This window comes from Streptomyces mauvecolor (genome assembly GCF_039532965.1).
Taxonomy (GTDB): domain Bacteria; phylum Actinomycetota; class Actinomycetes; order Streptomycetales; family Streptomycetaceae; genus Streptomyces; species Streptomyces violascens.
Window position 1 is genome coordinate 1 of the sequence record NZ_BAAASQ010000022.1, and the last position, 56475, is coordinate 56475.

Consider the following 56475-nt stretch of genomic DNA (forward strand, 5'->3'; position numbering starts at 1 on the left):
CGGGTGTACCGAAGAGGTACAGGATCAGGTCCTGGTCCAGGGTGATGCGGCCGAAGTCCATGGCGACCGTGGTGGTCGTCTTGTCCCCGGTATGGGTCAGGTCGTCGATGCCCGCGCTCGCGGACGTCATCACGGCTTCGGTGCGCAGCGGGTTGATCTCCGAGACCGCGCCGACGAACGTGGTTTTGCCCACGCCGAAACCGCCCGCCACCACGATCTTCGCCGACGTGGTGGAACGGGCGGCACCGCCGCTAGAGCTTCCGAAGTCCACTGAGCACCCTCTCGAGCAGCGTTACGTCCGGCGTGCCGCCGGTCTCTCCATTGCCCGGCTGGTGGATCGCCACCATGCCGGCCTCCGCCAGGTCGGCGACGAGGATCCGGGCGACACCGAGTGGCATCTGGAGCAGCGCGGAGACCTCCGCCACCGACTTGACCTCACGGCAGAGGTGGCAGATCCGCTGGTGCTCGGGAAGAAGCGTGGCAAGGTGCGCCGGGTCTGCTGTGGTGCTGACCAGCGCCTCGATGGCGAGCTGGTAGCGCGGCCGGGTGCGGCCGCCGGTCATGGCGTACGGACGGACCAGCGGCTGGTCGCCTTCACCGTCGTACGCCGCGTCGTGCAGTGCGCCGTACGAATCGTGTGAGGCGGGGGGCGGGGTCATTGGTTCCTCCGGGCGGAGACAGCAAGCCATCTGCGAGCCGTCAGACAGGGCCGGTGGGGGGCGAGGTGCGGCCGGGACGGATATCTGCATCGTGCGGGAGCGGTCCGGGCCGGAGGGGGCGGCGCCGGTGGCTCCCGACCCCCGGCCTCGCGAGCGGCTCGGCCGGGGGGTTTGCGGTCAGTGGAGCAGGCTGCCCTGGAGCTCGGCGCGCAGGTCCGGCGTCAGGACGGTGCCCGCGCGGTCGACCAGGAGAGCCATCTCGTAGCCCACCAGGCCGATGTCGCACTCCGGGTGCGCGAGCACGGCCAGGGAGGAACCGTCGGACACGGACATCAGGAAGAGGAAGCCGCGCTCCATCTCCACCACGGTCTGGGCGACGCTGCCCCCCTCGAAGATCCGGGAGGCCCCGGCGGTCAGCGAGGTCAGCCCGGACGCCACGGCGGCCAGCTGGTCGGCGCGGTCGCGCGGGAAGCCTTCGGACATGGCGAGGAGCAGGCCGTCGGCGGAGACCACGACCGTGTGGGACACCCCGGGGGTGTTGTCCACAAAGTTGGTGATCAACCAGTTCAGGTTCTGTGCCGCCTGGCTCATCGGACTCAACTAACGCTCCTGCTGGTGAGTGGGGTCCACGTGGAAGCTGCCGGTGGAGCCGTTGCCGGCCTGCCGGCCCTGCTGGATGCCCCGGCGGAGATTGGTCAGCCGGCCGCGCACGTCGTCGGGCGCCCGGGAGACCTGGGGTCCTGCCTGGTGGTTCTGCTGCTGTGCGGTGCCCGGCACCAGGTTGGCGCGCGGGACCCGCTTGGGAAGTCCGGACGTGGTCACGCCGCCGGCGGCGGGCTTGCGGGCCCGCTCGGCCTGGCGGACGAGGTCGTCGTTGGGCGAACTGCGCCAGGCACCGGAGCCGTTGGAGGCGTCCGAGCCGTTGGCGCCGCTGTTCGCGTTGCCGTTGCCGTTCCCGTTGCCGCCCTCGCGGACCGGGCGGCGCTCGGGGGCCGGCCGCTGCGGAGCGGCGCTCCGGCCCTGCGGGGCCTGCGGCTGCGGGGCCTGGGGCGCCTGCGGTGCGGGCTGCTGCGGCTGGCCGCCCTGCTGGCCCTGCTGCTGGAACCAGTTGGTCTCAAGGGTGTCGAACAGCGGGGTCCGCCCGTCACCGGCACCGGCCGGCGGCAGGGCCTCGTGCTGCGGCTGCGCGGGCAGGCTCCCGGCCGGCTGGCGAGGCCCGCCGAACTCGTTGCCGTCCCGGCGCTGACGCGGGGCACCCTGACCGAAGTCCTGGCCCTGCTGGGGCGCCTGCTGCTGGTACTGCTGCGGCTGGGCCGGCTGCGGCGCGGGGGGACGCGGCGCGTTGAAGTCCGGGCGGGCGAACTCGGAGGTCGCCGCCGGGTTCTGCCGGTCGTCGCCCGCGGGGCGCTGGGAGGAACCGGTGTCCTGGCCGGGCCGGGCGAACTGGCCGGTGCCGGACGGGTCCTGGTCCGGACGCGCGAACGAGCCGGTGCCGGACGACTGGTCGCCGTACCCGTTGTAGGAGCCCGGGCGCTCGAACTGCCCGGTCGCCGACGGGTCCTGCGCGGCCGGCGCGCCGAACACGTCGGGGCGCACGAACTGGCCGGTGCCCGAGTTCTGGTCCTGCCGGGTGCCCGGCGGGGGGCCGTCGAAGTCGGGGCGGGCGAACTCGGCGGTCGCGCCCGGGCCCTGGCGGTCGTCGGTGGCGGCGGGACGCGGGTACTGGCCGGTGTGCGGCTCCTCGTGGCCGCGCGGTGCGTCCAGGGCCGAGGACTGGTCGGTGCCCCAGCTCGCGGCCTGCGGCCGGGCCGGCTGCTGCCCCTGCGGGTTGCCGCCGGGCAGCTCGGCGCGCGGGGCGCCGGGCGGCGGGGTGATCGGGCGGTCGCCGCGGCGCGGGGCGGCCGGGGAAGCCGGTCCGCTGCCGAACCCGGACTGCTGGCCCTGCTGCTGGGGCTGGCCCTGCTGCGGGCCGCCGCCCCGGGGCGGCAGCGCGGCGCGCGGGCCGGGGCCGCCGGTGACCTGGCCGCGCGGGGCGCCCGCGGCGAGCCGGCCGCCGGGAGCACCCGGACCGCCGCTGAGCGGCCCTGCGGCGAGCCCGGCACGCGAGGGCGGGCCGCCCGCGAGACCGGGACGGCCACCCTGGCCGGCCGGAGCCTGCGGCTGACCGGCACCCGGCTTGCCGGGCGCCTTCTTGCCGCCCTGGGCGACGTCGACGGGCAGCATGACGAGCGCGGTCGTACCGCCGGAGTCGGACGGGCGCAGCTGGATGCGGATGCCGTGTCGCAGGGACAGGCGGCCGACCACGAACAGACCCATGCGGCGCGAGACCGAGACGTCCACGGTGGGCGGCGACGCCAGCCGCTCGTTGATCGCGGCGAGGTCCTCGGGGGAGAGGCCGATGCCGGTGTCGTGGATCTCGACCAGGACGCGGCCGTCGGGCAGCGCGTGACCGGTGACGCGGACCTTGGTCTGCGGCGAGGAGAACGAGGTGGCGTTCTCAAGCAGCTCGGCGAGGAGGTGCACGAGGTCGTTGACCACGCGTCCGGCGACCTCGGTCGCGGGCACGGCGGCCAGTTCGATGCGCTCGTACTGCTCCACCTCGGAGGCGGCGGCGCGGAGCACGTCGACCAGCGGGACCGGGCGGGTCCAGCGCCGGCCGGGCTCTTCACCGGCGAGGACGAGGAGGTTTTCGCCGTTACGGCGCATACGGGTCGCGAGGTGGTCCAGCTTGAACAGCGAGGACAGCTGGTCCGGGTCGGCCTCGCGGGACTCCAGCTCGGAGATGAGCGAGAGCTGACGCTGGATAAGACCCTGGGAGCGGCGCGAGAGGTTGGTGAACATCGCGTTGACGTTGCCTCGCAGCAGGGCCTGCTCGGCGGCGAGTCGTACGGCCTCGCGGTGCACGTCGTCGAAGGCCGCGGCCACCTGGCCGATCTCGTCCCGGGAGTGCACGCCGACCGACTCCACGGAGGTGTCGACGTCCTGCGGGTCCGACTCCGAGAGCTGCTTGACGAGCTCGGGCAGGCGGTCCTGGGCGACCCGGGTCGCGGTGTCCTGCAGCCGCCGCAGCGAGCGGATCATGGAGCGGGCCACGACGAACGCGCCGACCAGCGAGACGCCGAGGACGACGAGGATCAGCACACCGTTGAGGATCGCGTCGCGCTGCGAGGTGTCGCGCAGCTCGCGGGCCTTCTGCTCCATCTCACCGAGCAGGGTCTGCTCGATGGTCTTCATCTGGTTGATCTTGTTGGAGTCCTGGTCGTACCAGTCGAGGTACGAGCGCTTCTGCTCCTGGTTGATGCCGCCCGGGTTCTTCAGCACGCGCTGCGAGTACGCGTTGGCGGCGGTGATCTCCGAGTTGCCCTTGTCGAGCGGGGCCATCAGCTCGGTGGAGTTGCCGCCGTTGGCCTCGTACACGTTCTGGAACGAGGCGAGAGCCTGGCGCTCGCCGTCCTGGGCGGCCTTGGCGTACAGGCGGTCGGGCTCCAGGAGGTCGCCCTCGTCGCTCTTGGTGGCGGGCAGCGCCGCGGCGATGATCGCGCGCTGGACCGAGGCGTACTCCTTGGCGGAGGAGAAGGCCGCCAGCGCACGGGTCCGCTTGATCATCTCCGGGTTGGAGGTGGCCTGCGCCATGTCCTGGGAGAGGCTGAGCAGACCGCGGATGAGGCGGCTGTAGGACTCGACGGTCTGGGAGTGCGCGGTGGTCTTGCGGTCGCCCTTGTACGCGGTCTTGCGGATGCTCTCCAGGTCCTGGAGCTGGATCGCGATGTTGGTGACGTTACGACGGATCGACTCCAGCGCCTCGTCGTTCTCCGTGCCGCTGACGTCCTGCGTCGCCTGGATGAACGACTTCCTGACCAGGTCGGTCGCCCCGCGGTCGGTCTGTACGCGGGCGTCGGAGGTCTGGGTGGAGAGCGGGCCCGCCGAGTCGTCGCGCTCGGTCTGGAGCGCGGCGGCGAGCTCGGTCGCCTGCTTGGTCATGTCGGTGAGCAGCTGCATGTGGTCGAGCTGCTGCATGTCGTTCATCGACTGGTTGATGCGCAGCCCGCCCAGGGTGGTCGCGGCGACCACGGGGAGGGCGAGCAGGGCGACCAGTCGGGTCGAGATGCGCCAGTTGCGCAGGGCTATTCGCGAGCCCGTGTCCACGGGCCCGGTCGGCTTCCGTTCGGCGCCGTTCTGGTCGCCGCCGGAGGGACCCGAGGGCCCGCTGGTGCGCGCCGTCTGTCCGCTCGCCTCGCCGGCCGGAGAGGCGGAGGGGTTTTCGGGGCCCCGGGGGTTCTGGGCGTGCTGGGGCGAGGAACTGGCCGTCTTGGGGCCAGTCCCGCCCTGCGGCTCCTGCTCCGCCGCAGCGCTGCCATCCCTCTTGAAACGTCCCTGCACTAGCGTCGCAACCTCTGGACCAGGCGTCCCTCCGTAAAAACGGATAGGACGGTGTCGGCGTCATGGGGGGCACTGCGCGCCCCCTGTGTGGTCTGAGTGACCGGCGCTTGTCCTGCTCCCCCTCCCGCCGCACACCCGGCGCTGCGTTGCGCCCCTGCGCGCCGGTCAGTGACCCGCGGCGGTGCGTGGAATTCCAGCACAGTGCCGGATCTCCAACAAGGCCCGCGTACCGGGCCGTGACCTGAGTGACACATTGTGAGTATCGCGTCACAAAATGTAGAAAGTGATCGCGGAGAAAACGGACTAATGCGTGCGAGTCGCTTAGGGGTGGGGGGTGTCCCAGTCGCGATGATCAGGAGCGGAATGAAGGGTTCAATACCGGAATGTCCGTTCCTGGATGGTCAGTTGACGGACCCTTATATCCCTTTTGTGGCTTGATTCGTGAGCAAACTCACATGTTGATCGCCGTCTCTACGACCCTTTGCCGGGAATTCGAATGTTTAGCCTGACGCTTTACAGGGATGGCCAATCCGACAACCGGCGCCCCCGCGCGCCCGTACCGACAGGGTTCGTAGCAGAGATGAAGACGACGATGATCATCCGGAACATAGCCAACCCGCGCCGCACCACCCTCGCGCACCTCGCGGACGCCGAGGAGCTCCAGCGGCCGGCCCAGCCGGAGCACACCGTCGAGCTGCCCACCCAGACGGCCAACCCGCGCCGCACCATCCTGATGAAGGCCCCGGACCGGGCCGACGCCGTCGAAGCCGCCGCCGTCTGATCCGGGAGTCCCCGGCGCCCCTCCTCGCCGGCGGGCCCCCGCGAGGCGCTCCGCCGCCGGTCGCGGCACGGAGTAATGCGCACGGCCGGTGTCCTTGCCCGGTTAGCCTGGAGCGTCAGACTCCAGCCAGTACCAGTTAAGCGAAGTGAGGGGCGACAGCACTCGTGCGCATCGCCAGGTTCTCCATCGACGGCAATGTCGCCTTCGGAGCGGTCGAGGGCGAAGGCCCCGACGGTCTCGTACTCGACATCATCAAGGGCATCCCGTACGGCGACTTCGAACTCAGCGGCACCAAGGTGCCGCTGAGCAAGGTCCGCCTCCTGCCGCCCGTGCTCCCCAACAAGGTCGTGGCCATCGGCCGCAACTACGCGGAGCACGCCAAGGAGCTCGGAAACGAGGTCCCGGAGGTCCCGGTCGCCTTCTTCAAGCCGACCACCTCGGTGATCGGCCCCGGCGACAGCATCGAGTACCCCTCCTTCTCCAACGAGCTGCACCACGAGGCCGAGCTCGCCGTCGTCATCGGCCGCATGTGCCGCGAGGTCCCGCGCGAGCGCGTCAAGGACGTCATCTTCGGCTACACCTGCGCCAACGACGTCACCGCCCGCGACGCCCAGCAGCGTGAGAAGCAGTGGGCCCGCGCCAAGGGCTTCGACACCTCGTGCCCGCTGGGCCCCTGGGTGGAGACCGACCTCGACCCCACGGATCTCACCATCCAGGCCACGGTCAACGGCGAACAGCGCCAGCTCGGCCGCACGGCGGACATGATCCGCTCCATCGAGGACCTGGTCGTCCACATCACCGAGGCCATGACGCTGCTCCCGGGCGACGTCATCCTCACGGGGACCCCGGCCGGAGTCGGGCCCCTCAACGTCGGCGACGAGGTCGCCGTCACCATCGAAGGCATCGGCACTCTCACCAACAAGGTGATCAAGCGTGGCTAACGCGAACGTCCGCGTACGTTTCTGTCCCTCCCCGACCGGCAACCCCCACGTGGGCCTGGTCCGCACCGCCCTGTTCAACTGGGCGTTCGCCCGGCACCACGGCGGCACGTTCGTCTTCCGCATCGAGGACACCGACGCGGCCCGCGACAGCGAGGACTCCTACAACCAGCTCCTGGACTCCCTGCGCTGGCTGGGCTTCGACTGGGACGAGGGCCCGGAGGTGGGCGGCCCGCACGAGCCGTACCGCCAGTCGCAGCGGATGGACCTCTACAAGGACGTCGCCGAGAAGCTGCTCGCCGCCGGCAAGGCGTACCACTGCTACTGCACGACCGAGGAGCTCGACGCCCGCCGCGACGCGGCCCGCGCGGCCGGCAAGCCGTCCGGCTACGACGGCCACTGCCGCGAGCTGAGCGCCGAGCAGGTCGAGGCGTACACGACGGAGGGCCGCCCGGCGATCGTCCGCTTCCGCATGCCCGACGAGCCGATCACCTTCACGGACCTGGTCCGCGGCGAGCTGACCTTCACCCCGGACAACGTGCCGGACTACGGCATCGTCCGCGCGAACGGGGCGCCCCTGTACACGCTGGTGAACCCGGTCGACGACGCCCTCATGGAGATCACCCACGTCCTGCGCGGCGAGGACCTGCTGTCCTCGACCCCGCGGCAGATCGCCCTGTACAAGGCGCTGATCGAGCTGGGCGTGGCGAAGGAGATCCCGTCCTTCGGACACCTGCCGTACGTGATGGGCGAGGGCAACAAGAAGCTCTCGAAGCGTGACCCGCAGGCCTCCCTGAACATCTACCGCGAGCGGGGCTTCCTCCCGGAAGGCCTCCTGAACTACCTCTCGCTCCTCGGCTGGTCCTTCTCGGCGGACCAGGACGTCTTCTCGATCGAAGACATGGTGGCGAAGTTCGACATCGCGGACGTGAACGCGAACCCGGCCCGCTTCGACCTGAAGAAGGCCGAGTCCATCAACGCGGACCACATCCGCATGCTGGACGAGCAGGCGTTCGCCGCGGCCTGCGAGCCGTGGCTGCGCGCCCCGCACGCGAACTGGGCCCCCGAGGACTTCGACCGCGCGGCCTGGGAGGCCATCGCCCCCCACGCGCAGACCCGTGTGACGGTCCTCTCCGACATCACGGCGAACGTGGACTTCCTCTTCCTCGACTCTCCCGTCGAGGACGAGGCGTCCTGGGCGAAGGCGATGAAGGAGGGCTCGGACGCGCTGCTGCGCACGGCCCGCGAGAAGCTGGAGTCGGCGGACTGGACGTCCCCCGAGTCCCTCAAGAACGCGGTCCTGGCAGCGGGCGAGGAGCACGGCCTGAAGCTGGGCAAGGCCCAGGCCCCGGTCCGCGTAGCCGTAACGGGCCGCACGGTGGGCCTCCCCCTCTTCGAGTCCCTGGAAATCCTGGGCAAGGAGAAGACGCTGGCGCGCATCGACGTGGCACTGGCGAAGCTGGCGGCGTAGGTGTAGCCGGTACGTGAATGAGGGGCGGCAGCCGGTGGGCTGCCGCCCCTCGGGCTTTTCTAACCCAACCGCTGGGCGAGCAGCGCGAGCCAGGCGCCGGGGGAGTACGGGGAGGGCGGGTCGACCTCCATGCCCAACTCGGCGAGGGCAAGGGCGTATTCGGACTCGTCGAGGTCGAGGGTGACCAGCTCGTGCAGTTCCCCGACAACCTTGGCGATGAGCGAGAGGTCCGTCGTCCCGCGGTAGTCCTCGATCGCGGCATCGTGATCGTCGAACTCGTCCGGCATGTCCTGCGAGAACCAGCCACCGAGCAGTTGCCCGAGCTCGGTGAAGCGGGCATGCCATTCCCAGTGGGTCACGGGAGCGGAGGGACGCGGCGCCTCCCCTTCCTCGATGCTGCGCCTGAGGTGGTCGGCGAGGACGGTGAGCCAGCCCTGGATCTCGGCGTCGCGGAGCCCCACGTCCGGAACGGGGTAGAACTCCCCGAGCCGCTGTCGCAGCCGCCCCGGAGGGTGCCGGGCGTACTCCCGCAACTGACTCTCGGCGACGGCCAGCGCCCAGGGCCGGGTGTGCCAGGTGTGCCGGACGTACGCGTCGAGCGCGGTGCTGCGCCGTTCGGGGGTGTCATCCGCGGCCTGTCCGAGGTAGGCCCGCATGACCTGGTCCAACTCGCCGTAGTGAGCGTCGTGTTGCAGGGGTGTCAGAGGCATGGGGCGGAGCCTTCAGAGGTAGACGGGGAAGGAAGCGTGGACGACGAACCCGTGCCGGCTGATGTCACTGCGCCGGAGCACGACTCGGGCGGCCCGCACGTCTATCGGCCCCCGCCCCGCGTACGCCATTGCCTGGATCATCACCCGCCCGACGGGCATCTCCCGGGACGGCCAAGCTGCTTCGATGACAAGGCGCCCCCGGGTGGATTGCGCCAGCCATCGATGCACAACCTGCTCATTCCGCGTCACCACTTCTTGAGTGGCCCACTGAGCGGTCTCCCGATCAGGGTAGGTCGCGGCACGGGTTGTGGTCGGCATTTCGCTCTCCGGGTTGACTCACGAGGTCTATATGTGGCGTGCGAGGAATTGTCGGTCAATCCTGTCTGCCTTCTGACTCAGACAGGATTGAACGACCAGAAGACGCCGACCTCGGAGTCCGATACGACAACCAGGCCGTAGTCCGCAGTGTATTCGGTAAAGGAGGACCAGCCGGGGCCGACGTCGCGCGCGGCAAGGTTCGGTGTTTTCGTCACCCTGGCCTCGGCGAGATTGGTGAAGCACTTGAAATCTGTCGCGAATCGGGACAATAGGATCCGAGCCGCTTCCAGTAGGCCCTCGGGGTTCTCCTGGAATCCTGGAACCTCGGTGATTTGGCACCAGTCATCCATGAGTGCAACAAGCAACTGTGCTGCGGTGTCGACGTCGATCTCATGGAGATTGCGGGAGAGTTTTTCGGCGGAGTCGGGGCTGAACGGGAAGCCTCTCCGGGAGGCCTTGGTTCGCTGGTCGTGCTCCTTGTCCCAGTCCTGGCCGGCCCAACCGCGTGGATCCGGTACGTCGCGCCGCATGACTGCCCATGTGTCCGCATCCCATGCGACGTTGTTCCTGGGGCCGACGGAGACAAAGACGTACTCGTCCTCGAACAGGGTGCTGAGCGCGGCGGCCCAGGTTTCGCGGGTTGCTGCAAGCATAGGGATTCCAAGGGGGTGATCATCGATTCACGCTGCGGGCATGGAGGTAAGCACGGAGAACGGAGGGATCAGGCTCGGATCGTATCGAAGGATCGTTTTGGTCCTGTGCGTCTCCATGGCCCGAGCGGCCAGACCTTCGTACTTGAATCCGGTACCTGGTTCACCCGGGATTGGCTGCTTGCTGACTGAGTGTCCGGTGACGCGGCCGTCCGGGGCAGTACTGACAAAGGCTTCTTTGTCGCCGACGGGGGGAGGCTCTGACAGCCATGCCTGAATTTCTGCAGATTTCTGATCGAGGTTGTCCTGAGTGAATTCTTGGGCTTCTTCGACGTTCTTGAAACTAGAAGAACCGCCGATTTGTGGCTTTCCGTGGAGCCAAGTTCCTCCGGGGGGATCTCCTTGATCTCGGAGTCGCTGGGCCAGCTGCTCGTCGCTCTTCCCCACATGCTTGTCCAGGGTGTGGCCGTCATTCATGAATTCTTGGGATGCGAGGTCCAAGGGGAACGTGTGACTACTGGCTGCGCTTCCAGGAACGGTCCAACTGTGCTCATGCCTGAATTCGGTCAGTGCTCTGGCGCCGAAGCCCTCCGCCCTGGCCTCCTCGGCAGCGTACTGAGGGACGCTCAGATAGGCTTCGTTGAGCGGATCCATGAGTTTCGGCAGCGCGTCGGCCAGTGACTTGACCGTGTCGTTGTACGTGTCGACCGCCGAGTCCAGCCGCCCCGCGTCCAGGTTGTTGATGAATTCGACAGCGAGCTCGAACGCGCCGCCCAGCAGCGTTTCGAGCACGTCCCCGAAGTCCTTGACCTTCAGAGTCTTGTAGGCGGACTCGCGATAGACGTCGGTGATCTCCGAGCGCACCTTCGCCACTGCCGTCCCGAAATGAGTGCACGCGTCGGCCAGCGAACGTGCGGTGTCTTCCAGGACCCCCAGCGCGGGCTTCTGGCCTCCGGAGTGGTTCCACTTCTGGCCCACCCGTTCCTGGCCCCAGGCCGTCGTCCCCCAGATGCTGCTGCAGAACTGTTTCATGGCGTTCTGCCACTCGCTGTGACCGGACGTGGGGTTGGTTATGTAGGCGATGGCACCGTCGAAACCGTCGCCGGCCGCCTTGGCGTCCTTGGCCGCGGTCGTCCATGCCGCCGCGATCTCCGGGAGTACGAGATCATCGCCACCGGGTGTGATGTCCGCGACTTTGCCGTGCCGCAGTACGTCCCTCAGGACGGGCAGCAGGACGGATTCCCCGAAAGAGCCCGCGACTTCCAGGACATCGCTGATGACACGGTCGCCGAACGCATCCCCGGAGGCGTGGCCCCACCCGAGTTCGGCGGCGGGCCAGTAGGAGGCCGCGGTCTGGATCACGTCGGGCTCGGGCTGAAGCCGCAGCGCGGGGGCTTGTTTGGGGTCGGACAGGTACTCGGCCCGTACGTAGTTGTTGGCGGTGACCGTCAGTCCGACTGCGGCGCCGCCGACTCCGACGACCGCTTTGGCCCACACCTCTATGAAGCGTTTCGTGACCTTCGCATAGGCCGCCGCGAAGGCCTCGGGGCCGCTGCCGCGACCGCCCGCGTGGGCGTGGGTGTCCAGGGCGGCCAGCAGCCGTACGGCGCCGTCGGAGAAGTCGTACTGCTGGTTCCGCAGGACGTAGGACGTAGGACGTGTAGTAGAGGTGTGGCGGACTGACGTCGAACCCACTGCCCGGATCCGGTGGAGCGGGCGGCTTGAGAGCCGCCACCTCCTCGTTCCGTCGTCGGCGTGCCGACGCCGTGTCGTCGCGGGAGATGTCGTTGCCCTGCGGGTCCTTGAGAGAGCCCGGGGAGGGTGAGGGAGTCGGCCCCGAGCCGTTGGGGTGAGGGGTTCCTCCGCCGGTGGGGGCGGGCAGGGGAGTGGTTGAAGGTGAGGGGGAGGGCGAGGGGGAAGCGGAACTCGAGGGCGAGGGGGAAGGCGTGGACATCAGAGCGCGCCCCAGCCTCGCAGCACGGCCCGGTGGGCGGCGGCGTAATTCGCGTGGCCCGTGGTCACCACCCCGTGGAGCCAGGCCTGGCGGGCCTGGAGGTCCTGCATGTCCCGGTCCCAGCGGTCGAGTTCGTCGATGAACGCCTCGCGGGCCTCGCCGTGCCAGGTGAGGACGACCTTCTCGGTACGGTCGTACAGCGTGCCGAGTCCCTCGTTCAGCTGCTTGAGGATGTCCTCGAGTTCGCCTGCCAGATGGCGCAGAGCCGCGAAGTCGACGGCTATGTGGTCGTCGGGCATGGTCTTCGGTTCCCCCCGGTGAGGCTCTACAAGTCGTCGAGGCTGCTGCGCGTGGCCGGCGGTGCCTGTAGGGCCTCGGCCTCGTGCTCCACGTCGATGTGCGACTGGACGTTGCGCATGGCCGCGAGGACGTCCAGCTCCCGCTCTGTGAACCCATCCCGGCTCATGAGGACCGCTTCCCGCACGACCCGGAGCGTTTCGCGGATGCGCACGGCGTCCTTGGCGGCACCCAGGTGCAGATCGCGGTAGGCGGAGCCGGTGGTTCCTTGCCAGTCGGCCTGGATCCGGTCGACGATCCCGTCCATCCGGCGGACCTGGTTGTCCAGGTGCCGCTGCATGTCTTCGAGGTCACCGGCCAGCTTCGTCAGGCCGTCGTCGTCCGGCTCCTTGAGGTCCGGATTGCCTTGCATCCCGCCCCCGATAGCTCGTAACCGTGTGCGTTCGGTCTCGTTCGAGGACCCTAACAACGCGCCCCAGGGCGAAGGAAGTTGCATCTGGGGCAGAAGTGGGGGCGTGGAGGTCGCCGTCCCCGACCCCGCTGTCAGTGCCCCGAGTTATGTTTTCTGGCAGTGCAGACAACCGCCGACCGCTGCCGCCGCGCCTTCCCGGGAGACCCTCATGCCCATGCCCGCCCCCGACTTCTCCTGGCACTTCACTCCGGGCAACACCTTCACCGAGGAGTCGGGCACCAGCGGCACGCTGAGTGTCGTGGCCGGTGGGGAGTTGTGGCTGCACACCGGGCGGGTCATCGCCTGTGACCCGTTCGTCTCGCTCGGGGCCGGCGAGGCCGAGCCGTTCACGGCGCAGGTGGAGCCGGGGCGGTACCGGGTGGACGCGGCCGTGGCGACGCTGGTGCGCGAGGGCGAGCCGGAGGCGGACACCCCGCATCTGCGGGTGGCCGCCGCGCGCCTCGTCATAAAGGAGGCCCCGACCGTCTCGTGGGAGCTCGCGCTCCAGCCCGGCCAGGACCTGGCCGAGCTCGATGACGAGGAGTTCTTCGGGTACGGAGTCGATGCCGGCACCGGCTGCTTCTACGACGCCGGGTCCGACGGCTCCTTCCCCGACTGCGCGGGCGACGAAGGCCCGCTGTGGGACGCCTTCGACACCGTCCCGCCCTCGCCCGGTCCGCACACGGTCACCGACCCCGCGACCGGCCACAACTTGATCGCATTCACCTCGGGCTGGGGCGACGGCGCCTACCCGACCTGGATAGGCCGTGACGAAGCGGGCGCGATCACCTGCTTCGTCACCGATTTCTTCGTCGTTCCGATCGAGGCGCTCGTCCCCTGACGAGCGGGCCCCGGCCGCATGTGCCAGAACGCCGTCCGCGGTCCGGACGCAGGGCCTACGCTCGAAGCATGGCCATCCGCGCGGTCCTGTGGGACATCGACGACACGATCTTCGACTACTCCGCGGCCTCCCGTTCCGGCATGCGTACGCACCTCGGCCTGGAGGGACTGCCCGACGCATACGAATCCGTGGAGCGGGCCCTGGACGACTGGGCCGAGATCACGGCCTACCACTGGGCGCGGTTCGCGGCGGGGGAGACCGACTGGCACGGGCAGTGCCGGGACCGGGTGCGGGCCTTCGTCGGCGACACCATGAGCGACGACGAGGCCGATGCCTGGTACGACCGGCACGTCGCGCACTACGAAGCCGCCTGGAGCCTCTTCCCGGACACCCTGCCCGTCCTCGACGTCCTCGCCGAGGGCTACCGGCACGCCATCCTGTCCAACTCCTCCCTCTCCAGCCAGGAGCGGAAGCTCCGGATCCTCGGCGTACGGGACCGGTTCGAGGCGCTTCTCTGCGCCGCCGAACTCGGCATCGCCAAACCGGAGGCGGCCGCCTTCCACGCCGGCTGCGAGGCGCTCGGACTGCCGCCGGAGGAAGTCGTCTACGTCGGCGACCAGCCGGACATCGACGCACGCGGGGCGGACGAGGCGGGGCTCAGGGGAGTCTGGCTGGATCGCTCGGGCACCGGCGGACGACCCGAGCTCATCCGCATCACAGGACTCGACCAGCTCCCCGGCCTCCTGCGCCTCGATACCCGTTTTGGAGCGCCGGACACCTTCGGGTAATGTTCTTCCTGCGCCGAGGGGAGCGGGAAGAAAAGCCCCGAACCGAAAGCGCAAGCCAAACAGAACTCCCCACGGGAGTTGCGTTTTGGTGGGCTATGGTGTAATTGGCAGCACGACGGTTTCTGGTTCCGTTAGTCTAGGTTCGAGTCCTGGTAGCCCAGCTCGCAGAGCTTTATCTGCAAGGCCCCCGTTGTGTAGCGGCCTAGCACGCCGCCCTCTCAAGGCGGTAGCGCCGGTTCGAATCCGGTCGGGGGTACAGATCCTTCCCGCGGGATCACCAGGGTCGCACCCGGTGAACTCGATGCAGGATCGCTAGGGCCCCCGTTGTGTAGCGGCCTAGCACGCCGCCCTCTCAAGGCGGTAGCGCCGGTTCGAATCCGGTCGGGGGTACTGGTCTAAACCACCATGGGCTATGGTGTAATTGGCAACACTACGGTTTCTGGTACCGTCATTCTAGGTTCGAGTCCTGGTAGCCCAGCGGGTCATTTCAAGATCCTGGATCTTTTCGAAGGTCCGAAAATGCAGGCAGGCCCCCGTTGTGTAGCGGCCTAGCACGCCGCCCTCTCAAGGCGGTAGCGCCGGTTCGAATCCGGTCGGGGGTACGCACAGAGAATGGGCCCTTCGCATCTTGCGGAGGGCCTTTTCGTTTGCCCGCGCACGTATCCCGACGCGCGTCCGGACGCACCCCGCACGCATCCCGGCGGGTTCGACTCCCGTACCGCACAGGTGCGTTCGGCGCACCCGACCCGAACCGCCCTCCCCGCGCCGCCGGTTGAACGGCCCCGGACACACCTCCGGCCCACCGCTGCGGCGTTGAAGCGGTGGGCCGGAATGTGGCAGAAGGAAAGACGTCAGCCGTTGCGGCGCAGAGCCTCGGACAGACGGGCGGCGGCGTCGATGACCGCCTGGGCGTGCATCCGGCCCGGGTGCCGGGTCAGGCGCTCGATCGGACCGGAGACCGAGACGGCGGCCACCACCCGGTTCGACGGGCCGCGCACCGGAGCCGACACCGAGGCCACGCCCGGCTCGCGCTCGCCGATCGACTGGGCCCAGCCCCGGCGCCGTACTCCGGACAGGGCCGTCGCTGTGAAGCGGGCGCCCTGGAGGCCGCGGTGCAGGCGCTCCGGCTCCTCCCAGGCCATCAGGATCTGGGCGGACGAGCCGGCCTTCATGGTCAGCGTCGAACCGACCGGGACGGTGTCGCGCAGGCCGGAGAGGCGCTCGGCGGCCGCCACGCAGATGCGCATGTCGCCCTGTCGGCGATAGAGCTGGGCGCTCTCGCCCGTGACGTCGCGCAGATGCGTCAGGACCGGGCCGGCCGTGGCCAGCAGGCGGTCCTCGCCGGCTGCCGCCGCGAGCTCGGCCAGGCGCGGGCCGAGAATGAAACGGCCCTGCATGTCCCGAGCCACCATCCGGTGGTGTTCCAGTGCCACGGCGAGGCGGTGTGCCGTGGGTCGTGCGAGCCCAGTGGCCGCGACCAGACCTGCGAGGGTGGCCGGACCGGACTCCAGAGCGCTCAGGACAAGGGCAGCCTTGTCCAGAACGCCTACGCCGCTAGAGTTGTCCATGCAACGATATTCGCGTCTCACTCTGTGAAACGCAAGTTCAATTTTCTCCGGAAGTCGTCAAGCTGTACTGGCGATCCGTACAACGGAGCGCGGCCCCGCCCGGGGCGTGCGGTACGGGCATGGGCAATCGATCTCTAGTAGTGCCGGCGACGACGCCGGCCGGAGGGAAGGCGATGGGTAGGACACTCGCGGAGAAGGTCTGGGACGACCATGTCGTCAGGCGCGCCGAGGGCGAGCCGGACCTGCTCTTCATCGATCTGCACCTGCTGCACGAGGTGACCAGCCCGCAGGCCTTCGACGGACTGCGCAAGAACGGTCGCCAGGTGCGGCGCCTCGACCTCACCATCGCCACCGAGGACCACAACACCCCCACCATCGACATCGACAAGCCGATCGCGGACCCTGTCTCGCGGGTCCAGCTGGAGACGCTGCGCAAGAACTGCGCCGAGTTCGGTGTGCGCCTGCACCCGCTGGGTGACGTCGAGCAGGGTGTTGTCCATGTGGTGGGACCGCAGCTGGGACTGACCCAGCCCGGCACCACCGTGGTCTGCGGCGACTCGCACACCTCCACGCACGGCGCCTTCGGCGCGCTGGCGTTCGGCATCGGCACCAGCCAGGTCGAGCACGTCCTGGCCACCCAGACGCTGCCGCTGGCCCCGTTCAAGACGATGGCCATCACCGTGGAGGGCGAGCTGCCCGACGGGGTCACCGCCAAGGACCTGATCCTCGCCATCATCGCGCGGATCGGCACCGGCGGCGGCCAGGGCTACGTCCTGGAGTACCGCGGCTCCGCCATCGAGAAGCTGTCGATGGAAGCCCGCATGACCATCTGCAACATGTCGATCGAGGCCGGCGCCCGCGCGGGCATGATCGCCCCCGACCAGACCACGTTCGACTACCTGGAAGGGCGCGTCCACGCCCCGCAGGGCGAGGACTGGGACGCGGCGGTCGAGTACTGGAAGACGCTGAAGACGGACGAGGACGCGGTCTTCGACGCCGAGGTCGTCATCAAGGCCGACGAGCTCTCGCCGTTCGTCACCTGGGGCACCAACCCCGGCCAGGGCGCGCCCCTGTCGGGAGAGGTCCCCGACCCGGCTTCGTACGAGGACGCTTCGGAGCGCCTGGCCGCCGAAAAGGCCCTGGAATACATGGGGTTGACCGCCGGGCAGCCGCTGCGCGACATCAACGTCGACACCGTCTTCGTAGGTTCGTGCACCAACGGCCGCATCGAGGACCTGCGCAACGCGGCCGCCGTCATCGAGGGGCGCAAAGTCGCCGACGGCGTACGGATGCTGGTCGTCCCGGGCTCGGTCCGGGTCGCCCTCCAGGCCATGGACGAGGGCCTGGACAAGGTGTTCACGGCCGCCGGCGCCGAATGGCGGCACGCGGGCTGCTCGATGTGCCTGGGCATGAACCCGGACCAGCTGGCCCCCGGCGAGCGCTCCGCGTCCACCTCCAACCGCAACTTCGAGGGCAGGCAGGGCAAGGGCGGCCGCACCCACCTGGTTTCGCCCCAGGTCGCCGCCGCNCCCACCTGGTTTCGCCCCAGGTCGCCGCCGCGACAGCGGTTCTCGGCCACCTGGCCTCGCCCGCCGACCTGTCCGACGCCCGCACCCCCGTGGAGGCCTGAGAACCATGGAAGCTTTCACCACGCACACCGGCCGGGCCGTACCGCTGCGCCGCTCCAACGTCGACACCGACCAGATCATCCCGGCCCACTGGCTGAAGAAGGTCACCCGCGACGGCTTCGAGGACGGGCTGTTCGAGGCCTGGCGCAAGGACTCCGAGTTCGTCCTGAACAAGCCCGAGCGCAAGGGCGCCACGGTTTTGGTGGCGGGCCCCGACTTCGGCACCGGCTCCTCCCGCGAGCACGCGGTGTGGGCGCTGCAGAACTACGGCTTCAAAACGGTGATCTCGTCCCGCTTCGCCGACATCTTCCGCGGCAACTCGCTGAAGAACGGGCTGCTCACCGTCGTTCTCGACCAGAAAGTCGTGGACGCGCTGTGGGAGCTGACCGAGCGCGACCCGGGCGCCGAAATCACCGTTGACCTGCAGGATCGCCAGGTTCGCGCGGAAGGCGTCACCGCCGACTTCGAACTCGACGAGAACGCCCGCTGGCGGCTCCTGAACGGCCTGGACGACATCTCGATCACGCTCCAGAACGAGCCCGACATCGCCTCCTACGAGGCCCGCCGACCCGCCTTCAAGCCCAGCACGATCCAGGCCTGAACCGCGTATTGACCCCCCTTCGGCTGCATCGCGCCCCCCGTTTTCCGGATTGATTTCCGGGCGGGGGGCGCGTCGCGTTTTGGGCTGCGGGGGTGACGTCAACTAGCCTTGTACGCAGGGCAGATGGCTGGATAGTCGCTTGCGCGATCGAGGTACCGTACGGACGTCCAGGACTCGCTGGATTCGCTCAGTTGCCCCCGCCGGAGGTGACAACTCGCCTCAGATGGCACAATCGACGCATGGAACGCGACAGCCAACTCAAGCTCTACGGGCTGGTGGCGGACCAACTGAAAGAAGCGCACACAAGGGTGCGCGAACTGCAAGTCCCGGAGGGCGTACGGATGGCGCTGTCCCGGAAGCTGCTGGTCATAACAGCGGCGGCCAAACACGATCTCGCCGATGCGGCAACGCGTCTGGAGCGGTTGATGAAGGACCTCGACGAGGGCCGATTCCCCGAAGGTGACTGAGCCGTAAGGAACTCGGCGAGAGCCGACTTCGTTGCGGCACTAGGGTGATTAGCCCGTTTCGTGTTTGATTTGCGGTATATATCTGCCTAACGTGCGAAAAGGCCTGGACACTTTCGCTCAGGCAATGTCTCCGAAGGGGAAGACGTGAACAAGGCGCAGCTCGTAGAAGCGATTGCCGACAAGGTCGGCGGCCGTCAGCAGGCCGCGGACGCGGTGGACGCGGTGCTGGACGCGATCGTCCGTGCGGTCGTCGCCGGCGACCGCGTCTCGGTCACCGGTTTCGGCTCGTTCGAGAAGGTCGACCGCCCGGCCCGGTACGCCCGCAACCCGCAGACGGGTGAGCGCGTACGGGTCAAGAAGACCTCGGTTCCGCGGTTCCGCGCGGGTCAGGGCTTCAAGGACCTCGTCGCGGGCTCGAAGAAGCTCCCGAAGAACGACGTGGCCGTCAAGAAGGCCCCCAAGGGCAGCCTCTCCGGCGGTACTTCGACCCGCAGCACCGTCAAGAAGGCCGCGGCCAAGAAGGCCACCGCCAAGAAGACGGTCGCCAAGAAGACCACCGCGGTGAAGAAGACCACCGCGGCGAAGACCACGGCGGCGAAGAAGGCCACCACGAAGAAGGCCACCGCCAAGAAGACGACGGCCACCGCCAAGAAGGCCGCGCCGGCGAAGAAGGCCGCGACCGCCAAGAAGGCCACCGCGAAGAAGACCGCGCCGGCGAAGAAGGCCGTCGCGAAGAAGGCCCCCGCGAAGAAGGCCACGGCGCGCAAGACCACCGCCAAGAAGGCGACCGCCCGCAAGAAGTAGTCATCAGCGGCGAGGCTCAAGCGCCGGGCCGGGCTCCCCTCGGGGAGACCCGGCCCGCGGCCGTTTTCGGCCAAGTCGCCCCGCGCGCTCCGGGGCTCAGAACGTCTGAAGCGTCACCAGCGTGATGCGCAGGTCCGCCCCCGACCCCTCGGTCTCGATGCGGACCCGCTGGCCGGGCCTCAGCAGCCGCAGCCCGCCCGCCTCGAAGGCCGGGGCCCCGAAATCCACCGGGGTGCCGTCGTCGAGCAGCACACTGCCGCTGCGGGTCTCGGAGTCGTACGTGTACGCGGTCGCCTGCATACCCGCCAGCCTAGTGCCCTCGTACGGGGTCCACGGGCTCCAGGGCGCCCCGCAGCGCGGCGGTCGCCGGGCCCACGCCGAGGGACAGCGCGGCCCGCAGGTCCGCGCCCGTGTCGACGTCCCGGCGCACCGAATCCACGCCGTCGAGCAGGATTTCGGCGGCCCCCGAAGCCGAATGGGCGGCCCGTGAAGGACCGCCGAATACCGGGTTCAAATCCCTGCCCGGAACCGCCGAAAGGAAAGTCGTCCCGATTCCCGCCGCATCCGAGAGAAAAGCCCGCGGAAATGCGGCGGCCGCGGCGAGCACCTGGCCCAGTTCCGCGGGGCGCAGCGCGGGCAGATCCGCGTTGAGGGCGGCCACCGGAAGCGCCGGGTGCCGCGAGCGCAGCCGGTACGCCCCGTGCGCCAGCGCGGCGTTGAGCCCCGCGCCGGGGGAGTCGGGCACGATGCGCGCACCCAGCGCGGCCAGCTCCGCGCCCGCCAGCGGATCATCCGTGACGACCGCCACATTGCGCACCGCGGGACATTCCAGCGCGGCGGCCACGGTGTCCTGGGCGAACGCGAGGGCGAGCCGCGGGCGGAGCTCGTCGCCGACGGCGGCCCCCAGCCTGCTCTTGGCCAGCGCCAAGGGCTTCAGCGGGATGACGAGGGACCAGCGGGCAGCTGTTGCGGTGTTCGTGGCGTCCCCTCCGTCCGGGCGCCGCCCCGATCGGGCCGGGCGGCGGCGGGCTTCATTGTCACCCGCCGGGAGGGCCGCCGTGCGGGCCGGGGCGTACGGTGTTCTCGACAGACCAGGGGCCTGGGGCGACACTTGCCCCCAGCAGCCACGCAGAGTCAGTTCCCCCGGTCTCGCAGAGGCCTGGCCGGGGTCCACAGAGGAAGGTGTCCGAGTGTCCCGCCGCAGAATCGGCTTCTGGTACCGCCTGGCAGCGGTCATCGCCAAACCGCCGCTGGTCGTTCTGTTCAAGCGGGACTGGCGGGGAATGGAGAACATTCCGGCCGACGGCGGATTCATCACCGCCATCAATCACAACTCGTATCTGGACATGTTCTCGTACGGGCATTTCCAATACAACACGGGCCGCGTGCCCCGATTCCTGGCGAAGGCCGCGCTTTTCAAGGCCCCCGGCGTCGGGATCCTGCTGCGCGGCACGGGCCAGATTCCCGTCTACCGCGAGTCCACCAACGCGGTCGGTGCCTTCCGGGCCGCCGTGGACGCCGTGGAGCGCGGTGAATGCGTCGCCTTCTACCCCGAGGGCACCCTCACCCGCGATCCCGGCCAGTGGCCGATGACCGCCAAGACCGGAGTCGCACGGGCCGCCCTGATGACGCGGGCGCCCGTCGTCCCGATCGCCCAGTGGGGCGCCAACTTGGCGATGCCGCCGTACGCCAAGGAGAAGAAGGTCAACTTCTTCCCGCGCAAGACGCTGCAGGTGAAGGCCGGTCCGCCGGTCGACCTCGACCGGTTCTACGACAAGGAGCCGACGCCCGAGGTCCTCAAGGAGGTGACCGAGGTCATCATGGCCGCGATCACCACGCTCCTTGAGGAGTTGAGGGGCGAGAAGGCCCCCGAGAAGCCGTACGATCTGCGCGAAGTCCGCGCACGGCAGCGCCGCGAGGCCGCCGGGGAGGGCACCAAGTGACACACGGCACCACCAAGGCAGCGGTGTTCGGGACGGGTTCGTGGGGCACGGCCTTCGCCATGGTCCTCGCCGACGCGGGCTGCGACGTGACCCTCTGGGCCCGCCGACCCGAACTCGCCGAAGCGGTCAACTCCACGCGTACGAACCCGGACTACCTGCCCGGCATCGAACTCCCCGCGTCCGTACGGGCCACCACCGACCCCGCCGAGGCCGCGGCAGGCGCCGACTTCACCGTTCTCGCCGTCCCCTCGCAGACGCTCCGCGACAACCTCGCCGCCTGGGCGCCCCTGCTGGCCCCCGACACCGTGCTCGTCTCCCTGATGAAGGGCGTCGAACTCGGCACCGCCAAGCGGATGAGCGAGGTCATCGCCGAGGTCGCCAAGGTCACCGAGGACCGCGTCGCGGTCGTCACCGGGCCCAACCTGGCCAAGGAGATCGCCAAGCGGATGCCGGCCGCCGCCGTCGTCGCCTGCCGGGACGAAGCCGTCGCCCGGCGCCTCCAGGCCGCCTGCCACACCCCGTACTTCCGCCCGTACACCAACACCGACGTGGTGGGCTGCGAACTCGGCGGCGCCGTCAAGAACGTCATCGGGCTCGCCGTCGGCATCGCCGACGGCATGGGGCTCGGCGACAACGCCAAGGGCTCGCTCATCACCCGCGGCCTCGCCGAGACGACCCGGCTCGGCCTCGCGATGGGAGCCGACCCGCTGACGTTCTCCGGCCTCGCGGGCCTCGGCGACCTCGTCGCCACCTGCTCCTCGCCCCTCTCGCGCAACCACACCTTCGGCACCAACCTCGGCAGGGGCATGACGCTGCAGGAGACCATCGCGGTCACCAAGCAGACCGCCGAGGGCGTCAAGTCCTGCGAATCCGTGCTGGATCTGGCCCGTCGGCACGGCGTGGACATGCCCATCACGGAGACCGTCGTCGGCATCGTCCACGAGGGCAAGCCGCCGGTCGTCGCGCTCAAGGAGCTCATGTCCCGCAGCGCCAAGGCCGAGCGGCGCTGACCGCGCCGGGCGCCCGCGGCCGTGGACCGGGCGCCCCGAACGGGTACCCTCAACGCGATATGAGCAGCGAGAACCTCCCCCAGAGCCCTGAGAAGCAGCTCCGCAAGCCGCGGGTGGCCGTAGTGTTCGGCGGCCGCAGTTCGGAACACGGCATCTCGGTCGTGACCGCCGGCGCGGTGCTTCGCGCCATCGACCGTACGAAGTACGACGTGCTGCCCATCGGCATCACGACGGACGGCCGCTGGGCGCTCACCGCCGACGAACCGGAGCGGATGGCGATCAGCGACCGTCGCACGCCCAGCGTCGACGAGCTCGCCGAGTCGCCCGACGGCGGCGTGGTCCTGCCCGTGGACCCGGGCAGCCGTGAAGTCGTCTACAGCGAGCCCGGCATGGTGCCCAAGGCCCTGGGCGAGGTCGACGTGGTCTTCCCGATGCTGCACGGCCCGTACGGCGAGGACGGCACCCTCCAGGGCCTCCTGGAGCTCTCCGGCATCCCGTACGTCGGCGCGGGCGTCCTCGCCTCCGCCGTCGGCCAGGACAAGGAGTACATGAAGCGCGTCTTCACCTCCTTCGGGCTGCCCGTCGGGCCCTACCTCGTGGTGCGCCCGCGCGAGTGGGAGCAGGACGAGAAGGGCGCCCGCCAGCGCATCGCCGACTTCGCCGGTGAGCACGGCTGGCCGCTGTTCATCAAGCCGTCCCGGGCCGGCTCCTCGTTCGGCATCACCAAGGTGGACTCCTTCGAGGGCCTGGACGAGGCCATCGCCGAGGCCCGCCGCCACGACCCCAAGTTCCTCGTCGAGTCGCTGCTGCGCGGCCGCGAGATCGAGTGCGGGGTGCTCGAGTTCGAGGACGGGCCGCGGGCGAGCGTGCCCGCCGAGATCCCGCCGGTGACGGCCCACGAGTTCTACGACTTCGAGGCCAAGTACATCGACTCGGCGGCCGGCATCGTGCCCGCGCCGATCGGCGAGGAGGCCACCGCCGAGGTGCAGCGCCTGGCCGTCGAGGCCTTCGAGGCCGCCTCCTGCGAGGGCCTGGTCCGCGCGGACTTCTTCCTCCAGGACAACGGCGAGTTCGTCATCAACGAGATCAACACGATGCCGGGCTTCACGCCGATCTCGATGTACCCGCGGATGTGGCAGGAGAGCGGCGTCGAGTACGCGGACCTGGTCGACAAGCTGATCCAGGCGGCGCTGCGCCGGTCGACGGGGCTTCGCTAGAGAGCGTTCTTGGTGGCCTTGAGGACGGGGGCGCCGAACGCCTGGAGCACGGACGCGTCGTGCGCGTACCGCGTCCCCGTCAGCAGCTCGATGTAGGGGTCCCGGTAGGCGCTGACGAACCGGGGGCCCTCGGAGCGCGGGAACACGACCCACCAGACGCCGTTCACCTGAACACCGTTGGACTTGGGGTCGTTCATCTCCTCACCCCGTGGAATCCCGCAGCGCAGTACGATCTCCGCGTCCCCGTCCCCCCAGCGGGCCGTCAGCGGCGAGTCCGGGGTGGGGTCGTGTCGCTTCTGGCCGGCCACGGTGTCGGGCAGGAGCTTGTCCAGGGCCTCGCACGCGGCCCGCTCCTGCGCAGGTGGCGAGGGAACCGCCACCTTCGCGGTGGCGTCGGACGAAGAACAGCCCGCGGCCGCCAGGACGGCGACCGCGGACAGGACGAGAAGCGGCCGGCGGCGAGAGAGAGTCACCGGCCCAGGGTATGCGGGGGCTACAGATGGACGACCGGGCAGGTCAGCGTTCTTGTGATGCCGTCCACCTGCTGGACCTTGGCGACCACCATGCGACCGAGTTCGTCGACGGTCTCGGCCTGGGCGCGGACGATCACGTCGTAGGGTCCGGTCACGTCTTCGGCCTGGATCACACCGGCGAGCTTTCCGATGGCCTCGGCGACTGTCGACGCCTTGCCCACCTCGGTCTGAATGAGGATGTACGCCTGTACCACGGAACCTCCAGGGCGGCCACGAGGATCATGTGGGGGAGAGAAAGAGACGCCACGGTACCGCGTCGCCCCGCGCGACGGGGAGACCCGCGCGACCGGCCGCTCGCGCCGAGGGGCGAGAGCGGCCATGAAGTTGACGTATGTGTTGACGGTACCCACGCCCGTGACCGCTCGCGACCGCAGCCGCACGGGGCCAGATGGGGTACGGAGATGAGAGGTGGGACACGGTGAAAGGCACTGTGGGCGAGTTGGGGGAGTTCGGGCTCATCAGGGAGCTGACCTCCCGGCTCACCTCCACCCCCGCGGTCCGGCTGGGCCCGGGCGACGACGCGGCGGTCGTGACCGCACCCGACCGCAGGGTGGTCGCCAGCACGGACATCCTCCTCGAGGGACGGCACTTCCGGCGCGACTGGTCGACGGCGTACGACGTGGGCCGCAAGGCCGCCGCGCAGAACTTGGCCGACATCGCCGCCATGGGCGCGGTGCCGACCGCGGTGCTTCTCGGCCTCGTCGTACCGGCCGAACTGCCGGTCACCTGGCCCACCGAGCTGATGGACGGCATCCGCGACGAGTGCCAGGTCGCCGGCGCGGCCGTGGTCGGCGGGGACGTCGTACGCGGGGACACCATCACCGTCGCGATCACCGCGCTCGGCGATCTGCGCAACCACGAGCCGGTGACCCGGGCCGGCGCGCAGCCCGGCGACGTCGTCGCGGTGACGGGCTGGCTCGGCTGGTCGGCTGCGGGCTACGCGGTGCTCTCGCGCGGCTTCCGCTCGCCGCGCGCCTTCGTCGAAGCACACCGCCGCCCGGAGCCCCCGTACCACGCGGGCCCCGCCGCGGCCGGTCTCGGCGCCACCGCCATGACCGACGTCAGCGACGGACTCGTCGCCGACCTCGGCCACATCGCCGAGGCCAGCAAGGTCCGCATCGACCTGCGTTCGGGCCTCATCGACATCCCGACGCAGATGAGCGACATCGGCCAGGCCGTCGGCGTCGACCCGCTCCAGTGGGTGCTCACCGGCGGCGAGGACCACGCGATCGTGGCGACCTTCCCGCCGGACGTGAAACTGCCCGCCCGCTGGAAGGTCATCGGCGAGGTCCTCAACCCGTCCGCGCTGCCCACCGTCACCGTGGACGGCGCGCCCTGGACCAGCAAGGGCGGCTGGGACCACTTCGGGGACGACCCCGCATGATCCCCGTGATCCCCAACGTGCTGACCGTCGCCGGCTCCGACTCCGGCGGCGGCGCCGGCATCCAGGCCGACCTCAAGACGATGCTGGCGCTCGGCGTGCACGGCATGAGCGTGATCACCGCCGTCACCGCGCAGAACTCGCTGGGTGTCCAGGGCGCCTGGGAACTGCCGGTGGAGGCGGTACGGGCCCAGTACCGCGCCGTCGTCGACGACATCGGCGTCCAGGCCGTGAAGACCGGCATGCTGTCCTCGGCGCCCCTGGTGGAGGCGGTGGCCGAGCTGCTCGCGGATACCGACGCCCCGGTCGTCGTGGACCCGGTGGGCGTCTCCAAGCACGGCGACCCGCTGCTCGCCGCCGAGGCCCTCGATTCCGTACGCACCCGGCTGCTGCCCGCCGCGACCGTCGCCACCCCCAACCTGGACGAGGTGGCCCAGCTCACCGGCGTCCAGGTCGAGGACGAGGACGGGATGCGCCGGGCGGCGGGAGCCGTCTTGGAGTTCGGGCCCCGGTGGGCGCTCATCAAGGGCGGGCATTTCCCGGGCGACGCCGTGGATCTGCTCACCGACGGCGCCGAGGAATACTGGCTGCGGGCCCCGCGCCTGGACAACCGGCACACCCACGGCACGGGCTGCACGCTCGCCTCCGCCATCGCCTCGGGCCTCGCCAAGGGGCTCGCGGTCCCGGAGGCGGTCCGGGCGGCGAAGGAGTACGTCACGGGCGCCATCGCCGCGGGATTCGCCCTGGGCGCGGGCATCGGCCCCGTCGACCACGGCTGGCGCTTCCGCTAGCCGTACAGCTCGCGAGTAAGGCTAGGGAGCACGGCTCGCGAGTACGGCTTGCGGGTACGGCAAAAAGCCGGTCCACCGAGGTGGACCGGCTTTTCAAGGCAACCGCAGGGGCTGCGCTACGACAGACGTCGCAATTAGCGCGAGACCTTGCCGGCCTTGATGCACGAGGTGCAGACGTTGAGCCGCTTCGGCGTCCGACCGACCACGGCACGCACACGCTGGATGTTCGGGTTCCAGCGACGAGACGTACGGCGGTGCGAGTGCGAAATGTTGTTGCCGAAGCCCGGCCCCTTGCCGCAGACGTCGCAGTTGGCAGCCACGGGTCACTCCAAAGACTTCAGATGCATTAAATGCACTTACAGTGAAATCCGGCGCACCGGAATCAGAGATCTGAAGTGGCTTGCCGGGGGAATTGGCCCGACTCTCGCCGGGCAACCGAAGCAGCATACAACGGCTGCTCCCGAGATACGAAACTACCACGGCCCCGGCCGCCCCCGCCCCGGACCCCGGCCCGCACCGGGTCTACCCTGCGCTTCAGTCGCTCATCCGCTCCCGCAAGGAGGACCACCAGGTGCCGCAGACCCTCGATGCCGTCGCGGTGCGCGGCTGGTGCGCGCTGGCGCTGGACGCGCTGGGCCGGGACCGCGAGGCGATCGACGCCATCAACGTGTACCCGGTCGCGGACGGGGACACCGGCACCAACCTCTATCTGACGATGGAGTCCGCGGCCCAGGCCGTCGAGGCGGTCTTCGCCGCCTACCCCGAGCCGCCCGTGTACGACGGCGTCCCGCCCACCGCCGATGTCGTACGGGCGATGGCGCACGGCGCGCTGATCGGCGCCCGCGGGAACTCCGGCACGATCCTCGCCCAGCTCCTGCGGGGCATGGCGGAGGTCGTCGCGGAGGGCGGGGGAGACCTGGCCGCGGCGCTGCGCAGGGCTGCCTCCGCCGCCTACCTCGCGGTCGCCCACCCCGTGGAGGGCACCGTCCTGTCGGTGGCGACCGCCGCCGCCAAGTCCGCCGAGAACGCGAGCGGCACCCCGGCGGCGGTGGCCCAGGCCGCCTACGCGGGCGCCCGCGACGCCCTGGACCGGACGCCCTCCCAGCTCGCCGCCCTCGGGCGCGCGGGCGTCGTGGACGCGGGCGGCCGGGGTCTGGTGACCGTGCTCGGCGCCCTGGTCCAGGCCCTCTCCGGCGAGGCTCCCGTCGTACGCCACGAGGCGCGGGTCCCCGTACCCGTCGAGGACTGCCCGGCCGAGGCGGTCGGCGCCGGGCCCGCCTTCGAGGTCATCTACCTCCTGGAGGCCGACGACGCGGCCGTGGACCGGCTGCGGAGCAGGCTCGACGGGCTCGGCGACTCCCTGGTGGTCGTCGGCGGCGACGGGCTCTGGAACGTCCATGTGCACGTCGACGACGCGGGCGCCGCCGTCGAGGCCGGGGTCGAGGCGGGCCGGCCCTACCGGATCCGGATCACGCACTTCGAGAAGCCGGCCGTCGTCGAGCCGCCCAGGGAGCAGGTCCAGCGGGCGGTGGTCGCCGTCGTACCCGGCGAGGGCCTGGCCGGGCTCTGCACCGAGGCGGGGGCCACGACCGTGCTCGCCCGGCCCGGCGAGGCCCCGGGCAGCGGGGAGCTCGTCGAGGCGATCCGGCGCGCGCACGCCCGCGAGGTCGTGCTGCTGCCGAACGACGCCGAACTGCGCCACACGGCCGCGGCCGCCGTCGAGCAGGCCAGGTCCGAGGGCATCCGGGTCGCGCTCATCCCGACCCGGGCAGCCGTCCAGGGCATCGCCGCGCTCGCCGTCCACGCCCCCGAGCGGCGCTTCGACGAGGACGTCGTCGCGATGACCTCCGCGGCCGGCGCCACCCGGCACGCCGAACTCGCCGTCGCCGAACGGCAGTCGTGGACGATGGCCGGCGTCTGCCAGGCCGGGGACGTTCTCGGCCTCATCGACGGCGACGTGGTGGTCATCGGCCACGACCTGGCCGAGACCGCCCGCACCGTCCTCGACCGGATGCTGGCGGCGGGCGGCGAACTGGTCACCCTGGTCCTGGCCGCCGACGCCCCGCCGGAGCTGGCCGCCCAGCTCGAATCCCACGTCAGCAAGGCCCACTTGGCGGTCGACACCGTGGTGTACGAGGGCGGCCACCAAGGGGTTCCGCTGTTCATCGGCGTGGAGTGACCCCAAGGGCGCGACGGCCCGGCAGGAATGGCAACTCCCGTACGGCGCACGGCTGTTGACGCCGTACGGGATGCTCCTTCCCTGCCGGAACGTTTCCTGCCCCGCCTCAGCCCCGCAGGTGTTCCAGGACCGACTCCGCCTCCTCCCGGCGTGACGCGGCCTGCGGACTGGTGGCTTCCGCGTACGTGGCGAGGACCGCACGGGCCCGGGCTTCGGCGGCCTCCGGGCGGCCCAGGTCCGTCTCCATCCAGGCGGCCATCAGCTCCGCCCCCGTGCGTGCGTCCAGATGGTCCGGGCCCGCCTCGGTGAACGTGGCCACCGCGCGGTCCGCACAGGCGAGGGCCTCCTCGGTCGGGGCCTCGGCCATGCGCGCGAGCAGCTCGGCGGTCTGGCGGTGCGTATCGGCCAGCTCGGCGAGCAGGTGCGGCCGGGCGTCCGCCTCCGCCCCGGCCAGCGCGCGCTCGCACTCGGCCGCCGCCTCGGCCATGAGTGCCCGGGCCGCCTCGGGCCCTGCCTGGCCCTCGCGCAGGGCGAGCCAGCCCCGTACGCGCACCGTACGGATCAGTGCCTGCGTGTTGCCGAGCTCGCGCCACAGCTCGCCCGCGCGCCGGTAGGCCTGCTCCGCCTGGGGGTTGAGCTCCGCCCGGTACAGCGCCTGGGCGGCCAGGTTCGCCAGCATCGCGTGGTCGCGCTGCTCCGGCCAGTGCCGGGCGATGTCCGCCGCCCGCAGCCAGTGCTCCGCGGCCTCGCGCGGCTCGCCGAGCGCAGTGAGGCAGTCGCCCAGCCACCACAGCGTCTGGACGACCGCGCCCGAGCCGTGCTCGTCCTCCGTGAGGTCGAGGAGCGCCGCCTCCAGGACGGCCGCCGCCTCGGCCGTACGGTCCAGGCGCAGCAGCCAGCCGCCGAGCAGATGCCGGGCGTACGCGCCGACGCCCGCGCCCTCACCCGCCTCGTCGGCCCAGTAACCGGCCTCCAGGGCGTGATCGGCCGCACCCTCCAACTGGCCGGTGGCGCCCAGGACTTCACTGAGCTGGAGGTGCAGGTGGGCGCGGCCGGCCGGCTCCACATACGCGCCGCCGTGCTCCAGGGCCGCGCGCAGGGCACGCTCGGCGCCCTCCGCGTCGTCGAGGTGGCGGCAGAGCCCGGCCAGCTTGGCCTCGGTCTCGGCCGCGTACCAGGGCAGACCCGCCTCGGTGTACGTGGCGACGGACCGCTCGTACAGCTCCCTCGCGCCCGCCAGGTCACCGCGGAACCCCGTCACGTCCCCGAGCATCCCGTACGCGTCCGCGACCCGGCTCGCCACCCGGTCCTCGGCGATGCGGGGCTCCGCGAAGGCGAGCACCTCGCGGACCGCCCGTTCGAGCGCCTCGGCGCGCTCGGGGTGCTCCGGGTGCATCAGGCACTCGTGGACCCGGGCGAGCGCGATCAGCACCCCGCTCACCTGGCGGGCGGTGGCCCGGCCCTCGGCGTGCAGCGCGAGCACCCGCGCGTGCGGCTCGGCCAGGGCTGCCAGCGCCTCCTCGGTACGGTCGCCCCGGGCCAGCGCGTACGCCGCCCGGGCGCGGGCCGCCGCGGCCTCGCCCGGATCGCCCGCCGCCTCGTACAGCTCCGCCGCGTCGCGGAAGGCCGTCACCTGCGGCCCGGTCTCGTGGGTGCCGCGCATCGCCCAGTGGTCCAGGACCTGCGCCCGGTCGTGCGGATCGAGCGCCGACCGGTCGCCGACGGCTCCCACCGCGGCCCACGCCTCGCCCGCATCGGGATGCTGGGCATCGCTCAACTGCCGTGCCCGCACGAGCAGTTCGGGCAGCGAGGCCGATGCCGCGGCATCGGGCCGTTCGGCGGGCTTCGGGGCGGCGGCCGGGGCAAGCCGTCGCGCCCGTATGCCGAGCGGCAGCCGGTCGAGCAGCGGGGCCTGGTCCATCCGCTGTCGCGTGCGGTCGCCGATCTCGGGGGTGCCGTTGCGCGCGTCGAAGAGCGCGGCGATCGCGAGCGCCTCCGTGCGCGCGTGGACGGCCAGCCCGGCCGCCGTCCAGTCCTGGCCCGCCGGGCCGGGCACCGCCTGGCCGCCGAGGCCGAGCGCGGTCAGGCGGTCCATGAGCAGCGTGACCGCTTCGAGGAAGTCGCCCCGGCTGTCGGGGCTGCCCTCGCCCGCGAAGTAGCCCGGGCGCTCGGCGAGGATCTCCAGGGCGCGGGCCTCGTTGCCGGTCAGCGCGCAGAACTCGATGTGCTGGGCGAACGCGCTGCGCATCGACTCCATGGGCCGTACCAGGCGGAAGCCGCGCAGATGGTTCGCGCGGGCCTCCTCCAGGCGGCCCAGGCGCACCAGCGGCAGGAGCGAGGACGCGAGGGCGGCGTGCGGCTCGTGGGCGCAGGTGTGCTCGCCGTCGAGGACCGGCCGCCACAGCTCCAGGGCCTTCGCGTCGTCGCCCAGATGCCGCTGCCAGGAGCCCTGGCCGTGCAGCTCGCAGGCGTGGCAGTCGGCCATCTCGTCCCGGTCGGCGGCCAGCCACGCCTCGTACGCCCGCGCGGCGCGCTCCCGGTCGCCCAGGTGGCGGGCGATCGCGAACTCGCCCATTCGCACGGCCCGTTCGGAGTGGCCGGCGAGCCGGTAGCGGTGGGCCATCTCGGCCTGCCACTTCTCGATGGCGGCGAGCGGCACCGACGGCTGGTCCAGCATGCCGCTGGACATCCACTTGAACACCCAGTGCAGGGTGTGGATCTCGTACTTGTCGAAGTCCTCGGGATGCTCGTCCCACATCCGCAGCAGCCGCGCGAAGGGCACGAACATCTTGTTCTTCTCGGAGCTGTAGTTGTAGACCTGCAGCTGGTGGCGGAGCCCCTCGATCACCGCCAGCGGGTCGCCGAGCTGCTCCGCCTCGGCGAGCAGGTGCTCGGCGCGGGCGTTGCGGGCGGGGCCCTCGGGCTGCCCGTAGTTGTCCTGCGCGGCCACGCGCAGTTCCTGGAGCGTCATCGTCATCGGCCGTTCTCCTCACTGTGGTCGCCGGGGTGGGTGGCCCACTCGAGCAGGCCGATGAACGCGCGGTTGAGCAGCGCCTGGTCCGCCGGGCGCAGCGGGCGCTGCGCCATCAGCAGGGCCTGCCCGTAGAGGGCCTCCGTCGCCGTGGCGGCGAGCGCCGGGTCCCCCACCGAACTGATCCTGCGGACGAGCGGGTTGAGATGGTTGAGCACGAGCCGGGCACGCGGTGCGCTGCCGCGCAGCGAGCCGAGGATTCCCGCCCACAGATCGTCGGCCCGATCCTCCTCGTCGGCCCGTGCCTGTTCGTGGCGGGCGGCACGGTCGTCGAGGTGGAGCGCGGGCACGGTCAGCGGGTGGAAGGCGCGCAGAGCGACATCGCATCCGAGGGAATCGAGCTTGGCACGCGCCACTGACAAGAAGCCCGAGAGCGCCAGTTCCTCGGCCGGATCGACCGAGTCGAGGTGCGCGGTCACGGTGTCCGGGTCGAGCTCGGCGACGACCGCGCCGGCCCGCACCGAGGGCAGCCGCTCGATCAGCTCGCAGTCGTAGGTGTAGCCGCCGTTGATCACTCCGATGCCCTGCGCGGAGGCGATCGGGGCGACCTGGCGGTACTCCTCGACGCTCCGCGTGAAGTGCACGACCGGGTGGCGCCGTGCGAACTCCTCCAGGGAGACCCGTCCGTCGGTGGTCTCGAACGGGAGCCACGGCAGCATCGTCCGCAGCATCGCGTCGTCGTGCCGGGCAAGGGACTTGACGCCCAGGTGGTGCACCGCGAGGAACTGCCCGAGCCGCTCCGGATCCCCGGCGGCGAGCCCCGTCAGCCATTCCCGGATCCGGCCGCCGAGCGCCTCGCGCACCCCGGCGAGCGTGTCGTCCTCGTACAGCGACTCGCGCGAGGCCGTGGGCCGCAGGCTGTCGGTGTCCAGGACACAGCGCACGAAGAACGCCCAGTCGGGCAGCAAACCGTCGGCCCGCTCGGTGAGCAGCATGCCCTTGAGGTGCACCCGGTGGCTCAGCTGCTGCGCCGGGCTCACCGACGACGGCAGTACGTAGGCCACGCCGCGCACCCCGGCCACCGGCAGGTCGAGCTCGATCGAGTCGAGCGGGGCGAAGCCGAACAGCGCCTCGCAGTGCCGGGCGAGTGCGACCCGCCGGGCGGCCGGGCCCGGGTAGGAGCGGTCCCAGGGCGCGGGCAGATCGGTGACGCGCTGCTCGCCGACGCGCACGTCGTAGGGAAGCAGCGAGCCGAAGTCCCTGGCCAGGGTGAGGACCCGGTCCTCGGCGAGCCATTCGGCGCTGCCGGGGCGGGCGTTGAGGTACACCGTGGTGCCGGGCTCCGGGCGCGCACTGTGCGCAAGGGTTCGTACGGAGTACGAACCGTCGTCGCGGGCCGACCACTCCACGGGGGCGGCGTCGGGGGTGCGGGCCGAGCGGCTGACCACCCGGATCTCGTCGGCGACGACGAAGCAGGCGAGCAGCCCGATGCCGAACTGGCCCAGGAATCCGGCCCGCGCGGACTCCAGGCCGCCCTCGCGCTTGGAGCTGCGGCCGATCGTCGCGAGCAGGCTGTGCACGTCCTGCTCGGTCAGGCCGACCCCGCTGTCCTCGACGCGCAGGGTGGCGCCGTCCGCGTACAGGCGCACCTCGGCGGGGGCGTCCGGCTGGTCGGCGCGGCGGGCGGTGATGGCGTCGACGGCGTTCTGCAGCAGCTCGCGCAGATACACCTTGGGGCTGGAGTAGAGGTGGTGGGAGAGCAGGTCCACCAGGCCGCGCAGATCGACCTGGAAGGTGTGCGGGGCAGCGGGCAGCGAAGGGTCTCGGAAAGTCTCAGGTGTCATCGTCGCAGCGCCGGTGGGGGGACGGGCGACGGCGCGGGTCGGGCGGATCCCGTACGAGGGGAGGCGCGGCGGCTGGAGTGGGGGAGGCGTCATCCTAGGGGGCGCGGCGCCGGTGTGACCAGCGGTTATCCACAGGCTTTGGCGGGCTGTCAGTCCGGTGGTGTGCAATGGATCGCGTGCCTGCGCTCGAAGAACCACTGAAGAAGCTGCTCGGCGGACCCACCGCGAAGGTGATGGCCGAGCACCTCGACCTGCACACGGTCGGCGACCTCCTGCACCACTACCCGCGGCGCTACGAGGAGCGCGGCCAGCTCACCAAGCTGGCCGACCTGCCCCTGGACGAGGACGTCACGGTCGTCGCCCAGGTCGCCGACGCCCGGGTGCACACCTTCAACCAAGGGCGCGGCCAGCGTCTGGAGATCACCATCACCGACGGCAGCGGCCGCCTCCAGCTGGTGTTCTTCGGCCGCGGCATCCACAAGCCGCACAAGGAGCTGCTGCCCGGCAGCCGGGCGATGTTCGCCGGCAAGGTGTCGATGTTCAACCGGCGCATGCAGCTCGCCCACCCCACGTACGCGAAGCTGGGCGCCGACGCGGCCGAGGGCGAAGACGCGGTCGACATCGACTCCTGGGCGGGCGCCCTGATCCCGATCTACCCGGCCTGCAAGGGCCTGGAGTCCTGGAAGATCGCCAAGGCGGTCGACGCGGTGCTGCCCAGCGCCCAGGAGGCCGTGGACCCGCTCCCGGAGGCCCTGCGCGACGGCCGAGGCTTCGTCTCCCTGCCCGAAGCCCTCCTCAAGGTCCACCGGCCGCACAGCAAGGCCGACATCGAGGACGCCCGCCAGCGCCTGAAGTGGGACGAGGCGTTCGTCCTCCAGGTGGCCCTCGCCCGCCGCCGCCACGCGGACGGCCAACTCCCGGCGGTGGCAAGGCGACCGGCCCCGGGAGGCCTGCTCGACGCCTTCGACGCCAAGCTGCCCTTCACCCTCACCGAAGGCCAGCAGAAGGTCTCCCAGGAGATCTTCGACGACCTGGCCACCGAGCACCCGATGCACCGGCTGCTCCAGGGGGAGGTCGGTTCGGGAAAGACGATGGTCGCGCTGCGCGCCATGCTCGCCGTCGTCGACTCCGGCGGGCAGGCCGCCATGCTCGCGCCCACCGAGGTCCTCGCCCAGCAGCACCACCGCTCCATCACCGAGATGATGGGCGAGCTCGCCGAGGGCGGAATGCTGGGGGGCTCCGACCTCGGGACGAAGGTCGTGCTGCTCACCGGGTCCATGGGGATGCCCGCCCGGCGCCAGGCCCTGCTCGACCTGGTCACCGGCGAGGCGGGTGTCGTCATCGGCACGCACGCCCTGATCGAGGACAAGGTGCAGTTCCACGACCTGGGCCTGGTCGTCGTCGACGAGCAGCACCGCTTCGGCGTCGAGCAGCGCGACGCCCTGCGCGGCAAGGGCAAACAGCCCCCGCACCTGCTCGTCATGACGGCCACCCCCATCCCGCGCACGGTCGCCATGACGGTCTTCGGCGACCTGGAGACATCGGTCCTCGACCAGCTGCCCGCCGGGCGCTCGCCCATCGCCAGCCATGTCGTCCCCGCCCAGGACAAGCCGCACTTCCTGGCCCGCGCCTGGGAGCGGGTCCGCGAGGAGGTCGACAAGGGACACCAGGCGTACGTGGTGTGCCCGCGCATCGGCGATGACGAGGACGAGGCCAAGTCCGCCAAGGGCAAGAAGAAGGCCGAGGAGGCCGAGACCGCCGACAAGCGGCCCCCGCTCGCCGTGATCGAGATCGCCGACCAGCTCTCCAAGGGCCCGCTCCAGGGGCTGCGCACCGAGATCCTGCACGGCCGGATGCAGCCGGACGACAAGGACGACGTGATGCGCCGGTTCGGCGCGGGCGAGGTGGACGTCCTGGTCGCCACCACCGTCATCGAGGTCGGTGTGAACGTGCCGAACGCCACCGCGATGGTGATCATGGACGCCGACCGGTTCGGCGTGTCCCAGCTCCACCAGCTGCGCGGTCGCGTCGGCCGCGGCTCCGCGCCGGGCCTGTGCCTGCTGGTCACCGACATGCCGGAGGCGAGCGCGGCCCGGGCCCGGCTCAACGCCGTGGCTTCTACCCTCGACGGCTTCGAGCTCTCCCGCATCGACCTCGAACAGCGCCGCGAGGGCGATGTGCTGGGCCAGGCCCAGTCCGGGGTGCGCTCCTCGCTGCGGATGCTCACCGTCATCGACGACGAGGAGGTCATCGCCGCCGCCCGCGAGGAGGCCGCCACGGTGGTCGCCCAGGACCCGGACCTCGACCGCCTCCCGGGGCTGCGCACGGCTCTGGACGCCCTCCTGGACAAGGACCGCGAGCAGTACCTCGACAAGGGCTGAGAGACTGGGGAGGCACACTCGACGCATGTACACGGACAAGGACTGAGATGACCCGCGTGATCGCCGGCCGGGCCGGTGGACGCCGCCTCGCCGTACCGCCGGGCACCGGCACCCGCCCCACCTCCGACCGGGCGCGCGAGGGCCTCTTCTCCACGTGGGAGGCGCTGCTCGGCACGCTCGACGGCATCCGGATCGCCGATCTCTACGCGGGCTCCGGAGCCGTGGGCCTGGAGGCGCTCTCGCGGGGCGCGGTCCACGCTCTGCTCGTCGAGGCCGACGGCCGCGCCGTCCGCACGGTCCGCGACAACGTGGCCGCGCTCAAGCTGCCCGGCGCCGAAGTGCGTACCGGCAAAGCGGAGCAGATCGTGACAGGCCCGGCGCCCGCCGACCCGTACGACGTGATTTTCCTGGACCCGCCGTACGCCGTCACCGATGACGATCTTCGGGAGATCCTGCTCACACTCCGTCGTGGGGGCTGGCTCGCGGAGGACTGTCTCGTCACCGTGGAGCGCAGCACCAGAGGCGGGGAATTCGGCTGGCCCGAAGGATTCGAAGCACTGCGGGCCCGTCGCTACGGCGAGGGCACGCTTTGGTACGGTCGCGCCGCCTCCACGTGCGAAAACGCACCGCGAGACACCCCATGACCGGACCGGAGAGCGAGGGACATCAGTTGCGCCGCGCCGTCTGTCCGGGGTCCTTTGACCCCATCACCAACGGACACCTCGACATCATCGCCCGCGCCTCCCGCCTGTACGACGTCGTACATGTCGCGGTGATGATCAACCAGTCGAAGCAGGGCCTGTTCACCATCGAGGAGCGGATCGAGATGATCCGCGAGGTGACGGCCGACCTCGGCAACGTGGAGGTCGAGTCCTTCCACGGCCTGCTCGTCGACTTCTGCAAGCAGCGGGACATCCCCGCGATCGTCAAGGGCCTCCGCGCCGTCAGCGACTTCGACTACGAGCTGCAGATGGCTCAGATGAACAACGGGCTCTCGGGCGTCGAGACCCTGTTCGTGCCCACCAATCCGACGTACAGCTTCCTGTCGTCCTCGCTGGTCAAGGAGGTCGCGACCTGGGGCGGAGACGTCTCCCACCTGCTGCCGGCCACCGTCCACGAGGCCCTGGTCGCCCGGCTCGCCCAGAAGTGAGCCACGGAGCCGTCCACTGACGGTCCGTCACCCGGTGTCGGGCGGGCGCCGACTGGCCTTACAGTCGTCCCGTCCGTCTCCAATCCGTTAGAAGAGTGGCGATCACCGGTGGACGTGCAGAAGAAGCTCGACGAGATCGTCGAGGTGGTCGGCAGCGCCCGGTCCATGCCCATGTCGGCCTCGTGCGTGGTCAACCGCGCCGACCTCCTCGCGATGCTGGAGGAGGTGCGCCAGGCCCTGCCCGGCTCGCTCGCCCAGGCACAGGAGCTGATCGGCGGCCGCGAGCAGATGGTCGAGCAGGCCCGCCAGGAGGCCGAGCGGATCATCGAGTCCGCGCACGCCCAGCGCGGCACGCTGATCTCCGACACCGCCGTCGCCCGCCAGTCCCAGGACGAGGCCGACCGCATCCTCAACGAGGCCCGCCGGGACGCCGAGGAGATCCGCGCCGAGGCCGACGACTACGTCGACTCCAAGCTCGCCAACTTCGAGGTCGTCCTCACCAAGACCATCGGCTCGGTCGACCGCGGCCGCGAGAAGCTGCTGGGCCGCGGCCCCGGCCTGGACGACCAGGGCCGCACCGACGAGGACGCCCCCGAGTACAGCGCGGACCCGGGCACCCTGATCCACCGGGCCGACGAGTACGTCGACGCCAAGCTGGGCGCCTTCGAGGCGGTGCTCGCCAAGACCCTCGAAGCGGTCGGCCGCGGCCGCCAGAAGCTGCACGGCCGCACCGCATCCGACGAGCTGGGCGCCCACATGGCCGCCCAGGACGCGGCGGGCGACCTGCACCAGCACACCAGCGACGCCGACTACCTGGCCGGCCTCGCCGAGCTCGCCGAGCCGGACCCGGCCGCCGCCCCCCAGGCCGCCGCCGAGCCGCACATCCCGGCCCAGCAGCCCCAGGCGTACGACCCGTACGGCTATCAGCAGCCGCAGCAGGATCCGTACGCCTACCAGCAGCACCAGCCCCAGCAGGAGCAGTACGCGCAGTACGGGTACGCCCAGCAGGACCCGTACGCCTACGACCCGAACCAGCAGCAGTACGCGGCCCCCGACGCCGGGCAGTACGGCGTGCCGCCGCAGCCCCAGCACCAGCCGCAGCAGGCCGCGCTCGACGAGACCAGCCTCTTCGACACCAGCATGATCAACCTGGACCAGCTGCGCGCCTACGAGCAGGGCCACGGGCAGAACCGCCCGTAACCTCACGCGGCCGTACGCCACCCGAACGTGGAGGGACCGGGCCGGATTGGGCCTATCGCGGCCGGTCCGTTATCCTGGCTCTTCGGTCGCGCGTACGTCCGCGATCCACGCTGCCCGATTCGCTCAGCGAAGCCGGTGGCAGCCACTCCACGACCTCGAAAGCAGGAAGAGCCCTGAGCACGCGCCTCGACCACCGCAATCCCCTCGTGTTCGACACACACGAGCTGGGACGGCGTCCCGGTGCGCTCCAGCGGCTCTCCCGCACCGTGGAGGCCCCGAAGGACCTCGGGATCCCCGAGGTCATCCACGTGCCCGAGGGCAGGCCCGTGGACATCGAGCTCCGCCTGGAGTCGGTCATGGAAGGGGTGCTTGTCACAGGCACCGCCCGTGCATCGGCCGACGGGGAGTGCGTAAGGTGTCTGGAGCCGCTTCAGCAGGACGTTGAAGTGGACTTCCAGGAAATGTTCTCGTACCCCGACACCGACGACCGGGGCCGCCGCAAGGCAGCCGCGGACGACGATGCCGAGGACGACGAGGACATGATTCCGCTCGAGGACGGCATGTTCGACCTCGAGCCATTGCTGCGCGATGCGGTGGTGCTCGCACTGCCGATGCAGCCGGTGTGCCGGGAGGACTGCCCCGGGCTCTGTTCCGCATGCGGAGCGAGCCTGGCGGACGACCCGGACCACCACCACGACGCCGTCGACATCCGTTGGGCGGCACTGCAGGGACTCGCCGGGACCATCCAGGACGGCGAGAAGGACAACATGAGCGGCACTGCGTCTGACGTGCAGGATGCCGCCGAGAAGCAGGAGAAGTAGCCGTGGCTGTTCCGAAGCGGAAGATGTCGCGCAGCAACACGCGCCACCGCCGGTCGCAGTGGAAGGCTGCGGTCCCCACCCTGGTTGCGTGCGAGCGCTGCCATGAGCCGAAGCTCCAGCACATCGCGTGCCCGAGCTGCGGCACGTACAACAAGCGCCAGGTCCTCGAGGTCTGAGCGGCTGGTGAGAGGCCCGATGTCTGAGTCCAACGCCAAAAAGGCGGACAACAACACGGCCTCGTCCCACACGCTTCTGGAAGGGCGGCTCGGGTATCAGCTCGAGTCCGCCCTTCTGGTGCGTGCGCTCACCCACCGTTCGTACGCGTACGAGAACGGCGGTCTGCCGACCAATGAGCGGCTCGAGTTCCTCGGGGACTCGGTGCTCGGTCTGGTCGTCACCGACACGCTGTACCGCACCCACCCCGATCTCCCGGAAGGCCAACTGGCCAAGCTCCGGGCCGCGGTGGTCAACTCTCGTGCGCTCGCGGAGGTGGGCCGAGGGCTCGAACTCGGCTCCTTCATCCGGCTCGGCCGGGGCGAAGAGGGCACGGGCGGCCGGGACAAGGCATCCATCCTCGCCGACACCCTTGAAGCGGTGATCGGCGCTGTCTACCTCGACCAGGGTCTTGAGGCGGCGTCCGCGCTCGTCCACAAGCTGTTCGACCCCCTGATCGAGAAGTCCTCGAACCTCGGGGCCGGCCTGGACTGGAAGACCAGTCTCCAGGAGCTCACGGCGGCCGAAGGGCTCGGCGTTCCCGAGTACCTGGTCTCCGAAACCGGACCCGACCACGAGAAGACCTTTACTGCTGCCGCCCGCGTCGGTGGTGTCTCGTACGGCACCGGCACCGGCCGCAGCAAGAAGGAAGCGGAACAGCAGGCCGCGGAGTCGGCATGGCGGGCCATTCGCGCCGCCGCCGACGAGCGGGCCAAGGCCGCGGCGGAAGCTCCCGTCGTCGCCGCGGCCGATGGCGGGTCGCCGACCCCCGCCGCCGGCGCATCGGCCTGATCAGCATCCTTCCTTCGAGCCCCCGCCCAGCGCACTCCGGTGCGGGGCGGGGGTTTTCGCTTGTCCGCGCAGAGGCCGAGGCCCTGTTTCCGGGCCCGCTGCGGCTGCTCCCCGGGCGCGCGGTAATCTGCGCGCATGCCTGAGCTGCCTGAAGTCGAAGTGGTCCGGCGCGGACTCGAGCGCTGGGTGGCCGGGCGCACCGTCGCGGACGTCGAGGTGCTGCATCCGCGCGCCGTGCGCCGCCACCTCGCCGGGGGCGACGACTTCGCGGCACGGCTCAAGGGGCACCGGATCGGCGTCGCCCAGCGGCGCGGGAAGTACCTCTGGCTGCCGCTCGCGGACACGGACGCATCCGTGCTCGGGCACCTCGGCATGAGCGGGCAGCTCCTCGTGCAGCCGCAGGACACCCCGGACGAGAAGCATCTGCGCATCCGGGTCAGGTTCCAGGACGAGGCCGGCACCGAGCTGCGCTTCGTCGACCAGCGGACCTTCGGCGGGCTCTCGCTGCACGACAACACGCCCGACGGGCTGCCGGACGTCATCGCGCACATCGCCCGGGACCCGCTGGACCCCGCCTTCGACGACGAGGCCTTCTTCGCGGCGCTGCGGCTGCGGCGCACCACGGTCAAACGAGCACTGCTCGATCAATCGCTCATCAGCGGGGTCGGCAACATCTACGCCGACGAGGCGCTCTGGCGCACGCGGCTGCACTACGACCGCCCGACCGCGACCCTGAACCGCCCCAAGGCGGCCGAACTCCTGGGCCACGCACGGGACGTGATGAACGAGGCCCTCGCCGTCGGCGGCACCAGCTTCGACAGCCTCTACGTCAACGTGAACGGCGAGTCCGGCTACTTCGAGCGCTCCCTCGACGCCTACGGCCGCGAGGGCGAGCCGTGCCGGCGCTGCGGCACGGCGATGCGCCGGCGCGCCTGGATGAACCGGTCCAGCTACTTCTGCCCGAAGTGTCAGAGGGCCCCGCGCTCCGCGTCGTAGCTCTGCTGCGCCTGGAGGACCTCAGGCATCCGGCCCTCCAGGAAGTGGATGAGCGAGAGCAGCCGTTCGGTCACGTCGCGGCCCAGCGGGGTCAGTTCGTAGTCGACCCGCGGCGGGTTCGTCGGCTGCGCCTCGCGGTGTACGAGGCCGTCGCGTTCCAGTGAGTGCAGCGTCTGGGAGAGCATCTTCTCGCTCACGCCGTCGATCCGGCGCCGCAGCTCGTTGAAGCGCAGGCTCCCCTCGTACAGGCCGCCGAGCGTCAGGCTGCCCCAGCGCCCCGTGACGTCCTCCAGCGTGCGCCGGGACGGGCAGGCCTTGGAGAACACGTCGAACGCCAGATCCGCGGCTTCGGAGGCTTCGGCGGTGCACTTGGTGCTCGTGGCGGTCTCTTCCATGACCTCAGGGTACTCCTATGCAGCGCGCACGCTCGGGTTGCGCTAACCAGAAGTTAGTGCTTACCTGTAGGCAGCGCCGCAGCGGGCAGCCGCCGCGGAACCGGCCACTGGCCGTCGCGCTCGCTCTGCCGTTTCGCTTGTCCTTCCGAGGGGATTCCCGCCGTGACCACTCCTGTCGTCTCGATCGCCTACCACTCCGGGTACGGCCACACCGCCGTCGTCGCCGAGGCCGTCCGTGCGGGCGCCGCCGAGGCCGGAGCCACCGTGCACGTCATCAAGGTCGACACCATCACCGAAGCCGAGTGGGAGCTGCTCGACGCCTCCGACGCCATCGTCTTCGGCTCGCCCACCTACATGGGCACCGCGTCCGGCGCCTTCCACCAGTTCGCGGAGGCCACCTCCAAGCGCTGGTTCACCGATGTCTGGCAGGACAAGCTCGCCGCCGGCTTCACCAACTCCGGCTCCAAGAGCGGCGACAAGGGCCACACCCTGCAGTACTTCCAGACCCTTGCCGCCCAGCACGGCATGCACTGGGTGAACCTCGGCCTGAAGCCCGGCTGGAACTCCACCGCGGGTTCCGAGAACGACCTCAACCGGCTCGGCTTCTTCTCCGGCGCCGGTGCCCAGACCAATTCCGACGAGGGCCCCGAGGGCGTCCACAAGGCCGACATAGCCACCGCCGAGCACCTGGGCCGCCGCATCGCCGAGACCACCCGCGTCTTCATCGCGGGCAAGGCGGCCGTGAGCGCCTGATCGCTTTCCGGCCGGTTGATCAATACGGAACAGTACGCGCTCCGATTTCTTCGCATCAGGATCCGAATGCGCGCATACGAAAGGGCCCCCGCCGTTCACAACGGAAGGGGCCCTTTCGTGCGCGTACGAAGCGAATTACGTACGTGCGATGACGAATGAGCGATGGTCAGGACCGGATGTGCGTCCGGGGCAATGATCGAAGACCGGGGATCGGGAATCGGTGATCAAAAGCCGAAGTCCTGGGTCCACCAGGGGCCGCCCGGGCCGAAGTGCACGCCGACGCCCAGGGCCTTGTACTCGCAGTTCAGGATGTTCGCGCGATGACCCGGGCTGTTCATCCAGGCGTCCATCACGGCCTTGGCGTCCGCCTGGCCGCGGGCGATGTTCTCGCCGCCGAGGCCCTGGATGCCCGCCTTCGCGGCCCGGTCCCACGGCGTCCTGCCGTCCGGGTCGGTGTGGTCGAAGAAGCCGCGGGCGGCCATGTCGTCGCTGAAGGCGGTGGCGAGCGAGGCCAGCGCCGGGCTCGCCGAGACCGGGCTGCAACCGGCCTGCGCGCGCTCCATGTTGACCAGAGACATCACGGTGGCGGCGGCCGAGGCCTCGGCGGTCGGCACCTGGGCGCGCTGCGAGGGGACGAGCTTGGGCGGGGCGCTCGGCGGGGAGGCCGGCTTCGAGGGAGCCGGGGCCGGAGGGGCGGACTTCTTCTCCGGGGCGGGCGCGGACGCGGGCGCCGACGGCGTTGCCGAGGCGCTGGGGGAGGGGGCGGTCGACGGCGCGTGTGCGGCCTTGGCCGACTCGGAGGGCGTGGGCGCCGGACTGCTCGGCTTCTCCGACTCGCCTCCCTGCGGCTGCACGTCCGGTGTCTGGCTCGAACGGAGCTGGCCGCCGGCCATGGTGTCGCCGCTCACCTTGTACGTACCGCCGCCGGGCAGCAGGCCCGAGGCGACGGCCACGGCGCCCACGGCCACGGCGGCGGAGACGCCGAGCAGCCCGGTGCGCACGGGCACGATCACCCGCTTCTTCCGGCGTGTCCCACCCCGGGGCCGGCCGTCCTGGCCCACCGCGGGATCTGCGGGCGCGGGTTCGGCGGCGGAGCGACGATGGCGTCCCATCTGCTGTGCCTTCCTAGTGCCGTGGGCAATGCCTGGCCGCATTGCCGCGGTGGCCGCGATCGGCCGTAAATGATCAAATGGGAACTAACCCATACGGGTGAGGCTCATTTCGTCGCGACTGTACGCCATGGCGCATGGGGGCGAAGTGCTGCGTGTGCAATTGGCCGGTTAGCGTGCAGGTATGAACGAAGATGCGCACGGAGATGTTCGACTCACGGCCTGGGTGCGCGGGCGAGTGCAACAAGTCGGCTTCCGCTGGTTCACCAGGGAAAACGCTCTGGGGATCGGAGGCCTCAGCGGGTTCGCCCTGAATCTGGACGACGGACGCGTCCAGGTCGTCGCCGAGGGGCCGCGTGAGAATTGCCACCGTTTGCTGGAGTGGCTTCGCTCCGACGACACGCCGGGCCGGGTCGACGGAGTGACCGAGATATGGGGCACGGCACGGGGCGGCTACGACACCTTCGTCATCCGCTGAGCACCGTCGTGCGAGGAGCGGCAGCCGGGCGCGGTGACGCCCCGCATCCGGCTCGCAACCACGCGCTGACCTCGAACGATCTGCCTGTTGCCATCTCGCGCCCGGCGTGCAAGGCTGCCAACAGTACGGATGATCTCCACGCCCCCAGGGCTCCGAGAAGAGGCAGCACCGCTCGTTCAGCGGTTGCGGGCCCCCGGATTGCCGGTGGATACGGGGCGTGATCGTGTTGACCGTCAAACTTTTTGGTGAGACTCTGGAAGCCCCGCGCACCTTAGCTGTTTGGCATGAAGAACCGCAGTCAAGTCCAAGCACCGCGGGTGCGATTCCCTCACGACCCACACCGCTTCGGTCGGTCACTCAGTGTGGAGGACCATCCATCATGGCAAAGGCGCTTCTCGGTTACGTCGGCGGTTCCGACCCGCGACTCCTCGCCGAGATGCGACGGCTCCAGCAGCGCGTCCAGGACCTCGAGTCCGAGCTCAACCGGATTCAGTCCGAGAACGACGTGCTGTCCGCTGCCGCCGCTTCGCACCGCGGAGATTCGCTGCTCGAAGGCATCGACATCGACGTCCCGCAGGCGGAGCCCGCGCTCACCTGACCCCGGGGTGAGAGAGGCTTCCGTCCCTCTCGTCGAGATCGAGAGATCCGCAAGACCTGCAATGTATTGCAAGGGACGCTCCGGCGTCCCTTCTTTCTTTCTTCCGGCGCACGATGGGCCGGCCCGCCTTTCCCTTACGGTCTGATGTGCCCTGCACCTTCCTGGGCGAAACCGAGAGCGAAAGGTAGAGTCCGGCGGCGTGCACCTCAAGGCCCTCACTCTGCGCGGATTCAAATCCTTCGCGTCCGCGACCACGCTGAAGTTCGAGCCGGGCATCACCTGTGTGGTGGGCCCCAACGGATCCGGCAAGTCCAACGTCGTGGACGCGCTGAGCTGGGTCATGGGGGAGCAGGGCGCCAAGTCGCTGCGCGGCGGAAAGATGGAGGACGTCATCTTCGCCGGGACGACCGGCCGACCGCCGCTCGGCCGCGCCGAAGTCTCCCTCACCATCGACAATTCCGACGGCGCGCTGCCCATCGAATACGCCGAAGTCACCATCACGCGGATCATGTTCCGCAACGGCGGCAGCGAATACCAGATCAACGGCGACACCTGCCGGCTGCTCGACATCCAGGAACTGCTCTCCGACTCCGGCATCGGCCGCGAGATGCACGTCATCGTCGGGCAGGGCCAGCTCGACTCCGTCCTGCACGCCGACCCCATGGGGCGGCGCGCCTTCATCGAGGAGGCCGCGGGCGTCCTCAAGCACCGCAAGCGCAAGGAGAAGGCGCTGCGGAAGCTGGACGCGATGAAGGCCAACCTCGCCCGGGTCCAGGACCTCACCGACGAACTGCGCCGCCAGCTCAAGCCCCTCGGCCGCCAGGCCGCCGTCGCGCGCCGCGCCGCCGTCATCCAGGCCGACCTGCGCGACGCCCGGCTCCGCCTGCTCGCCGACGACCTCGTGACGATGCGGGAGGCTCTCGGCGCCGAGATCGCCGACGAGGCCGAGTTGCTTCGCCGCAAGGAGAGCACGGAGGCCGATCTCAAGGCGGCCCTGGCCCGCGAGGCTCGGCTGGAGGACCAGGTGCGGCAGCTGTCGCCCCGGCTCCAGCGCGCCCAGCAGACCTGGTACGAGCTGTCCCAGCTGGCCGAGCGGGTGCGCGGCACGATCTCGCTGGCCGACGCCCGGGTCAAGAGCGCGAGCGCGCAGCCGCCCGAGGAGCGGCGCGGGCGCGACCCGGAGGACATGGAGCGCGAGGCCGCCCGGATCCGCGAACAGGAGGCCGAGCTGGAGGCCGCCCTCGAAGCGGCCGAGCACGCCCTGGAGGACACCTCCGCCCATCGCGCCGATCTTGAGCGGGAACTCGCCGTCGAGGAACGGCGTTTGAAGGATGCGGCCCGGGCCATCGCGGACCGGCGCGAGGGCCTCGCGCGGCTGCACGGGCAGGTCAACGCGGCGCGGAGCAGGGCGGGTTCCGCGCAGGCCGAGATCGACCGGCTCGCCGCCGCGCGCGACGAGGCGGGCGAGCGGGCCGCGCTCGCACAGGAGGAGTACGAGCAGCTCAAGGCCGAGGTGGACGGCCTCGAAGCCGACGACACCGAGCTCGCCGAGGCCCATGACGCGGCCAAGCGCGAGCTCGCCGCGGCCGAAGCCGCGCTCGGCGCCGCCCGCGAGGAGGCCACCGCCGCCGAGCGGAAACGTGCCGCCACCGCCGCCCGGCACGACGCGCTCGCGCTGGGGCTGCGCCGCAAGGACGGCACGGGCGCGCTGCTCGGCGCCCGCGACACGCTGACCGGACTGCTCGGCCCCGCCGCCGAACTGCTCACCGTGGCACCCGGGTACGAGGTGCCGGTCGCGGCCGCCCTGGGCGCCGCCGCCGACGCGATCGCGGTGAGCGGGCCTTCGGCGGCCGCAGAAGCCATCCGCATGCTGCGCAAACAGGACGCGGGCCGCGCCGCCCTGCTCCTGAACGGCGCCCCGGAGGACGAGTACGTGCAGTCGGCGCGCGGGGAAGGACCACCTCGCGCCGCCGACCTGGTCCGCGGCCCCGCCGAACTGATGCCCGCCGTACGGCGCCTGCTGCGCGACGTCGTCGTGGTCGGCACCCTGGACGACGCCGAGGACCTGGTCTACGCGCGGCCCGCGCTGACCGCCGTCACCGCCGAAGGCGACGTACTCGGCGCCCACTTCGCGCACGGCGGATCGGCCGGCGCGCCCAGCCTCCTGGAGGTCCAGGCCTCCGTCGACGAGGCCGCCGCCGAGCTCGCCGATCTGGCCGTACGGTGCGAGGACCTGGCCCGCGTGCAGCAGGAGGCCACCGAGCGGCGCGGTGAACTGACCGCAGCGGTCGAGGAGTTGGGGGAGCGGCGGCGGGTCGCCGAGAAGGCGCGGTCCTCCGTCGCCCAGCAGCTCGGCCGGCTTGCCGGGCAGGCGCGCGGCGCGGCCGGCGAGGCCGAGCGGACCGCGGCGGCCGCCGCCCGCGCCCAGGAGGCCCTGGAGAAGGCCACCGAGGAGGCCGAGGAGCTGGCCGAACGGCTCCTCGTCGCCGAGGAGATGCCGGTCGAGGAGGAGCCCGACACGTCCGTACGGGACCGGCTCGCGGCCGACGGCGCCAACGCGCGCCAGACCGAGATGGAGGCCCGGCTCCAGGCCCGTACCCACGAGGAGCGCGTCAAGGCGCTCGCCGGGCGGGCCGACGGCCTCGACCGGGCGGCCCGGGCCGAACGCGAGGCGCGGGCCCGCGCCGAGCAGCGCCGCGCCCGGCTGCGCCACGAAGCGGCCGTCGCCGCGGCCGTCGCGTCGGGCGCCCGCACCCTGCTCGCCCACGTCGAGGTGTCGCTGGTGCGGGCCGAGCGGGAGCGGGCCGGGGCCGAGGCGGCCAAGGCCGAGCGCGAGCAGGAGCTGACCGGGGCCCGCGGCGCCGGCCGGGACCTCAAGGCGGAGCTCGACAAACTCACGGATTCGGTTCACCGCGGCGAGGTACTCGGTGCCGAGAAGCGGCTGCGGATCGAGCAGCTGGAGACCAAGGCGCTGGAGGAACTGGGGGTCGAGCCGGCCGGGCTCGTCGCGGAGTACGGGCCCGACCAGCTGGTGGCCCCCTCGCCGCCCGCCGAGGGAGAGGAGCTGCCGGATGACCCTGAGCACCCCCGCAACCAGCCGGTCCCCTACGTGCGCGCCGAGCAGGAGAAGCGGCTCAGGGCAGCCGAACGGGCGTATCAGCAGCTCGGGAAGGTCAACCCGCTCGCCCTGGAGGAATTCGCCGCCCTCGAGGAGCGCCACAAGTTCCTCTCCGAGCAGCTGGAGGACCTCAAGAAGACCCGGACCGACCTCCTTCAAGTGGTGAAGGAGGTGGACGAGCGGGTGGAACAGGTGTTCACGGAGGCCTACCGCGACACGGCCAGGGAGTTCGAGGGGGTCTTCTCGCGGCTCTTCCCGGGCGGCGAGGGCCGGCTGGTCCTGACCGATCCGGGCAACATGCTGACCACCGGGATCGACGTCGAGGCGCGCCCGCCGGGCAAGAAGGTCAAACGGCTCTCGCTGCTCTCGGGCGGCGAGCGCTCACTGACGGCCGTCGCGCTGCTCGTGTCCATCTTCAAGGCCAGGCCGAGCCCGTTCTACGTGATGGACGAGGTCGAGGCAGCCCTCGACGACACCAACCTCCAGCGGCTGATCCGGATCATGCAGGAGCTCCAGGAGTCCTCGCAGCTGATCGTGATCACGCACCAGAAGCGGACCATGGAGGTCGCCGACGCGCTGTACGGCGTCTCGATGCAGGGCGACGGCGTGTCCAAGGTGATCAGCCAGCGGCTGCGCTGAGGTCGGCGGCGGTCCGCCCGGTACCGCGCGGCCGATCCCCGGGCTGACCTCTACTTCTTCAAGTCTTGAACATTCGGCGGCGAGTCGTGCCTGCAAATTCACAACCGAACAGGTATTGACTTCGAAACTTGAAGGCATAGTCTCTGCAACGTTGCTTTTACCTTCAAGTGGTGGGTGACAGGAAGTTGTGCGCCACTTGGAGGAGTCCCCCCACGCCCGGCGACGCTGCAGGGCGGCCCCAGGAGTACACGTGACCAGTACCGCGCAGGCGCAGGCGTCCGGAGGCGGCCAGACCGCGCCGGACCACCTCGGCCATGTCATCTTCATCACGGCGGCGGCCGCGATGGGCGGCTTCCTCTTCGGCTACGACAGTTCCGTGATCAACGGCGCCGTAGAGGCGATCCGTGACCGGTACTCCATCGGGTCCGGGACGCTGGCCCAGGTGATCGCCATCGCCCTGATCGGCTGCGCGATCGGCGCCGCCACCGCGGGCCGGATCGCCGACCGCATCGGACGCATCCGCTGCATGCAGATCGCGGCGACCCTGTTCACCATCAGCGCCATCGGCTCCGCGCTGCCGTTCGCGCTGTGGGACCTCGCGTTCTGGCGGATCATCGGCGGCTTCGCCATCGGCATGGCCTCGGTCATCGGCCCGGCCTACATCGCCGAGGTCGCCCCGCCCGCCTACCGAGGCCGGCTCGGCTCCTTCCAGCAGGCCGCGATCGTCATCGGTATCGCGATCTCTCAGCTCGTCAACTGGGGCATCCTCAACGCCGCCGGCGGCGAGCAGCGCGGCAAGATCATCGGGCTTGAGGCCTGGCAGGTCATGCTCGGCGTGATGGTGATCCCGGCCATCCTGTACGGCCTGCTCTCCTTCGCCATCCCCGAGTCGCCGCGCTTCCTCATCTCGGTCGGTCGCGACGCCGACGCCAAGAAGGTGCTCGCCGACGTCGAGGGCAAGAACGTCGACCTCGACGCCCGCGTCGCCGAGATCGAGCACGCCATGAAGTCCGAGCACAAGTCGACCTTCAAGGACCTGCTCGGCTCCAAGTGGGGCTTCCTGCCGATCGTCTGGGTCGGCATCGGCCTCTCGGTCTTCCAGCAGCTCGTCGGCATCAACGTCGCGTTCTACTACTCCTCGACGCTGTGGCAGTCCGTCGGCATCGACCCGTCGAGCTCGTTCTTCTACTCGTTCACCACGTCGATCATCAACATCATCGGCACCGTGATCGCGATGGTCCTGGTCGACCGGGTCGGCCGCAAGCCGCTCGCGCTGGTCGGCTCCATCGGCATGGCGGTCGCGCTGGCCGTCGAGGCCTGGGCCTTCTCGGCCCACCTCGTCGACGGCAAGCTCCCCAACACCGAGGGCGTCGTGGCCCTCATCGCCGCCCACGTCTTCGTGCTCTTCTTCGCCCTGTCCTGGGGCGTCGTGGTGTGGGTCTTCCTCGGCGAGATGTTCCCGAACCGGATCCGCGCCGCGGCCCTCGGTGTCGCCGCGGCCGCCCAGTGGATCGCCAACTGGGCCATCACGGCGAGCTTCCCGAGCCTGTCGGACTGGAACCTGTCGGGCACCTACATCATCTACTCGGTCTTCGCCGTGCTCTCGATCCCCTTCGTGCTCAAGTACGTCAAGGAGACCAAGGGCAAGGCGTTGGAGGAGATGGGCTAATCCCCGCTGCCCCTCTCCTCTCGCCAAACCGCCCCGGCTCGCCATCGAGCCGGGGCGGTTTGGTGCTGAATTCACCATTCCGGGTGGTCCGTGCCAGGATCCGGATCATGGAAAGACAGAGCAATCCCCTCGTCATCCACATCTTCTTAGGCGTGGGCGCGGCCACCCTGCTGCCCGGGATATCGCTGCGCGAGCAGTCCTCGGCGATCCTGGGGCTGGCGATCACAGGGATTGTGTTCGTGGTCGCCAACCAGATGATCAGGTGCTACCCGAACGACATCAGGAGCACCCCGCCCATCACCCTGCTGGTCCTCGGCGTCGTCGGCGTCGTCCAGGACACTCTGCTGTGGCTGCTCGCCGAATGGGTCGGCGGCAAGCTGGACGGCTTCGAGGTCGACGGCTTCGGAACGGCGCTGCTCGGCGGCCTCATCGTGCGGGCCGTGACCCTGGTGCTCATGGCCCTGACGCCGAGCCGGGAGAAGGAGCCGGCCTGAGCGGCCTCGGCCCCGACAGGGGTACGGGGACTGCGCGACCGGGCCCCACCGGCCCTGCGGCCGACGCACCCCACATCCCGCGGAGCGCTCAGAGCGCCGGCAGCACCCGCTCGCAGAACAAGTGCAGGCTGCGCCACGCCTCGTCCACCGGCATTCCGCCGCACAGGGGGTGCAGGACCAGGCTGTCGGCTTCCAGGGCCGCGCACTGCTCCGGCGTCACGATGCGGTAGACGCCCTCCGCGCGCAGCTCCTCCACCGTCGTGGCGCCGGACTTCACCGCCGAGCGGATGTCCTTGGACTGCCAGGACGCGTACATCCGTGCCTCGTGCAGGAAGTGTTCGCCGTACTCGGCCCACGTCCGGTCCGGGTCCTCGCTGATGTGCAGCAGAGGCGTCTCGGCCGCGGGCATCATGCAGAAGCCCTCGGTGCCGTACTCGGCGAGCTTCTCGTTGTAGTGCGCCTCGAGTTCGGGCAGATGAGCGCTCGGGAAGAACGGCAGGCCGAGGCGGGCCGCGCGGTTGGCGGCCGCCCGTGAGGAGCCGCCGACGAGCAGCATCGGGTGCGGCTCGGTGAACGGGCGCGGGGTGACGCGTACGCGGCGCCCGCGGAAGGTGAACTCCTCACCCGTCCACGCCTTGAGGAGGGTTTCGAGCAGTTCGTCCTGGAGCTTGCCGCGCCGGCCCCACTCGACGCCCTGCTGCTCGTACTCGGCGGGCCGGTACCCGATCCCCGAGACGGTCACGAGCCGGCCGCCGCTGACCAGGTCGAGCACCGCGATGTCCTCGGCAAGGCGCAGCGGGTCGTACAGCGGGCCGATGATCGCGGAGACCGTCACCGCGATCCGGCGGGTGGCGCCGAAGACCGCGCCCGCGAAGGCGAAGGGGGAGGGCAGCCAGTTGTTGTCCGTGCCGTGGTGCTCCTCGGTCTGGACGGTGTCGATGCCCCGGTCGTCGGCGTACGCCGCCATCTCCAGGGCCGCCCGGTAGCGCGCGGACAGCGACTGCGCGGTGGTGTCCGGGTCCACCAGATTCATGCGTACGACCGTGAACGGCATGGAAAAGTCCCCCTCCACCGGGCGGGTTCCGCAGAACCCCGGGCAGAGGGGGACGGTAGCTGACGCCGCGTCAGACGGCCAGGGTCTCGGGGGACTTGGCCGGATCAGAAGCCTCATGGGGCTCAGAAGGCTCTGCGGTCACCACGGGCGGCTTGGGCAGCACGACGTACAGGAGGCCGGAGATCACGATGGTGGCGACCCAGCCCAGGCCGTACTCGCCGACCGGGTTGTTCCCGGACAGCGGGCCGGTGAACCAGTCGGACTTGGTGAACATCAGGCCGCCGAGCAGGCCGATTGCCCAGGCGATGACGGCGGCCGGGGAGAAGCCGCCCTTGTACCAGTAGGCGCTGGTGCGCGTGGTGTCGAGCAGCGCCTTCGCGTCGTACTCGGTGCGGCGCAGCATGTCCGCGCCGAACACGCCGACCCAGGCCGAGAACGCGACGGCGAGCAGCGAGAGGAAGGCGATGAACGAGCCCATGAAGCTGGTGGCGACCAGCATCAGGATGCCGCCGAAGATCAGCGAGATCAGCGCGTTGACGGACACCGCCCAGTGCCGCGGGATCTTGAAGCCGAGGGTCTGCGCGGTGAAGCCCGCCGAGTACATCGACATCGAGTTGATCAGCAGCATGCCGACCAGGGCGATCAGCAGGTACGGCACCGCGATCCACATCGGCAGGATCTCGCCGAGGAAGGACACCGGGTCGGCGGCCGAGGCCAGGTCCGGCGTCGAGACCGCCATGACGGCGCCCATCAGGACCATCGGCAGCACCACGATGCCGGCGCCGCCGATCGAGTTGCCCACGATCGCCTTGGCGGAGGCGTTGCGCGGCAGGTAGCGGGCGAAGTCGGGGGCGGACGGGATCCAGCTGACACCGCCGGCGGCGATCATGCCGGTGCCCGCGACCATCAGCGAGGTCTTGCCGGCCGGCTGGTGGAAGACGGCCGACCAGTCGGTGTTCATGACGAGGTAGACGAGCACCAGGATCGAGAACGCGCCGAACAGGAACGTCGCGTACTTGTTGCACTTCTGCACGACGTGGATGCCGAGGCCCGATATCGCGAACGTGATGACCACGAAGACGGCGAGCGTGACGATGATCAGGAACGTGTTGCTCTTGATCCCGAAGAGGATGTCGAGCACGGTGAGCACCGCATAGGCGCCGGTCACCGCGTTGATGGTCTCCCAGCCCCAGCGCGCCACCCAGATCAGTGAACCGGGCAGCAGATTGCCCCGCTGGCCGAACACCGCACGCGACAGCGCCATGCCGGGTGCGCCGCCGCGCTTGCCGGCGATCCCGATGAGCCCGACCAGGCCGTACGAGAGGACGGGCGCGGCCACGGCGACCACGATCGCCTGCCAGAAGTTGAGCTTGTACGCGACGACGAGGCTGGCGCCCATCGTGAGCAGCAGCACGCTGATGTTCGCGGCGACCCAGGTGGGAAAGAGCTCGCGGGTTCTCGCGGTGCGCTCCGCGTCCGGCACGGGCTCAAGGCCGCGTGTTTCCAGGGCGCTCTGCGGTTCGTCGGTGGTGCCAGTGTTCATGGGGGTGGAGTTCCATGCCTCTCGCTCGGCTCGACGCTGAGCCGGTGGGGGTGGTCGAAGGGGACTCTACGCGCGTTGATGCGCCCACCTCTATCGTACTTTAATCTGACACCCGTCCCATAATTCCCTTCCGTTCTCGGAGGAAGCCACAAACTGGGTGCTCGTGGGCCCGTACCCGATACTGGGAGAGTTATGGAATTCGTCATCCTTGCTGTAGTCATCGCCCTGGTCGCGGTCGGCGCCATCAGCGGGCTCGTGGTCAGCAGCCGCAAGAAGAAGCAGCTGCCGCCCACCGCCCCGCCGAGCACGCCGACCATCACAGCCCCGCCCGCCGAACCTCAGGTCGGTGAGGACGCCGCGGAGACGGCGCAGGAACCGCGCCGCACCATCGAGGAGGTCGGCCTTCCCGCGGCACCCGCCGCGCCGGTCGTCGTCGAGGAGCCGGTGGCTCCCCAGGCCCCGGCCATCGAGGTCCCCGAGCCCACCGCCGGCCGGCTCGTCCGGCTGCGGGCCCGCCTCGCCCGCTCGCAGAACTCGCTCGGCAAGGGGCTGCTCACCCTTCTCTCGCGCGAGCACCTCGACGAGGACACCTGGGAGGAGATCGAGGACACCCTGCTGACCGCCGACGTCGGTGTCGCGCCGACCCAGGAGCTGGTCGACCGGCTCCGCGAGCGCGTCAAGGTGCTCGGCACCCGCACGCCCGAGGACCTGCGCACCCTGCTGCGCGAAGAGCTCCTCACCCTGCTCGGCACCGACTTCGACCGCGAGGTCAAGACCGAGGGCGGCGAGACCGTCCCCGGCGTCGTGATGGTCGTCGGCGTCAACGGCACCGGCAAGACCACCACCACCGGCAAGCTCGCCCGCGTCCTGGTCGCCGACGGCAAGTCCGTCGTCCTCGGCGCTGCCGACACCTTCCGTGCGGCCGCCGCCGACCAGCTGCAGACCTGGGGCGAGCGGGTCGGTGCCCGCACGGTGCGCGGCCCCGAGGGCGGCGACCCCGCCTCGATCGCGTTCGACGCCGTCAAGGAAGGCATCGCCGAGGGCGCTGACGTCGTCCTGATCGACACGGCCGGCCGCCTGCACACCAAGACCGGCCTCATGGACGAGCTCGGCAAGGTCAAGCGCGTCGTCGAGAAGCACGGCCCGCTGGACGAGATCCTGCTCGTCCTCGACGCCACGACCGGCCAGAACGGGCTGGTCCAGGCCCGGGTGTTCGCCGAGGTCGTCGACATCACCGGCATCGTCCTGACCAAGCTCGACGGCACCGCCAAGGGCGGCATCGTCATCGCCGTCCAGCGCGAACTGGGCGTGCCCGTCAAGCTCGTCGGCCTCGGCGAGGGCGCGGACGACCTGGCCCCGTTCGAGCCGGAGGCGTTCGTGGACGCCCTCATCGGAGAGTAGCCGCACCGGTTGCGCACGAACGCCCCGCCGCATCGACAAGGATGCCGCGGGGCGTTCCCTCGTACGGGTGGTTTACGCCGCCGAGCGGTGGCAGATGTACGCGAGCGTGCCCAGGAGCAGGCGGGCCTGCGGCGGCCGCGTAGCCGTGTCCAGGGACGGCGGGCGCAGCCAGCGCACCTCACCCGACGGCGGCGCCGGTACGTGGCTGCCGCGCGGCGGGCAGCGCAGGTCCAGGACGGCATCGTCCCAGCCCATCCGGTAGAGCAGCCCCGGGAGTTCGGCCGAGGCGCCCGGGGCCACGTAGAAGTGGGTGCGGCCGGTCGGCGTCGTCGAGACCGGGCCCAGCGGGAGACCCATCCGCTCGAGGCGCACCAGGGCCCGCCGCCCGGCCGGAGCCGCCACGTCCAGGACGTCGAAGGTCCGCCCGACCGGCAGCAGCACCGCCGCGCCCGGGCACTGCGACCAGGCCTTGGTCACCTCGTCCAGCGTGGCGCCCGCCGGGACCTCGGGCGCGAAGCCGAGCGGGTGCGCGCCCGGCGCCGTACAGGTCGAACTGCCGCAGGAACACTCGCCGTTCAGGGCGCGGGCGCCCGGTGCGACGTCCCAGCCCCACAGCCCGGTGTACTCGGCCACCGCCGTGACCTCGCTCGTTCGGGTGATGCGTGCGGAGCGGCCGCGGCGCCAAGAGCCGGGCCGGGTCTCCTTGATCCCCCGGCTGCCGCCGATCGTGAAGCCCATGCCCCCTCCAACGGGTCTGCCGCGTCGGTGGTTACGACGCCAGTGACATAGTCGTGACGATCCGGAGTTTTCCCGTCACATTCCGTCTCCGCCAGGTCGGACACGGTCGTGAACGGGGTGGTGCGAAACGCGCCGTGCGCCCCGGCTCGCTTCGCTCCACCCGACGCTGATCGTCATGTGTCAAGTGAATCGCGCCTGGCGGCAGGGGAGTTCATTCGAAGGGGTGGCGAATGGTGGCGTTTCTGGAATCGCCATGGCCGGACGCGTGATCGTAGGATTACCGTCGGTACACAGACCTTGGGGGTATACGCACCCGCGGGTATGCCGGAGGCAAGCCGGTTTCCGGTCCGGGCGGGTGCAACCGCAGGACAGGAGGCCCAACTCGCGGCATTCTGATAGAGGTTCGCGCAATCGATGCACAACCGAGGCTTCAGCGGATTGGGGGCGTTCCAGTGGGCGGCAGTGGGGCTAGCGAAACGAGCGCCGGCAAGCGCCCCAACGAGCAGCTGAGTTCGTGGTTCGTCCGCAGCGGCTGGTCGAAGGGCGAACTGGCGCGCCAGGTGAACCGCCGGGCGCGCCAGATGGGCGCGCACCACATCAGCACCGACACCTCCCGGGTGCGGCGCTGGCTCGACGGCGAGATGCCCCGCGAGCCCATTCCCCGGATCCTCTCGGAGCTGTTCTCCGAGCGCTTCGGCAGCGTCGTCGCCATCGAGGACCTCGGCCTGCGCCAGGCCCACCAGTCGCCGTCCGTGTCCGGCGTCGACCTGCCCTGGGCCGGGCCCCAAACGGTTTCCCTGCTCAGCGAGTTCTCCCGCAGCGACCTCATGCTCGCCCGGCGCGGCTTCCTCGGCACCTCGCTCATGCTGGCCGCGGGCCCGGCCCTGATCGAGCCCATGCAGCGCTGGCTGGTGCCCTCGCTCTCCGGCGAGTCAGGCCCCAAGGAGACCGCCGCCAGCGCCCGGCGCCCCTCCCGGCTCTCGAAGCCCGAGCTGGAACTGCTGGAATCCACCACCGCGATGTTCCGCCAGTGGGACGCCCAGTGCGGCGGCGGGCTGCGCCGCAAGGCCGTGGTCGGCCAGCTCCACGAGGTCACCGACCTGCTCCAGGAGCCCCAGCCCGCGGCCACCTCCAAGCGCCTCTTCCAGTGCGCGGCCGAACTCGCGGAGCTGGCCGGCTGGATGAGCTACGACGTCGGCCTCCAGCCCACCGCCCAGAAGTACTTCGTGCTCGCCCTGCACGCCTCCAAGGAGGCGGGCGACAAGCCGCTCGGCTCGTACATCCTGTCCTCGATGAGCCGCCAGATGATCCACCTCGGCCGGCCCGACGACGCCCTGGAACTCATCCACCTCGCCCAGTACGGCAGCCGCGACTGCGCCACCGCCCGCACCCAGGCCATGCTGTATGCGATGGAGGCCCGGGCGTACGCCAACATGGGCCAGCCCAGCAAGACCAAGAGGGCCGTCCGGATGGCCGAGGACACCTTCGGCGACGCCGGGCTCGACGGCGAGCCGGAGCCCGACTGGATCCGCTTCTTCTCCGAGGCGGAGCTCAACGGGGAGAACGCCCACTCCTACCGCGACCTCGCCTATGTGGCCGGCCGCAGCCCCACCTACGCCTCGCTCGCCGAGCCCGTGATGGAGCAGGCCGTGGCCCTGTTCGGCAAGGACGAGGAGCACCAGCGCAGCTACGCCCTGAACCTGATCGGCATGGCCACCGTGCACCTGCTCAAGCGGGAGCCCGAGCAGTCGACCGTCC

General features: G+C 70.5%; 53 protein-coding genes, 5 tRNA genes and 1 pseudogene (1 of these 59 only partly in view). 36 read left to right on the plus strand and 23 right to left on the minus strand.

The window, feature by feature from the left end; all coding sequences use genetic code 11:
- The 4 genes from ABD346_RS27150 to ABD346_RS27165 all read right to left on the minus strand — a co-directional run.
- On the minus strand, positions 1-271 hold a 271-nt coding region (locus ABD346_RS27150), incomplete at its 3' end, for an ATP/GTP-binding protein (protein WP_344378444.1).
- Positions 252-659, minus strand: coding sequence for a DUF742 domain-containing protein (locus tag ABD346_RS27155; protein ID WP_053727885.1), 408 nt, complete (start codon positions 657-659; stop codon positions 252-254). The genes ABD346_RS27150 and ABD346_RS27155, both read right to left, overlap by 20 nt.
- Before the next feature lie 177 nt (positions 660-836).
- Positions 837-1250 carry a roadblock/LC7 domain-containing protein gene (locus tag ABD346_RS27160; protein ID WP_053727886.1) on the minus strand — a complete coding sequence of 138 codons (414 nt, stop codon included), beginning with the start codon at positions 1248-1250 and terminating at the stop codon, positions 837-839.
- Positions 1251-1259: 9 nt separating this feature from the next.
- Entirely contained in the window at positions 1260-5039 is a 3780-nt protein-coding gene (locus tag ABD346_RS27165; RefSeq protein WP_344378446.1) for a sensor histidine kinase, read from the minus strand.
- Positions 5040-5619: 580 nt separating this feature from the next.
- On the opposite strand from ABD346_RS27165, the gene ABD346_RS27170 reads away from it, so the two are divergent.
- The 3 genes from ABD346_RS27170 (at position 5620) to gltX (ending at position 8229) form a co-directional block, all read left to right on the plus strand.
- Positions 5620-5820, plus strand: coding sequence for a hypothetical protein (locus ABD346_RS27170; RefSeq protein ID WP_344378447.1), 201 nt, complete (start codon positions 5620-5622; stop codon positions 5818-5820).
- Between the two features lie 164 nt (positions 5821-5984).
- Positions 5985-6761, plus strand: a complete 777-nt coding sequence (locus tag ABD346_RS27175) for a fumarylacetoacetate hydrolase family protein (RefSeq protein WP_344378448.1) — start codon at positions 5985-5987, stop codon at positions 6759-6761.
- Positions 6754-8229 (plus strand): glutamate--tRNA ligase, encoded by a 1476-nt coding sequence (gene gltX, locus ABD346_RS27180; protein WP_344378449.1) that lies wholly within the window; start codon positions 6754-6756, stop codon positions 8227-8229. Before ABD346_RS27175 ends, gltX begins: the two co-directional genes overlap by 8 nt.
- 59 nt (positions 8230-8288) lie before the next feature.
- Here gltX and ABD346_RS27185 read toward each other — a convergent pair whose 3' ends face one another.
- The 6 genes from ABD346_RS27185 to ABD346_RS27210 all read right to left on the minus strand — a co-directional run bounded on the left by ABD346_RS27185 (position 8289) and on the right by ABD346_RS27210 (position 12570).
- Positions 8289-8939, minus strand: coding sequence for a contact-dependent growth inhibition system immunity protein (locus ABD346_RS27185; RefSeq protein WP_344378451.1), 651 nt, complete (start codon positions 8937-8939; stop codon positions 8289-8291).
- A 12-nt stretch (positions 8940-8951) separates the two neighbouring features.
- Positions 8952-9257 (minus strand): RNase A-like domain-containing protein, encoded by a 306-nt coding sequence (locus ABD346_RS27190; RefSeq protein ID WP_344378453.1) that lies wholly within the window; start codon positions 9255-9257, stop codon positions 8952-8954.
- A gap of 77 nt (positions 9258-9334) precedes the next feature.
- Positions 9335-9910: a hypothetical protein gene (locus ABD346_RS27195; RefSeq protein ID WP_344378454.1), complete on the minus strand. Its 576-nt coding sequence runs from the start codon at positions 9908-9910 to the stop codon at positions 9335-9337.
- A gap of 27 nt (positions 9911-9937) precedes the next feature.
- Entirely contained in the window at positions 9938-11602 is a 1665-nt protein-coding gene (locus ABD346_RS27200) for an RNase A-like domain-containing protein (RefSeq protein ID WP_344378455.1), read from the minus strand.
- Positions 11603-11860: 258 nt separating this feature from the next.
- Complete coding sequence (locus ABD346_RS27205) at positions 11861-12160, minus strand: WXG100 family type VII secretion target (protein WP_344378456.1); 300 nt, start codon at positions 12158-12160, stop codon at positions 11861-11863.
- Between the two features lie 26 nt (positions 12161-12186).
- Complete coding sequence (locus ABD346_RS27210) at positions 12187-12570, minus strand: WXG100 family type VII secretion target (RefSeq protein WP_344378458.1); 384 nt, start codon at positions 12568-12570, stop codon at positions 12187-12189.
- A 208-nt stretch (positions 12571-12778) separates the two neighbouring features.
- On the opposite strand from ABD346_RS27210, the gene ABD346_RS27215 reads away from it, so the two are divergent.
- From ABD346_RS27215 to ABD346_RS27245, 7 genes are all read left to right on the plus strand, one after another.
- Complete coding sequence (locus ABD346_RS27215; RefSeq protein ID WP_344378460.1) at positions 12779-13450, plus strand: DUF4241 domain-containing protein; 672 nt, start codon at positions 12779-12781, stop codon at positions 13448-13450.
- 68 nt (positions 13451-13518) lie between these two features.
- The gene (locus tag ABD346_RS27220; RefSeq protein WP_344378461.1) at positions 13519-14238 is read left to right on the plus strand and encodes an HAD family hydrolase; all 720 of its coding nucleotides are present in this window, start codon (positions 13519-13521) and stop codon (positions 14236-14238) included.
- Positions 14239-14327: 89 nt separating this feature from the next.
- Positions 14328-14399 (plus strand) — tRNA-Gln (locus ABD346_RS27225).
- 22 nt (positions 14400-14421) lie between these two features.
- A tRNA-Glu gene (locus ABD346_RS27230) sits at positions 14422-14494 on the plus strand.
- Between the two features lie 61 nt (positions 14495-14555).
- A tRNA-Glu gene (locus tag ABD346_RS27235) sits at positions 14556-14628 on the plus strand.
- Positions 14629-14644: 16 nt separating this feature from the next.
- A tRNA-Gln gene (locus tag ABD346_RS27240) sits at positions 14645-14716 on the plus strand.
- 51 nt (positions 14717-14767) lie between these two features.
- Positions 14768-14840: transfer RNA gene (locus tag ABD346_RS27245), tRNA-Glu, on the plus strand.
- A gap of 249 nt (positions 14841-15089) precedes the next feature.
- Here ABD346_RS27245 and ndgR read toward each other — a convergent pair.
- Positions 15090-15806 carry an IclR family transcriptional regulator NdgR gene (gene ndgR, locus ABD346_RS27250; RefSeq protein WP_005311436.1) on the minus strand — a complete coding sequence of 239 codons (717 nt, stop codon included), beginning with the start codon at positions 15804-15806 and terminating at the stop codon, positions 15090-15092.
- A gap of 173 nt (positions 15807-15979) precedes the next feature.
- Between ndgR and leuC the strand changes: the two are divergent.
- The 4 genes and pseudogenes from leuC (at position 15980) to ABD346_RS27270 (ending at position 19306) form a co-directional block, all read left to right on the plus strand.
- Positions 15980-17436: pseudogene (leuC, locus tag ABD346_RS27255) on the plus strand (3-isopropylmalate dehydratase large subunit).
- Positions 17437-17441: 5 nt separating this feature from the next.
- Complete coding sequence (leuD, locus tag ABD346_RS27260; protein ID WP_344378462.1) at positions 17442-18035, plus strand: 3-isopropylmalate dehydratase small subunit; 594 nt, start codon at positions 17442-17444, stop codon at positions 18033-18035.
- A gap of 239 nt (positions 18036-18274) precedes the next feature.
- Positions 18275-18502 (plus strand): SCO5555 family protein, encoded by a 228-nt coding sequence (locus tag ABD346_RS27265; RefSeq protein ID WP_053727896.1) that lies wholly within the window; start codon positions 18275-18277, stop codon positions 18500-18502.
- A gap of 144 nt (positions 18503-18646) precedes the next feature.
- Positions 18647-19306 (plus strand): HU family DNA-binding protein, encoded by a 660-nt coding sequence (locus ABD346_RS27270; protein WP_344378463.1) that lies wholly within the window; start codon positions 18647-18649, stop codon positions 19304-19306.
- Positions 19307-19402: 96 nt separating this feature from the next.
- On the opposite strand, the gene ABD346_RS27275 is transcribed toward ABD346_RS27270, so the two are convergent.
- Both ABD346_RS27275 and cofC read right to left on the minus strand, forming a co-directional pair.
- On the minus strand, positions 19403-19606 hold the full coding sequence (locus ABD346_RS27275; protein ID WP_189968112.1) for a hypothetical protein: 204 nt from the start codon (positions 19604-19606) through the stop codon (positions 19403-19405).
- Between the two features lie 10 nt (positions 19607-19616).
- Positions 19617-20249, minus strand: a complete 633-nt coding sequence (gene cofC, locus ABD346_RS27280) for a 2-phospho-L-lactate guanylyltransferase (protein ID WP_344378527.1) — start codon at positions 20247-20249, stop codon at positions 19617-19619.
- Positions 20250-20496: 247 nt separating this feature from the next.
- Between cofC and ABD346_RS27285 the strand changes: the two genes are divergently transcribed.
- The 3 genes from ABD346_RS27285 to ABD346_RS27295 are packed head-to-tail and all read left to right on the plus strand — an operon-like array spanning position 20497 to position 23476.
- On the plus strand, positions 20497-21249 hold the full coding sequence (locus ABD346_RS27285; RefSeq protein ID WP_053727899.1) for a lysophospholipid acyltransferase family protein: 753 nt from the start codon (positions 20497-20499) through the stop codon (positions 21247-21249).
- Complete coding sequence (locus ABD346_RS27290) at positions 21246-22259, plus strand: NAD(P)H-dependent glycerol-3-phosphate dehydrogenase (protein ID WP_344378466.1); 1014 nt, start codon at positions 21246-21248, stop codon at positions 22257-22259. The genes ABD346_RS27285 and ABD346_RS27290 overlap by 4 nt, the downstream gene beginning before the upstream one ends.
- A gap of 59 nt (positions 22260-22318) precedes the next feature.
- Positions 22319-23476: a D-alanine--D-alanine ligase family protein gene (locus ABD346_RS27295; RefSeq protein ID WP_344378467.1), complete on the plus strand. Its 1158-nt coding sequence runs from the start codon at positions 22319-22321 to the stop codon at positions 23474-23476.
- On the opposite strand, the gene ABD346_RS27300 is transcribed toward ABD346_RS27295, so the two are convergent.
- The gene (locus ABD346_RS27300; protein WP_344378468.1) at positions 23473-23949 is read right to left on the minus strand and encodes a DUF3515 domain-containing protein; all 477 of its coding nucleotides are present in this window, start codon (positions 23947-23949) and stop codon (positions 23473-23475) included. The two genes, ABD346_RS27295 and ABD346_RS27300, sit on opposite strands and share 4 nt — an antisense overlap.
- Before the next feature lie 20 nt (positions 23950-23969).
- Entirely contained in the window at positions 23970-24203 is a 234-nt protein-coding gene (locus ABD346_RS27305) for an Lrp/AsnC family transcriptional regulator (protein WP_053727902.1), read from the minus strand.
- A gap of 224 nt (positions 24204-24427) precedes the next feature.
- On the opposite strand from ABD346_RS27305, the gene ABD346_RS27310 reads away from it, so the two are divergent.
- On the plus strand, positions 24428-25393 hold the full coding sequence (locus tag ABD346_RS27310) for a thiamine-phosphate kinase (RefSeq protein WP_053727946.1): 966 nt from the start codon (positions 24428-24430) through the stop codon (positions 25391-25393).
- Positions 25390-26181 (plus strand): bifunctional hydroxymethylpyrimidine kinase/phosphomethylpyrimidine kinase, encoded by a 792-nt coding sequence (gene thiD / locus ABD346_RS27315; RefSeq protein WP_344378470.1) that lies wholly within the window; start codon positions 25390-25392, stop codon positions 26179-26181. Before ABD346_RS27310 ends, thiD begins: the two co-directional genes overlap by 4 nt.
- Before the next feature lie 134 nt (positions 26182-26315).
- On the opposite strand, the gene rpmB is transcribed toward thiD, so the two are convergent.
- Entirely contained in the window at positions 26316-26501 is a 186-nt protein-coding gene (rpmB, locus tag ABD346_RS27320; protein WP_003957616.1) for a 50S ribosomal protein L28, read from the minus strand.
- A 251-nt stretch (positions 26502-26752) separates the two neighbouring features.
- On the opposite strand from rpmB, the gene ABD346_RS27325 reads away from it, so the two are divergent.
- Positions 26753-28360: a DAK2 domain-containing protein gene (locus ABD346_RS27325; RefSeq protein ID WP_344378472.1), complete on the plus strand. Its 1608-nt coding sequence runs from the start codon at positions 26753-26755 to the stop codon at positions 28358-28360.
- Positions 28361-28466: 106 nt separating this feature from the next.
- On the opposite strand, the gene ABD346_RS27330 is transcribed toward ABD346_RS27325, so the two are convergent.
- Together ABD346_RS27330 and ABD346_RS27335 are read right to left on the minus strand one after the other, a co-directional pair.
- Complete coding sequence (locus ABD346_RS27330) at positions 28467-31331, minus strand: tetratricopeptide repeat protein (RefSeq protein ID WP_344378528.1); 2865 nt, start codon at positions 31329-31331, stop codon at positions 28467-28469.
- A gap of 2 nt (positions 31332-31333) precedes the next feature.
- Positions 31334-33175 (minus strand): HSP90 family protein, encoded by a 1842-nt coding sequence (locus ABD346_RS27335; protein ID WP_344378473.1) that lies wholly within the window; start codon positions 33173-33175, stop codon positions 31334-31336.
- Between the two features lie 167 nt (positions 33176-33342).
- Between ABD346_RS27335 and recG the strand changes: the two genes are divergently transcribed.
- The 8 genes from recG (at position 33343) to mutM (ending at position 40728) form a co-directional block, all read left to right on the plus strand.
- Positions 33343-35556 (plus strand): ATP-dependent DNA helicase RecG, encoded by a 2214-nt coding sequence (gene recG / locus ABD346_RS27340; RefSeq protein WP_344378474.1) that lies wholly within the window; start codon positions 33343-33345, stop codon positions 35554-35556.
- A gap of 47 nt (positions 35557-35603) precedes the next feature.
- A complete protein-coding gene (gene rsmD, locus ABD346_RS27345; protein WP_189968129.1) occupies positions 35604-36200 on the plus strand; it encodes a 16S rRNA (guanine(966)-N(2))-methyltransferase RsmD in 597 nt (198 codons plus the stop codon).
- A 26-nt stretch (positions 36201-36226) separates the two neighbouring features.
- Positions 36227-36706: a pantetheine-phosphate adenylyltransferase gene (coaD, locus tag ABD346_RS27350; RefSeq protein WP_216826912.1), complete on the plus strand. Its 480-nt coding sequence runs from the start codon at positions 36227-36229 to the stop codon at positions 36704-36706.
- Positions 36707-36814: 108 nt separating this feature from the next.
- On the plus strand, positions 36815-37906 hold the full coding sequence (locus tag ABD346_RS27355; protein ID WP_344378475.1) for a F0F1 ATP synthase subunit B: 1092 nt from the start codon (positions 36815-36817) through the stop codon (positions 37904-37906).
- A gap of 173 nt (positions 37907-38079) precedes the next feature.
- The gene (locus ABD346_RS27360) at positions 38080-38727 is read left to right on the plus strand and encodes a YceD family protein (RefSeq protein WP_344378529.1); all 648 of its coding nucleotides are present in this window, start codon (positions 38080-38082) and stop codon (positions 38725-38727) included.
- Between the two features lie 2 nt (positions 38728-38729).
- Positions 38730-38903: a 50S ribosomal protein L32 gene (gene rpmF, locus ABD346_RS27365; RefSeq protein WP_007493396.1), complete on the plus strand. Its 174-nt coding sequence runs from the start codon at positions 38730-38732 to the stop codon at positions 38901-38903.
- A gap of 19 nt (positions 38904-38922) precedes the next feature.
- Positions 38923-39732 (plus strand): ribonuclease III, encoded by an 810-nt coding sequence (gene rnc / locus ABD346_RS27370; RefSeq protein ID WP_189968133.1) that lies wholly within the window; start codon positions 38923-38925, stop codon positions 39730-39732.
- Positions 39733-39867: 135 nt separating this feature from the next.
- Complete coding sequence (gene mutM / locus ABD346_RS27375; RefSeq protein ID WP_344378476.1) at positions 39868-40728, plus strand: bifunctional DNA-formamidopyrimidine glycosylase/DNA-(apurinic or apyrimidinic site) lyase; 861 nt, start codon at positions 39868-39870, stop codon at positions 40726-40728.
- Here mutM and ABD346_RS27380 read toward each other — a convergent pair.
- Complete coding sequence (locus ABD346_RS27380) at positions 40701-41123, minus strand: winged helix-turn-helix transcriptional regulator (RefSeq protein ID WP_344378477.1); 423 nt, start codon at positions 41121-41123, stop codon at positions 40701-40703. The genes mutM and ABD346_RS27380 overlap by 28 nt on opposite strands.
- A gap of 162 nt (positions 41124-41285) precedes the next feature.
- Here ABD346_RS27380 and ABD346_RS27385 point away from each other — a divergent pair, with 162 nt between their 5' ends.
- Positions 41286-41876 (plus strand): flavodoxin family protein, encoded by a 591-nt coding sequence (locus ABD346_RS27385; RefSeq protein WP_344378478.1) that lies wholly within the window; start codon positions 41286-41288, stop codon positions 41874-41876.
- Between the two features lie 224 nt (positions 41877-42100).
- On the opposite strand, the gene ABD346_RS27390 is transcribed toward ABD346_RS27385, so the two are convergent.
- Positions 42101-42988 (minus strand): CAP domain-containing protein, encoded by an 888-nt coding sequence (locus tag ABD346_RS27390; protein WP_344378479.1) that lies wholly within the window; start codon positions 42986-42988, stop codon positions 42101-42103.
- A 181-nt stretch (positions 42989-43169) separates the two neighbouring features.
- Here ABD346_RS27390 and ABD346_RS27395 point away from each other — a divergent pair, with 181 nt between their 5' ends.
- From ABD346_RS27395 to ABD346_RS27415, 5 genes are all read left to right on the plus strand, one after another.
- Positions 43170-43463 carry an acylphosphatase gene (locus ABD346_RS27395; RefSeq protein WP_344378480.1) on the plus strand — a complete coding sequence of 98 codons (294 nt, stop codon included), beginning with the start codon at positions 43170-43172 and terminating at the stop codon, positions 43461-43463.
- Positions 43464-43842: 379 nt separating this feature from the next.
- A complete protein-coding gene (locus ABD346_RS27400) occupies positions 43843-44061 on the plus strand; it encodes a hypothetical protein (protein WP_053727915.1) in 219 nt (72 codons plus the stop codon).
- Between the two features lie 199 nt (positions 44062-44260).
- Positions 44261-47818 (plus strand): chromosome segregation protein SMC, encoded by a 3558-nt coding sequence (smc, locus tag ABD346_RS27405; protein ID WP_344378481.1) that lies wholly within the window; start codon positions 44261-44263, stop codon positions 47816-47818.
- 250 nt (positions 47819-48068) lie between these two features.
- Positions 48069-49487, plus strand: coding sequence for a sugar porter family MFS transporter (locus ABD346_RS27410; protein WP_344378484.1), 1419 nt, complete (start codon positions 48069-48071; stop codon positions 49485-49487).
- A 107-nt stretch (positions 49488-49594) separates the two neighbouring features.
- A complete protein-coding gene (locus ABD346_RS27415; RefSeq protein ID WP_344378486.1) occupies positions 49595-49981 on the plus strand; it encodes a phage holin family protein in 387 nt (128 codons plus the stop codon).
- Between the two features lie 88 nt (positions 49982-50069).
- On the opposite strand, the gene ABD346_RS27420 is transcribed toward ABD346_RS27415, so the two are convergent.
- Positions 50070-51035 (minus strand): LLM class flavin-dependent oxidoreductase, encoded by a 966-nt coding sequence (locus ABD346_RS27420; protein WP_344378487.1) that lies wholly within the window; start codon positions 51033-51035, stop codon positions 50070-50072.
- A gap of 70 nt (positions 51036-51105) precedes the next feature.
- On the minus strand, positions 51106-52578 hold the full coding sequence (locus ABD346_RS27425; RefSeq protein WP_344378488.1) for a cytosine permease: 1473 nt from the start codon (positions 52576-52578) through the stop codon (positions 51106-51108).
- A 192-nt stretch (positions 52579-52770) separates the two neighbouring features.
- On the opposite strand from ABD346_RS27425, the gene ftsY reads away from it, so the two are divergent.
- Positions 52771-53979 (plus strand): signal recognition particle-docking protein FtsY, encoded by a 1209-nt coding sequence (gene ftsY, locus ABD346_RS27430; protein WP_344378489.1) that lies wholly within the window; start codon positions 52771-52773, stop codon positions 53977-53979.
- 72 nt (positions 53980-54051) lie between these two features.
- On the opposite strand, the gene ABD346_RS27435 is transcribed toward ftsY, so the two are convergent.
- Entirely contained in the window at positions 54052-54717 is a 666-nt protein-coding gene (locus tag ABD346_RS27435; RefSeq protein ID WP_344378490.1) for a bifunctional DNA primase/polymerase, read from the minus strand.
- 452 nt (positions 54718-55169) lie between these two features.
- Between ABD346_RS27435 and nsdA the strand changes: the two genes are divergently transcribed.
- Positions 55170-56475, plus strand: the 5' portion of a protein-coding gene (gene nsdA / locus ABD346_RS27440; protein ID WP_344378492.1) for a transcriptional repressor NsdA. Its footprint extends 170 nt past the window's final position; only the first 1306 of its 1476 coding nucleotides appear in the window; it begins with the start codon at positions 55170-55172; the stop codon falls past the right edge of the window.

Bases quoted from the DNA above. Each gene is read 5' to 3' on its own strand.
- ABD346_RS27330 (WP_344378528.1), bottom strand. From the start codon at position 31,331: ATGACGCTCCAGGAACTGCGCGTGGCCGCGCAGGACAACTACGGGCAG.
- ABD346_RS27215 (WP_344378460.1), top strand. From the start codon at position 12,779: ATGCCCATGCCCGCCCCCGACTTCTCCTGGCACTTCACTCCGGGCAAC.
- ABD346_RS27425 (WP_344378488.1), bottom strand. From the start codon at position 52,578: ATGAACACTGGCACCACCGACGAACCGCAGAGCGCCCTGGAAACACGC.
- ABD346_RS27420 (WP_344378487.1), bottom strand. From the start codon at position 51,035: ATGCCGTTCACGGTCGTACGCATGAATCTGGTGGACCCGGACACCACC.
- ndgR (WP_005311436.1), bottom strand. From the start codon at position 15,806: ATGGACAACTCTAGCGGCGTAGGCGTTCTGGACAAGGCTGCCCTTGTC.
- ABD346_RS27435 (WP_344378490.1), bottom strand. From the start codon at position 54,717: ATGGGCTTCACGATCGGCGGCAGCCGGGGGATCAAGGAGACCCGGCCC.
- ABD346_RS27185 (WP_344378451.1), bottom strand. From the start codon at position 8,939: ATGCCTCTGACACCCCTGCAACACGACGCTCACTACGGCGAGTTGGAC.
- rsmD (WP_189968129.1), top strand. From the start codon at position 35,604: ATGACCCGCGTGATCGCCGGCCGGGCCGGTGGACGCCGCCTCGCCGTA.
- mutM (WP_344378476.1), top strand. From the start codon at position 39,868: ATGCCTGAGCTGCCTGAAGTCGAAGTGGTCCGGCGCGGACTCGAGCGC.
- ABD346_RS27265 (WP_053727896.1), top strand. From the start codon at position 18,275: ATGGAACGCGACAGCCAACTCAAGCTCTACGGGCTGGTGGCGGACCAA.
- ABD346_RS27195 (WP_344378454.1), bottom strand. From the start codon at position 9,910: ATGCTTGCAGCAACCCGCGAAACCTGGGCCGCCGCGCTCAGCACCCTG.
- ABD346_RS27160 (WP_053727886.1), bottom strand. From the start codon at position 1,250: ATGAGCCAGGCGGCACAGAACCTGAACTGGTTGATCACCAACTTTGTG.
- ABD346_RS27335 (WP_344378473.1), bottom strand. From the start codon at position 33,175: ATGACACCTGAGACTTTCCGAGACCCTTCGCTGCCCGCTGCCCCGCAC.
- ABD346_RS27205 (WP_344378456.1), bottom strand. From the start codon at position 12,160: ATGCCCGACGACCACATAGCCGTCGACTTCGCGGCTCTGCGCCATCTG.
- recG (WP_344378474.1), top strand. From the start codon at position 33,343: ATGGATCGCGTGCCTGCGCTCGAAGAACCACTGAAGAAGCTGCTCGGC.
- ABD346_RS27295 (WP_344378467.1), top strand. From the start codon at position 22,319: ATGAGCAGCGAGAACCTCCCCCAGAGCCCTGAGAAGCAGCTCCGCAAG.
- ABD346_RS27390 (WP_344378479.1), bottom strand. From the start codon at position 42,988: ATGGGACGCCATCGTCGCTCCGCCGCCGAACCCGCGCCCGCAGATCCC.
- ABD346_RS27380 (WP_344378477.1), bottom strand. From the start codon at position 41,123: ATGGAAGAGACCGCCACGAGCACCAAGTGCACCGCCGAAGCCTCCGAA.
- ABD346_RS27155 (WP_053727885.1), bottom strand. From the start codon at position 659: ATGACCCCGCCCCCCGCCTCACACGATTCGTACGGCGCACTGCACGAC.
- ABD346_RS27400 (WP_053727915.1), top strand. From the start codon at position 43,843: ATGGCAAAGGCGCTTCTCGGTTACGTCGGCGGTTCCGACCCGCGACTC.
- ftsY (WP_344378489.1), top strand. From the start codon at position 52,771: ATGGAATTCGTCATCCTTGCTGTAGTCATCGCCCTGGTCGCGGTCGGC.
- ABD346_RS27395 (WP_344378480.1), top strand. From the start codon at position 43,170: ATGAACGAAGATGCGCACGGAGATGTTCGACTCACGGCCTGGGTGCGC.
- ABD346_RS27210 (WP_344378458.1), bottom strand. From the start codon at position 12,570: ATGCAAGGCAATCCGGACCTCAAGGAGCCGGACGACGACGGCCTGACG.
- rnc (WP_189968133.1), top strand. From the start codon at position 38,923: ATGTCTGAGTCCAACGCCAAAAAGGCGGACAACAACACGGCCTCGTCC.
- ABD346_RS27220 (WP_344378461.1), top strand. From the start codon at position 13,519: ATGGCCATCCGCGCGGTCCTGTGGGACATCGACGACACGATCTTCGAC.
- ABD346_RS27190 (WP_344378453.1), bottom strand. From the start codon at position 9,257: ATGCCGACCACAACCCGTGCCGCGACCTACCCTGATCGGGAGACCGCT.
- ABD346_RS27275 (WP_189968112.1), bottom strand. From the start codon at position 19,606: ATGCAGGCGACCGCGTACACGTACGACTCCGAGACCCGCAGCGGCAGT.
- ABD346_RS27170 (WP_344378447.1), top strand. From the start codon at position 5,620: ATGAAGACGACGATGATCATCCGGAACATAGCCAACCCGCGCCGCACC.
- leuD (WP_344378462.1), top strand. From the start codon at position 17,442: ATGGAAGCTTTCACCACGCACACCGGCCGGGCCGTACCGCTGCGCCGC.
- ABD346_RS27415 (WP_344378486.1), top strand. From the start codon at position 49,595: ATGGAAAGACAGAGCAATCCCCTCGTCATCCACATCTTCTTAGGCGTG.
- thiD (WP_344378470.1), top strand. From the start codon at position 25,390: ATGATCCCCGTGATCCCCAACGTGCTGACCGTCGCCGGCTCCGACTCC.